The sequence below is a fragment of the Spirosoma flavus genome, assembly GCF_054778555.1.
The window spans coordinates 288,357-346,027 of the sequence record NZ_BAAGZL010000005.1 but is presented as its reverse complement, the minus strand read 5'-3'; the positions used below and the strand labels follow the sequence as shown (position 1 = coordinate 346,027).

The following is a 57,671-nucleotide window of genomic DNA, read 5'->3' as shown; positions in this document are numbered from 1 at the left end:
GACCATATTTCGCGTCCAATTCGACGAACTTCGGAAACTTATAGTTCAGGTTCAGGTTCTGAATAATGTCAACTTTATTGTCGTTGTTCCGCGTATAAGCCTGCCGATACGTAGTGTTCGACGCGTTGATACCGATTGTCTGGTTCATATTCAGCGGAATGGAACCGTCAGTAGTCGTCAACGAGAAATCGGCTAACGGATACGCATTCAGCATGTTGTACAGAATCGTCCGGTCTACAGATTTCAGCGTATTTTTGGTATAGGCTAACTGCGTGATTGAACGTAGCGTAAGTCCTTTTGCCAATTGCATACCGATGTTTGCCGACAGGTTGCTCCGATCCAGATACCCGTTGTTGAGAATGTTACTTTCCTGATGGCTGTTCGATACCGAAATACCAAAATCCGCTTTCTGACTTCCGCCCGAAATGGCAATACTGTTATTAAACGTATTGGCTGGTTTGAAGAAATAAGCGAAGTGGTCGTGGTATTGCAGGTTTGCATTATACGGTTTGCTATTGGTAGCCGTTGGATCGGTCGAATTGTACTGAACGTTTTCCGTATAAATACCATTGGTTGCATCATACGTAATGGGTTTGCCCGATGAGCCAATGATGTTATTGCTGGCATCCGTAGCAAACGCGTGATACATCGCCTTGCTGACTCCACCATTATTCAAATACGTATTCTGCGCAATGCTGGACGAAATGTCGATGCTCAATTGACCGTTTTTACCTTTTTTGGTGAAAAGCTGAATAACGCCGTTGGCCCCCTGAGCACCATAAATCGTAGCAGCGGCTGCCCCCTGAACAACTTCGACGCGTTCGATAGAATTCAGATCAATGGTTTGCAGGCTTGTAGCACCCATTTGTATCCCGTCGAGCAGGATCATGGGCGTGGTACTCCGGTTAATCGTGTTGATACCACGTAGCAGAATGTTCACATCGGCACCCGGTGTTCCGCTTCGGCTGGTGATTTGCGCGCCTGGAATTTTACCGATAAGCGCCTGATCGACAGAGGCAGAAGGCGTTTGCGGTAATTCTTTCGACGAAACGGCATCAACTGAAATACCCAGCTTTCGTTTGTCGGTTGCCACCCCTACCCCAGTCACGACGATTTCCGAAAGTTGTTTGATATCGGATTTCAGTATAACGTTTACGGTTGTACTCGCCCCTAATTCAACCTCTTTCGTTTCCATCCCGATGAAGGAATAAATCAACGTGCCTTTACCCGGAACTGACAGCGAATAATTTCCGTCGCTATCCGTTACCGACCCCACCGTAGTACCTTTTAATACAACTGACACGCCCGGCAGCGAACTGCCATCATCAGCAAGGGTGACCTTACCTGAAATTTTTCGCTCCTGTGCCAAACCAAAGGAGCAGATTGAGCAAACCAGTAGAAAGCTCAATAGTAACTTTTGCCTCATAGGTATTTTAGATTAATTAAGTTAAGAAAGAAGTGTTTTGGCAAAAGTAAATTTGGCAAAATGCAGATCAAAGCAAATTATTAAAAAAATTATATTATAATTAGTATTGTACAAGACTTATAGGCAAAAAATATAATTTTAATATTTTTGTTTTTCATAGTCAATTATAACTATCTATAAGGTTTCTAGGAAAATTTTATAGCAGTAATAAGGCAATATTATTATATTTTTTAATTAATATTTATAATTCAACAAATCTATCAATATTAATAAAGTTCTATTTTCAGAAATATTGAATGGAAAGATTTTGGAGGATTTTTTAAGTATTTATACTCAAAAATTTAATATATAATTAGCTGAACCAAAGAATAAATTAAATTTTTCCCATTTACAGATATATATTATTCTAAACCAAACAATATACATGTATCTTATTTCTCATTTTTATATTTATCATTATAATCTACTATGTATTTTGTTTACGTCTATAGTTATATGCTGTAAAACAGAAAATAATAAATCTAGAATAGATTATACGAATAAAAGCTTGAGCGCTGCTGAAATCAGGTTTCCAGCAGCGCTCAAGCTTTTACGTTCAACTGTAAGTGATAACTATAAACCTTCAACCTTCACGTCAATACGTCCGCGAGCATTTACGACGGCCAGCATGGCAGTCGGCGTCAGGTAAACCTGATCTGGTTTTATTTCGTCTATTTTCCCATTGATGACCACTCCCTTTGCTAACTGATTGTTTTTAAGTTGCTGCTGGAGCAGTTTCTGCATCTCAGCAATCTGCGAGCCTACCGGAATGGTTAGTTGTTTTTCCAGCGTTCGGGAAAACGTACCTTTCAGCAGCCAGTTCGCTGATTGAGCCAGTACGTTCCGTGTGTCCAGATCATATTCCAGGTCTTTCAACGAAATGGTTTGGTTATGAGCATCGTAATACGGACGACCGCGTAGATAAATATCGCCGTTAAGTGTTCCTTTCAGACCAGCTTTAACAATCAGATTTTCATTTTGGCCGTACATATCCATACTTGTGATGGTGATCTGGTAACGGTTATCAGCAAACGAAAACGATTTTCCAACGAACTCTTCGGCGGCAATTTTGGCAACTTCCGGATAGGTAGCTTCGCTCAACAGGCCAATCTGAAAATCATCCCGAACTGTTGAGACAACCGTTAAATCAGGCAACGAAACCGCCGGCTTCACCTCGGGCTTGGCACCGGTGGTTGTCAGCGTATACCCTTCAATTCCAATGGTTGAACGTATCACACGACCCTCAAAACGTAATGGCGTGATGAGCACCCGTTTGGGCACAATCTGTAAATACGTTCGGTATTTTTCAGAAATTAAATAAGGTTCGCGCAATGTATTCCAGGCTTTCAGAACAGGAGTTTTCAGGTCAACATTCCGGCGAATCTGCGTATCGAGCGCCTTCGTGATCGTCCCCAAATTGTTGTCAATCGCGCGCGATACCAGGCTTGTGACTGGTACGTTCATGCCAATGATGTTCACTGTGGGTTTCCGCACCCAGCCGTAGCCATCCCCCTGCGTCTGTGTATGCACCGACCAATCGGGGTCCAGATCGAATTTAGTTTTAAAGCGTAAATCAATCTCGAACTCAGTTTCCTTATACTGCGTAAAACCCAGCACCGAAACACCTGCTTTAGCCCAGATTTTCAGCGGAACGACGAAGTGAAACAAGCTATCCTGCGCGCTCAGAAGAATGGTGCCTCGCTTCCAGACTTTCACCATGAATTTATCATTATGGTTGTCTTCCAGGCTGTTATCCTCGTAAATCAGGCCATTAACCTGCGCATTGATTTGACGTTCGATGTCGTTCAGCGCGATGGATACCGGCACGTGAACCGTTGACAAAAAGCGTTCGTTGCGAACTTCCATTTCGGTAGTTTTGTAGGACTCTTTCGGCGCTTTCGTGGTTAAGCGGGTGCCGGTTAAATGATCGCAACTTAAGAGAAAAAAATTGGAACACAGAGCCACACATAGTAAAAATGGAGTTGCCCGGGGAAACGTGGTAAAACTCTGTTTTTTTCTGAGTTTCTCTGCGATATACCCCTTACCGAATTGTAACCTTAGTGGCCCCATAGCCAAACTTCTGTTTCTGGGCGTCTTCAAAAAATTTAACGTTTGGATGTTGACCTAATCGCTTGTGCAATTCCGTCCGAAGAGCACCGCTACCAACGCCGTGAATGAATGTAATATCGCTCATGCCACTGGCAATAGCGTTTTCAAGGGCCCGTTCGAACGTAGTAAGTTGCAGTTTCAGCAAATCCGCTGATGTACGATTGCCCGCTCCGTTCGGCAACAGCGCTTCTACGTGTAAATCGACTACCGCACTCGGGCGATCCACAGAAACCGGCTCCTGATCTGATTTGGGACGTAGCATTTCAGCTTTCAACTCGTCAGGACGTAACGTAACAGGTTTCGGCGCAACAGGCCGGTTGCTGTTCGGCAACGTAGCATCCGATTCAGAACTTTCAGCATCCAGCTGCGTCAGAAAACCTGGCTGATTAAGAACCGGAACAGTTGTTTTGTTTTTGAAGAATGTAGTAGCGCGCGCTTTGAACCGTTTTACGAGCGGTTGACGTAACGACGATTTGCCAGCCCGAAACCACAACCCCTGCACTACAAATGTCGGCCAGCTTTCGAAGGATGCATGAACGTAGTGATCGTTAAACTTCTGCTGCGATTTAGCTTTCAGTACGCCACTTTGAAGCCCCCTAAACTGTGTTCCGCCCCCCGGGGCAGCCGATTCCTCACCCACTACGTAGGGGAATTCCCAATCGGTATTATTGATAAGATGCAGGGTATACTCACGATCATTGACAGCCACGAATGCCAGATAAATACCCTGATTCGCCAAAATAGCTGAAGCCGTAGGAGCAACCGTTTTCTGAGCGGCAAAGGGATTATTTTTCAGCAGCCGCTCAGCTTCAAGTGGTGATACCGGCACCAGTTCAGACCGCATTACCGGTACCCGAAAGCCGTCTTCAATCTCAATTTCAATCATGCCATTCGGTAAAAACCGTGACACAACGCCCTGCTCTTTTGCCCGGAGCAGCCGGACTTTATCGCCTATATTCATAGTAAAAATCAGTCGTCAATCATTTGCCCTGAAAGCCGGAGTCTGTCAGGAATAAACTCGAATTTATAACGTATCGTTTTGGAGATTGTGTTCCGTTACGTTCAATAGATTTGCTACGTTAGCAGTTTTCAATCCCGCGATACGTATCGGCTCCATCCAATCCATCGTCTTCTTTAAGTGCAATCCCTGTTATTTGTAATCGGAAAGCGGAATGTATCAGGTGCATAATTTTGTCGGCAGCCTCTTTTGGTTTGAGACCTTCTTCCCGGATATTCGATACGCAGTTTCGGCGCTCGTCGGTAAGTCCTGATTTTGGGTCAAAAGTGAGGTAAGCTCCCAAACTATCGAACGAACTAAGCCCTGGACGCTCACCAATGAGCATCACTGCCAGTTTAGGACGTAGCAAATCACCAATGGAGTCCGTAATGGCCACCCGCCCCTGTTCGACCAGTAGGATTGGAGCGAGGGAGTAGCCTGTCTGTCGCACTTTTTCAATTATATAACGTACTACGTTACCGGCATGGCGCATAACAGCGGTTGCTGATAGGCCATCGGCTATAATGATGCATATATCAGCAGGTGGACTTTGTACGTGTTGAAGCAACTCGATAGACGTATCGTTCAAACGTCTGCCAAGGTCTGGGCGTTGCAAATAAATATCCCTTGTAGTAGCCTGGCTATGAATTACATATATCGGCAAACCGGTTGGCGCTAGCTCGACCTGTAAATCATCAACTTGCAGTTGCGAATAAACAGCATCTTTGGCGTGAGCATGGGCCAGTTTAAATTGCAGGGATTCCCGAAGTGGAATCGATACACCGGTTTTTCCCAAAGCGATTCGTGCTTTCGTATACGCTCGAAGCGACGCCCATTCGTCGGGCTCTATGCCTGATTTTTGAGGCTCGTTCATGCCGGGAGCAAGGCTGCGTACAATTTTTGGGGTACTCCGTCAGACAACCGGTTGCCCTGATTGTCGATAATACGTTGGCGTAAAAGCCATTCTTCAAATTCAGGAGCAGGCCGCAGTCCGAGCGTTCTTCGCAGATATAGCGCATCGTGAAACGAGGTCGACTGGTAGTTAAGCATGATATCATCGGCACCCGGAACTCCCATAATGAAGTTGACTCCTGCCACACCTAACAGTGTTAGCAAGGTATCCATGTCATCCTGATCGGCCTGTGCGTGGTTGGTATAACAGATATCCATGCCCATCGGCAAACCCATCAATTTTCCGCAGAAATGGTCTTCCAGTCCAGCCCGAATGATTTGTTTGCCATCGAACAGGTACTCTGGTCCAATAAACCCAACGACCGAGTTCACCAAAAACGGGTTATACTGACGGGCAACGGCATAGGCCCGAACTTCACAGGTCTGCTGGTCGACGCCGTGGTGCGCGTTAGCGGATAAGGCACTCCCCTGCCCCGTTTCAAAATACATCAGATTCTGACCGAGCGTACCCCGTTTTAGCGAAAGTCCGGCCTCGTATGCTTCCTGCAATAGTGAACAGTTGATTCCAAAACTGGCATTGGCTTTCTCAGTCCCTGCAATTGACTGAAACACAAGGTCGACCGGCATTTGCCGTTCCATCAGTTGCAACGTAGTGGTAATATGACTCAGCACGCAACTTTGCGTAGGAATGGCAAATCGTTCGCGCAACTCATCGAGCATTAAAAGCAATCGCGACGTAGCAGCCGGGCTATCCATAGCGGGGTTAATACCGATCATAGCATCGCCACCGCCGTACAAAAGCCCGTCGATAACGCTGGCCGCAATGCCTTTGGCGTCGTCGGTGGGATGGTTGGGCTGGAGACGTACCGACAGATGTCCCCGCAACCCCTGAGTATTTCGAAATCGGGTCACTACTTCGCACTTTTTCGCAACCTGAATCAAATCCTGATTCCGCATCAATTTCGAAACAGCCGCCACCATTTCGGGCGTAAGTCCGGGCGAAAGTTGCTGCAGTCGTGCGGACGTAGCATCGTCGCTCAGTAGCCAGTCGCGGAGTTCACCCACTGTAAATGAGTTGATTGGCGAAAAGGCTGTTACGTTGTGTGTATCAATAATCAGCCGGGTCACTTCGTCGGTTTCGTACGGAATGACGGTTTCGTTCAGGAACGTAGTCAGCGGTACGTCGGCGAGAGCCATCTGGGCAGCCACCCGTTCTTCGTAACAATGCGCCGTAATTCCCGCCAACGTATCGCCCGAACGTAGCGGACTTGCCTTGGCCAGCAACTGCTTAAGGTCACCAAAACGATACGTAAAACCACCAACTGTACACGAATAGGCCATAATTTTTATATGTATGAGGCAGGAAGTAGGATACATGATAGACTACTCACAGAAATTGATAAATACTTCATACCCCATACTTCATAAATCTCTTCCTGTACCACTTAGCCCCCAGAAACACGCCCATTACCCCTAACAATCCGCCAAAGAAAAAAAGGCTCAGATCGCTATAAAAATACAGCATTGCGGTCAAGGCTACAATGGCAAGTAACAAGGCAATGGCGGGCAAAACCGGGTAAAAAGGTGCTTTAAATGGCCGTGGCAGTTCAGGATGGTTTTTCCGAAGCTGGAACAACGAAAGCATACTGACAATATAGACCACAACGGCTCCGATAGTGGAGACAATCACTAATTTACTGGTATCCAGTACTAGTAGCGCCCCTATTCCAAAAATCGCACCGACCAGTAACGCCCATAGGGGTACTTGCCGCCCGCTACTGACCGCTGACAACCCACGCGGAAGATAGCCCTCTCTCGCCAAGGCGAAAATCTGCCGGGAGTAACTAATGATGATACCATGAAACGACGCGATCAGGCCGAACAGACCAACGCTGGTGAAAAATTTTGTCAGCGGATTTTGCCGACCCAGCACAATGGCAACGGCTTCGGGCATGGGGTAATCGAGATGATCAAGGTTTTCCCAGTACGTAATACCGCCCACACTGATCATCACGGTTATAGCCAGGAAAGCCAACGTAATAACGGCCGAGATGTAGCCCTTAGCGATGGCGTTTTTTGTGTCTTCAACTTCCTCCGCCACCATCGCTATGCCTTCGAGACAAACGAACAGCCAAATAGCGAACGGCAAAGCCGCAAAAACGCCCGACCAGCCAAACGGCATGGGGTTATGCAGGAACGTATCGAGGCTGGTATGCGGATAAACCACACCAATGAAAAGCAGCAACTCGCCAATGGCAATAACTGTCATGATCAGCGAAAACCAGGCCGCTTCCTTGATACCCAGCAGATTAATGCCGGTGAATACGATAAAAGCCCCCACCGAACACCAAATTACCGGCACGGCCGGATACAAGAAATGAATATAACTACCCAACGCCAGCGCGATGGCGGGCGTAGCAAACAAAAACTCAATCAACGTAGCGTAGCCCGCTACCAGCGCCCCCACCGGCCCAAATGCCCGGAAAGCATACGCAAATGGCCCGCCAGCGTTCGGGATGGCCGTTGTCAGTTCAGTAAAGCTGAATATGAACGTAATATAAAGCAGCGTGATGAGCAAGGCCGCCAGCAGGAGTCCAACACTTCCCGCCACTCCCCAGCCATAATTCCAGCCGAAATACTCACCGGAAATAACCAGACCAACACCTATGGCCCAGAGATGTACGGGGCCCAATGCTTTTTTGAGTTCGGAAGAGTTATCTGCCATGAAATCAGGAAATTATCGACTGGTTGTACGTTTTGGTCAAAATTACAAGCAATACGTTGTTAAAATGGCTGGTTGTAGACGTAAAATCAGTAGAAATTTGTTACGTTATTATATCGGACAAAAAAACGAGTTCAGTCCGTGTAAAGCCGCTCTATTAGAGGTCAGCGTTGTAAATTATTCCTGCGAAATTGATTACATTTGATTCTTTGTACACCCTATCATGATTGCCCCCGTCAACGAAAAACTTGAACTTGCTCATCAATTTGTACTGCACACCAACCGGAATATTTTCCTGACCGGAAAAGCGGGTACAGGCAAAACTACTTTTCTGCATCAGGTTAAACAGTTAAGCGCCAAACGAATGGCAGTTGTAGCCCCTACGGGCGTAGCAGCCATTAACGCCGGGGGCGTCACCATCCACTCCTTATTTCAACTCCCCTTCGGACCGTTGGTGCCAGGGTCGACACTACGGGAAAGCCGTAAGTTTAATAAGGAGAAAATCCGGCTTCTGCGCACGCTTGACCTACTGATCATCGACGAAATCAGTATGGTTCGGGCTGACGTACTCGATGGCATTGACGAAGTGCTACGTCGGTATCGAAACAGCGGGCAACCCTTTGGGGGTGTGCAACTGCTGCTCATCGGCGATATGCAGCAATTACCACCCGTGATTCGCGATGAGGAATGGACGTTACTGAAACCGCATTACGAAACGGGTTACTTTTTTGGGAGCAAGGCGCTACGTCAAATTCCCTACATTTCCATCGAGTTGACGCACATTTACCGGCAGGCCGATGCACGGTTTATCAGTCTGCTCAACAGCATCCGCGAAAAAACGGTCACTCGCGAACAGTTAGCCGACCTCAACCAGCGCCATATTCCCAATTTTGCGCCCCATGATAAGGAAGGCTACATTACCCTTTCAACGCACAATACTACCGCTCAGCAAATCAACAGCAACAAGCTGAACGATCTTTCAACCAAGCTATACACGTTCGATGCGACAGTAGAGGGTGATTTTCCGGCCAGCAACTATCCCACAGAAGCTAGTCTGGAACTGAAAGTCGGTGCGCAGGTCATGTTCATCAAAAATGATATCACCCGCGAAAAACGGTATTACAATGGTAAAATCGGACAAATAGTCGACATCGATGATGATATCATCTACGTCAAATGTGGCGATGATGAAGATGTAATTGACGTATTACCAGTTGATTGGACAAACCTGAAGTACACAATCGACCCGACCACCAAAGAAATCAAAGCGGATGCAATTGGTACGTTCCGGCAGTTTCCGCTCAAGCTGGCCTGGGCCATTACAATTCACAAAAGTCAGGGGCTGACATTCGAAAAAGCCATTATCGATGCGTCGGCGGCTTTTGCGCACGGGCAGGTATACGTAGCGTTAAGCCGTTGTAAAACCCTCGATGGGCTGGTGCTACGTTCCCCAATTCCGTCGCACAGTATTAAAACGGAGCAGACGCTGGAGGATTTTCACGATGAAGTGCAGCAGCAAACCCCCACCGAGCAGCACCTGCGCGACTCCCGACGTACCAACCAGCAAGTATTGCTTCAGGAGTTATTTTCATTCGAACGGGCCATTTCACTAACGTATCGCTGTCGCCGGGTCGTCAATGAGCATTCCGGCAGTTTAGAGGCTGAATGTGTCTCTATTCTAACCGAGTTTAGAGATTTATTGCAGAATAAGGCTCGCAACGTAACGAATCGATTCCAGGAACAACTACCTGTTTACTTCGCTGAAGTGCCCTTACCCGAAGAAAACGATACGTTACAGGAGCGGATTCGCAAGGCGGCTGCTTATTTCCAGGCCTTACTTGGCGATGAACTTCTACCCCTCCTCTACCGCTGCCCCACCGACTCCGACAACAAGCAGGTACGCGAATCACTGCTCGAAGTGCTCGATGAACTGGAAAAAGAATTATTCGTAAAACTTCGCTCGTTCGAGAGTTGTCGGGATGGTTTTGAGGCATTGGCTTATTTAAAAGCCCGCAACCACGCCGAACTGGATTTTCAGCCCGAACGTAAAAAACTGGAGAAAGAGTCCAATACGTTCTCTGACACCCCTGGTCGCGGAGGGTTATATGGTGCATTGATGAAATGGCGCAACGATCTGGCGGGCGAGCATGATACTTCGGGCTATATGGTGCTGCCCCAGAAAACCATCGCCGAACTGGCTAAACTTCGACCTACCACTCTCGATGAACTTTTGTCGATCAAAGGTTTTGGTAAAACCAAAGTGAAACAGATTGGTCTGGACGTATTGGCCGTCATTAAAGACTTTCTCGAACGCCCAAAACCCACAAAAGAAGTCAAAGAGAAAAAGGTCAAAGAGCCGAAAGAGGCTAAAATCCCTTCTATTACGCAGACGTTGGCCTTGTTTCAGGCAGGAAAAACCATTACCGAAATTGCTGTAGAGCGCGGTTTTGCCGTTTCAACTATCGAAGGTCATCTGGCCCAATGCATCGGTAAGGGAGAGTTGCCAGTCGAAGCGGTTTTACCTTCTGAACGTATCCAACTCATCCGCTCCCACCTCGAAGCAGCTCCATCTATTACGTTCACTGAACTCGTTCAGAATATCGGCAACGGCGTTACGTACAGCGAGATTCGGTTTGTCAATAGCGCGATTCGGGCGGAGGTTGGTGAAGGTGAATGAGTTATAAAGTTGTAAGGCTCTAGGATGTATAGTCGGCTGACGCGCTGTTGTACTATACACCCTAGAGCCTTACAACTTTATAACTCATTAATACTAATACCCTCCATAAAACTTCCGTAAACCCCATTCAACGGCCGCCAGCGTCAGTACAAGGAAGAAGAGCCAACGCCAGTTTATGAGTTCATTCATCTCTTCGGTGCTAGTCAGACGGGCCGGGTGCGGACGAGATCCTAGATTACGTACAAGCTCATCGATACGGTTAACCGTGTAAAACTGCCCGCCCGATTGTTGCGCCAATTGACGTAGCATCCCGTGATCGGCAGTAGTATTGATGGCTTCAAGCTGAAGATCACGTACTACAAATTGTCCCGCCGATTGTTCAGAGCGATTGTTTACGTTGGCCGTCGCGCGGAATCGATACGCGCCTTCGGGTAGGCGGCTGATTTCGAAACGGCGGTTCGCCGATGTGGGCGTATAATTGTAGGAACGCGTTACACCTTTTTCATCGGAAATTTCCAGTCGAACAGGTTTATCGAAGACCTCTTCGTAAATGTCATTGTACATTTCGGTTTCGAAAATCACTTTCTCACCAGCAACGAACTCATTTCGAATCGGATACACGCGCAGTTTCCGGCGGTCTTCTTTCACTGAAATCAGTTGAATCACTTTCTGAAGTAACTCGTCTACCACCTCCTGCTTATCTGTCAGCGCGAATTCTTCGAGCCGCCAACTCCAAAGGCCTTCTCCAGCCAAGACGGCTGTTTTACGGGGGCTTGTTACGTTCAAAGCCAGCAGTGGCTTGGTGGTACGCACACTACCGACCTGCTGCCAAAGTACTACTTCACTGCCCGGCTGCAACCTGAATTCACCGTAAGGAGCAAGTAAGGGCGGCAATTTGGACAGGATATCGAGTTTTGCCGCGTCCAGATTCAGTTGTTTGAATTCCGGGTTAAAAACACCCGTTACTTTATCCCCCTGATTTGACTGAGCCGCAATCTGCACTACCGAATTCGACGTATTAAACGGGCCCACCGCCGACTGATTACCCAGTATAAAAAGCGTGGGTGTGTTTCTGGCGAGATATTTCTGAACTAACTGATTACCAACTCCCCCATTATCCGGAATCTGGTGCAGAATAAGTAAATCATACACTTTATCGGGCAGCGGAGGAGCCTCGGCAGGTGTGCCAGTCAGAATGCGGATATCTAGTTCGTAGTTTTGACTTCGCTCCAGAATGCTGCGGATTGCTTTTATGTCTGGATGTGGTGCCAATGCCAGCAAAAGGACTTTTTCTTTCCCGTCAATGACGTCCAGATAAACATCCTGGCGATTGTTTCGAGTACTGAATTCACCTGGCTGGGCCAGAACTTCCACAACGTAGTGCTGAACTCCTTTTTGCGTGGCTGTCGTATTGAAAGTTACCTGATTGAACGTATCGTTCTTAGTAAAATTGACCGTCTGACGACCCAATTCTCGGCCACCCTGCCGAAGCACCACCGTCGCGCTACGTCCCTGAAAGCCACTGCTGACAATTTCGGCCTGTACTGGGAACTGGTTGCCGAGGTACGCAATTCGGTTGGCAATCACGCCACGCAGTTGCACGTCACGCTTGGCCACCGTATCGCCCAGGCCCACGGTCTGTACCGTAAATGGATACTGCCCAAACGTCGGCGAGAGTCCCTGATTGAAAATCCCATCCGACACCAGCACTACGTCGGTCAGATTACGTCCCTCATAATCAGAGCGAATTCTCGACAACATGCCCGACAAATCGGTGGTACGTTGGGTAAACGGAATCTGTGTGAGGTCGCTTTCGGTAACGGTATCGCCAAACGTACGTACCGATACGTCCAATCCTTTATCGGCCAGTTGCTGACGTAGCGTTTGCAAACCTGTAAGCGCCTGATTCAGCGCTGGTCGACCGGCAGCGGCAACCGATTCCGAATTATCGACGGCCAGCACTACTTTCGGCTTTTCGGTCAGTGTGCGCAAGCTGCGAATCAGAGGATTTAGCAGCAAAAAACACAGAAAGCTAACGATAGTGAATCGTAGTGCCGCCAGTCCATACGTAGTACGCTTGTCGAACCCGCCCACGGTAGTGGAACCGCCCGCCACCAGACGCGGCAAGGGTTGATACATAGCAAATGCATACGCGGCACCCACCAGCAGGCACACCAGAATCCACCAGGGAGAAGTCTGAAAGATGAAATTCATGAAAAGTCGTTAGTAGTCACGGTCCGCCGTTGCGCCGGGCCGCCGGAGCGGTCAGTCAATAGTGATTTGTCGTCAGCCGCAATGATACGCTACTACTGACTAACGACTGATACCTAACGACTAGTATTAAGTTAACATTCCCCCATCCACTTGCAGCACCTGACCGGTGATGTAGCGCGACAGATCAGACGCCAGGAAGACGGCACAATCGGCCACCTCGTCGGGTTGCCCACCGCGCTTCATAGGAATCTGTTGCTTCCATTCTTCAAGGGCTTTTTCGTTGATTTCGCCCGTCATTTCCGTTTCAATAAATCCCGGCGCAATAGCGTTGGAGCGAATATTTCTCGACCCCAATTCAAGTGCCACCGATTTGGTAAACCCAATAATACCCGCCTTCGACGCAGCGTAATTGGCTTGCCCGGCGTTACCCCGAATGCCAACTACTGACGTCAGGTTTATGATTGACCCGGCCTTCGCTTTCATCATGGGTTTGATGGCCGCTTTGGTAAGATTGAAAACTGACTTTAAATTAACGGTAATAACGCTGTCCCATTGTTCTTCCGACATTCGCATCAGTAAACCATCTTTGGTAATACCTGCGTTATTAATCAATACGTCGAGTTTTCCAAAATCAGCAATAACCTGATTAATAAGCTCTTCGGCAGCCTGAAAGTCTGATGCATCGGAGCGGTAGCCTTTTACCTGACCACCGAATGCCCGAAGTTCTTCTTCCAGCGCCTGTCCTTTTTCAACACTCGACAGATAGGTAAAGGCAACAGCGGCACCCTCCTGCGCGAATTTCTGAGCCATAGCCCGACCAATTCCACGCGAGGCACCTGTAATCAAAGCAACTTTTCCCTGTAGTAAACTCATTTTAATGAATAATATATAATGGATGATGAATAATGAGTAGTTAATGGAGTTAGAAAGTCAGGTAGTTTCGATTATTCATCATCCATTATACATTATTCATTCGTAGCAGGTCAAAATTAGTGCTTTGGTCGGAAACGGCAAGGTGTTACACGGGTTTTGGTTTCGTGAATAAGCTACGTTACTTTGTCAAAAATTAGTTGCCTACCGACATGCGTTACTGCCTACTCTCTACCGTACTGTGGTTCACTCTGACAACCGGATCGGCGCAGAAAATCCACGCTCATAACGACTACGAAAAACCGCGGCCTTTACTAAATGCCTACGAACAACGAGCCGATTATATTGAAGCCGACGTTTGGCTCCGAAACGGTAAGCTGGTGGTATCGCACGAGCAGCCCAAAGCCAACGCCCCTACGCTCGATTCGCTTTATCTGAAACCTATTGCGGGCTTCTTTCAGCAGTATAAAGACAGACCGAGTCAGGAACGTGATTATACGTTTTCGCTGGTCGTCGACATTAAAGACAATCCGGCCGAGGTGCTGCCGAAACTCCTTGCGCTGTTACAGGAAAATTTGCCTTCCTTCAACAGAGCGGCCAATCCAAGAGCGGTGCAGGTTGTTATAAGTGGCAACCGGCCCAAAATTCCGGTTTATTTTGATTACCCGCTATTACAATTTGATGGACGGCCAAGCGAAGTTTATGATGAAGAAACCCTTCAACATGTCGCACTCATTAGCGACAATTTTAAGTTATATTCACAGTGGAATGGCGAAGGAGAGCTTCCCGAAGCTGATAAAGAAAAGTTAAAGCGTGTGATCAAACGGGCGCATAGCGACAAAAAACCAATCCGTTTCTGGGCGATTCCCGATAATCCAAATGCCTGGAAACAACTTAAAAAATTGGGTATCGACGTAATAAATACGGATAAAGTAGCCGAGTGCGTACAGACTATGCGCTAACGTAATATTTGAATTCATGTCAGCGAAGAATTTTTACCAGACACTTTATCATCCTGACCAGCTTTTTCGGATAGCCGACGAATCCTGGGGGATTGAAACCGACGTCGACGTAGCACCATCTATTACGTCCGTTCCTTCCGATTTAGTAGATGACCTGGAAGCTATTGCCCGTAACGTAGCACCTGTTACGTCAGAACCTGTTCACGTTACGTTGGTTTCTAACGTAGTAGTTGTCACAGAACCCGTAGCATCAATAGCAGCCAACGTACCAGAACCGTTGCCAGAACCGCCCCCCCGTCCAGTTGTTCCTTCGATTTTGCCACCAATTCAACCCAAGCCCCGAATGCCGCAACTGAATCATAAAGTTCTGCTGCTGGCCGACGAAGAACTGGATCCCAGTAACCTGCTCTTTCTGGAAAAAATTCTGAAAGCTGTTAACCTCAATATCGACGGCGTTGATTTGTTGAATCTACACGGGGTGAAGGATGTCAATTTTGCCGAATTGCTACAGGGTAAATACATCAACCATTTCATTACGTTCGGTGTACCTTTCGAACGACTTCATCTCGATATTATGATGGACCGTTATTCGCCAGTACGTTTCGAAGGTATTACGTTTCTGATGGCCGACTCCCTGCCTACTATTGAAGCGGACCAAAACCTAAAAAAACGGCTTTGGGGGGCATTACAACGTATTTTCCTGCGCTGATCCGAGTATCGAATTAATTCATTTACAGTACATTTCTACTGCCGGGAGCAAAGCTTCCTTCAGTCTTCACGTTATGTCTTTCAAAAAAAGTACGCCTATCTACTTCGCTATTCTGAGTCTTTTCTCACTATTCGCCCATGCGCAACAGGCTGTTTCCAGGAAATCACAAATCGAAACTTATCTGTTAAACGCTAACCAAAATGGTTCGTTTAACGGAAATGTGCTGATCGTTGAAAATGGGAAGATAATCCTTCGAAAATCAATTGGTTACGCAGATGCGGGCAAACAGGTTCCTCTAACACCATCTTATCGTTTTCACATCGGTTCAATCGCAAAAGAGTTTGATGCAGTGGGAGTAATGATGCTGGTGGAGCAAGGGAAACTATCCTTAGACGACAAACTATCTCAGTTTTTCCCCGAATTGCCGGAATGGTCGAACCAGATCAGCATTCGTAACCTCATGCAATACACCAGCGGGTTACCGGAAATCAAGTATCAAACGGTACGCAGCGATGCCGATAACTGGAAAGACCTGATGGCGCTTAAGCAGTTAGATTTTGCTCCGGGCAGCCAGTATGCTTACAATAATAACAATACGTTCTTACGCCGTCAATTGATTGCGAAGGTCAGCGGACTGAGTTTCAAAGATTTCGTAGACCAAAAAATGCTGAAAAAGATTGGTATTAAAAATGGCATTATTGATCCGACAGACGCTGACTCGCTCATGGCTAAGTCGTTCAACAACGAGTTCAAACAGGACAAACTACAAGCGCCCATATCTGGCTGGGTCTGTCTCAATCTTGATGATTTTTACAAATGGTCGGAAAGCATCAATGCCTTTGCGTTGATCAATCCGGCGTCAACAAAATTTATCCTGACACCTTTTGCCACAGACAAACAGGCTGGACTTGGCAAAGGAACGATGCAGAATAATCGCGTTTTAACGCACATTCACGATGGAGCTGCCCTACGGTATCAGGCACTTTTGATGGTGGATACTGCCAAACGAAGAACGATTATCTTACAGACCAATCAGAAACACGACAACGTGTACGATCTTGGAAACGACATCAGCGCAATGCTGGATAAACCTTAGTTATAAGCTTTTTATAGGGTATAAGACGTAATGACAACGTAACACCCTCCAATTTGACCGTTACGTTACGTGTTCACGTTACGATCATCCATTTCCAGATCCCTGCGATAGAACTACCAACGCCCCAAACCGAAATGAGCATGAAGACAAATCCCATTCCTCCAAATACGTACACCAGGAGGTAGTTACCCTCCAGCACTACGTCGTCGGGGTCTGAAGGGTTGTAATAAAGCGTCACTTCCTCGCCAATCTGATACGTTGGCGGATTCCGGCCCTCTGAACTGTGAAAGACGCGTTCTATTCCGTCCTGTGTGCGGTAACGTATCGACGGCGCCACGGGGTATTCGCGCGGCTTCAGGCGGTGCATGCTAATAACAATGCCTTTTGTAGCAATGCCATTTTTTACTAAATCCTGATGGTTCTTGTAGATGTACCAGGCGACGCCAGCCAGCGAAAGCCCGATCAGGAAGAAGAAAAGAACAAATAAATCGCCAGCAGGGAATTTCATGAAAAGATAGTGACGGTAGGATTGTGGGCTAATATTCAATTAATAAAGCGCTGAAATCCAGTATAAATCAACAACGAGCCTGATTGAGCCAATAACTGGCTGATTTATTACGTCAATTCGCAATTAAATCACTGTTAAGTGGAGATATAGATGTGTTGCAGGATATAATTCTGAGTTGCCCCCCACAGAATAAAATGACTGCAAGTCAGTACGTTACTACTAGTTCTTGCAGTCATTTTATTTTATGCAAAGTAATTCGACTAGGTCCAATATAAGATTGGCGCATTCGGGAAACGCCGTTGCCACTCGGTATAAAAAAAATCCTTCATTTCTTTCATTTCCTCGGGCCGATAGACATACTTGGTACCACCAAATTTATTACGTTTCTGAGCGCGCGTAGCTTCGTCCATCTCTAGCGACGTATTCGGATACCACTGCAACAGTACGTCCTTAGAACCGGGCGTAAAGCGATGGCTGATGAATTCAACGTTCATGTCGCAAGGAAAATCAATGACCTCGGCGATACGGTCGAGCAAGGCGGTGTAGTGCGCACGCCAATCAGGAATGGGCATAATCGGTGCAATAACTACACCAATGGGGTATCCGCCACCACCTGATTCTTTCGGAAGTGCCAGCTTACGGAGTGACTGCAAACGGGCCTCCACTGAAGCCGTGCCGCCCTCCAAACGACGGGCAACCATATCTGCATTGATGCTGAAGCGGGCGCGAGTTTGGCCGTTATGAGGTAGATTGAGCAGATTGTCTACCTGGTCATACTTAGAAACAAACCGCAATTGTCCCCTTTCTCGCCCTCCAAAATATCGGATGCACTCCGCCAGGCTACCCGTCAGGTGTTCGATGCCTAGTACGTCGGTGTAGCAGCTCACCTCGAAGGTAGTTGGCCGATTGGCGTCGTTGCCCTGCCAGCTCCGGTTGGGCGGGTAAGTACCTTCGTAGGTGGCCGTATGGGCAAGCATTTTGGGCAGATTAGCATACGCCCGCACTACTGGCGGACCCGCTAAACTACCTGCTAAATAGCAATAATGGCAATGCGCCGGACACCCTTCAGCCAGATTCATCTGCCAGTCGGCGGAGGGAGGAATAGGTTGAAGTTTGAAGGCACTCGGTGGAGCGTTTACAATTGCTAACGTATTCTTGGCCAGACGATACGTCTCCCGTTCATCGGCCCCACGCAGACCAGTGATGCGGTTATTTTTGGCAATTTCAATGGGTAAGTCAAGGGCTGATATACGTTCGTAAATAGACTGGCCAAACGGTTCATTAAGTGCGTCGGCCGTAAAAACAACCCGCTTGGGCATCCAGAGTCGAGGGGATTTTACAAGAGGGAGAGCCGTTGATTTTGCCGTTGTAACTGGCATTGATTCAATTGTCATAACGTAGTTGAAGAACAGATAGATACCGAGCCGAACAACTCGTAACCTGTACGTATTTATAACACATTTATACCGTAGATAGCTCCTTAAACAAGCACTTATTTAGTAGATTAAACAACTGACTATAAGCAAATTATAGAAATTTTTAATTAAATAATTTTTATTTTAAAACGACAGAATGTAGAGTCTTTTCATATGGCTCATTCATCTTTTTTACCACCCTCAACTCAGCGTGACCGATTATTCCTGACAGAAAATTTATTGAAAAATAGTTACCCTTCATCACATTGTATTTGCTTTAATGAAGCACTATTTACGTATTTACAGCCGTTTTCCTGTTAACAACCTGTGCCGACAATCGGACGTAGTGTCCGGAGCTGATAATGACGCTAACCCAACGCTTTCGAGCTTTTTTTTCACGGCCTGCGCCGATAAATCTTTCATTGCCTAATCCTACGCTACGTAGCACTATTGTAGCGAACGTAACGCCTGCAAACCAGCCCGTTGCTACGTTCCTGACCGCTCACCCTATTACGTTGACACCATCTGAACCTTTACCCGATTGGCTGGCTGATGAAGAATCGCTACGTGACGAAGGTGTTCTGTTCGGCTTGTCAGACGCCCGCCCCGATGGTAAGATTGCTCAAATTCGGGCTTATTTCGGGCAACAGTCGGCTCCTCTGGAGGAAGCTATCAATCAATACACCGATCAGATTGGCGAAATAAATCAATTCATAAACGAGCGGAAAACACGTACCGAAACGCTTCGCAATCAGTTAGATGAGTTACGAAACGCGCATCCCGCATCCACTAACCTTATCCGAACAGCAGCTAGCCTGCTTTTGTCGGTAATCATGTGCGTTGGTACGTTCTATCTGATCGACGAAACGCTACGCCCTGCTTTTCCCAATCGATGGGTGGCGGTTGGTGTATTTCTGGCGGGTATGTTCACGCTAGCGGGCCGAACGTCGTTCTTCTATGAAACGGGTTCTCGGTTGACCGTAAGACGTTTGGTAGAGGAAGTGAGTTTGCCGCTTGCTACATCGATTTTTATTCTGGTGCAATCGCTGGAGACAAAATCGACAGTACAGGCCATCGGTTTGTTTTTGTTTGTCTTTTTCCTGTTTCTGCTCGGTGGAAAACTCCTGCTCAGTACGTTGACCGCCCTACAGAACGACATTAACATAGTAGTCGCCAACCGGCAACTAATGGTTCGTAAACAGGAAGATCTCCCTCGCCTGGAAGCCGAAATAAATCAGCTTGTTCGCGAGGTAGATAGCCTGCGAACTCAGAAATGGCCGTTTGTTACGTTTCAAAATCAGGCCGAAGCGAAACGGGTTCAATTGAACACTCAGCGCGACAGACTTGTTAATCTATTTATAAGCGAGTTTGAACTAGCGCGAAGTCTTCGTGAACGACTCACGGAGTCTCAACGCGATGCTATTTTTAAATAGAGTTGTATGCTGTAGAGTTATAGAGTTGTAAGGTTATAGAATTATAAGGTTGTAGAGTTATAAAACTCTGCGCCCCTATAATCCTACAACTTTACAACTCTATAATTTTTTATGCCTATAACTTCATAACAATGCAACCCTACTTATGGAGCCAACAAATAGCCCCGACTTCCAGCACGGCTACAACAGCGGAATGGAAGGTGTGAATCGGGAAACTTACGAAGGATACCTCTCCAGTCAGATTAGTACAGACTGGCTCACCGAGCGCATTCAGGAGAAGCGGACGGAGCTGACAAATCTCGACCGTCAGTTAGCCGACGCTACCGAAGATAACCGCTCCGCTTTTGCTGATTTGCAGAACCATGTTCTTCAGGTAGAGCGATTATCGAAACAGGTTAAACAGAAAGAAGACGACCGGCAGGCCGTTGAGGTTGAACGCGATGCGTTGAAGGAACGTCGGGCTAAACATGCACCTGACTATTCGCTGCTGGCTGGTTTGCTGTTTCTGGTTGCGGGGATTTCCTTTCTGGCAGGCGATTTGATTATTTCGCACGAAATCGTAGCCTACGCGCTCAACATACGTAACACCAACGAAGCCTGGGCGTTTGCTTTCGGTCTGGCAATGGTTTCTATTCTGCTGAAACCTGCCTACGACCGACTGATTGAAAAACCGTATCAGGAAAATCCGGAGCAGAATCGCTCGAAATATGAGAAGTTCAAGATAATTCTAGCAGTGTTCTCGGTTCTGACACTGGCTGTGCTGGGCTGGTTCCGGTATGAAGCTTACCGAACAGACCAGTTAAAAGCTGCCATTAACAAATCAGTAAAGCAACTTCAGCTCAACACCGATCCATCGGCCGCTACGCAGGTACTTACCCCGTCGACGATGAACAAGATTGAGAAACAATTGAGCGAATCGAGCGAATTGAATCTGGCTCTGGTAAATAGTCCGTGGGCGCTGTTGTCGTTTGTGTTAAGTGGTATTTTGTTCGCACTGGCGGGTGCTGTCTGTTTGGGGATTGCGCTGCCGGTACTCTCGGCCTTCTGGTTTAGGTGGTTGCAGGCCGATATTAAGTTAGGAAAACTACGTCGTCGGTTAAAACGTATCAATAAAGAAATTGAACCTCTCGAAGCGCAGTTGGCTGAACAACGGTCACGCCAGGAGGTGTTGCAGCACAATCTTGACTTGTTACCGTCGCTGAACGGTCTTCGCGAACAGCGGCAGGCGCTTCAAAACGAAATCAGCGATCTATTGGCTGAACTGAAATTAGCACAGACCGACAGCCGCATCAGCAATTTCAACGATGGCTACGGACAAGGTGAAGCAACACGTCACAACGGCATGAGCGACGATGAAAAACGGCAGGTTCAGAAAGAAATGGGGAATCTACAAACTAATGGGCGCAAACGTACCGACGAGCCACGGTCAGTGAATACTCCTTCAACCACAAATGGAGCTAATGGCAAAACCAACGGATTACGTCCTTACCAGAACGTTCGGAAGTTTTTGTCTGATGGCTTGTAAACGTGCGAGGATCAAGAAAAACGAATGCCATTACTTCCTCCCAGTAATGGCATTCGTTTTTTACTGCTAATTGAGAAGTGGTAACAGCACCGTGAAATGGCCATCTTCGTCCCGGATTTCTATGTCGGTTTGCGCCAGCATCTGATATTTGGCCGCGATGTTGGCCAGACCGATGCCGTTGCTGGAACCCCGTCCATTTTTACGTTGCAGGTTGTTACGCACCCGTAAGTGACCGTCCTTTGTTGTCGCAATTTCTATCAACAATGGATGATCCGACAGAACCACGTTATGTTTTACTGCATTTTCAACCAGCAGTTGCAGCGTCAGCGGTGGTATGGTATAATCCATATATTCTTCCGCTACGTGCATCTGAACGTCAAGACCAGCCCCATGGCGCGTTTGCAGCAAATGCGCGTAAGATTCGATGAATTTCAGTTCAGTTCCGAGTTGAATCAATTCCCGGTCGTTGGAACGTAGCAGATAACGGTACATATTCGACAACTCGTCAACAAATACACTAGCCTGCTCCGGCGCTTCATCGATAAGCGCCGATAGGGAGTTTAGCGAGTTAAAGAGAAAGTGGGGGTTCACCTGGCTCTTTAACGAGTCGAAACGAGTTTGCCAGTGAGCTTTAGCCAGTTCTTCTTTTTCACGATACGTTTGCCGCCATTGACGCATGACGTACCAACCTTCATAGATGCTGAAATAAACGGCGTAGTAAAATAACTGTATTCCCAACGATGTTACGTAATCAACCGAATCTATCCAGAGCCTATCCCGCGAACCCAGCAGTATGTGTAAAACGTAGCGAGAAAAAACGGCAGCATTCACCAGTATTACACTGAGCAGGAGCATTTGCCAAAGCCTTTTCTGTGTACGTTCCAGGCCAGGAAATCGCTCCTGTAACTCCAGAATAACGTAACGGTTCAGTTCCCAGAACCCGTAGCCAGCAATCATACCAACCAGTATAGAATCGAAAAGTGTTTTAGGGCTGGCTTCAAGCCAAAAGGAAAGTCGGAAGAAAATATTCCCGAATAGAAACAGACCAATCGGTCCGAGCCAGCGCAGGCGGGTATCATTGATACGTATCATGGCCGACTAACTTCGGGAATAAATTGAGTAAGCGTTACAAAATATCCCAAAACAGCCTGAAAACCGTATTTGCTCATAGAGGATATTGCGATGTGGGGATGGTTCAAACGCTACTGTTTTCGATAAAAACAATGCTTTTCTTATACTTATATAAATCAACAGGCACATTAACGTATCCTGTTGCTCATAACAACGCAATATATTAAATTTATTTGATAAGTAAACCTAGCACTAAGCCTCCCAGAATCAGCGCGTAAGGGGGAATTTTGGTATATAAAAGCAGGCAGATGGTCATGATAACCATTCCTACCGATGGCCAGTATGGAGTCATTGGCTCAAACAAAGCAAGTGCAGCTGCGGCCGTCAGTCCGGTGCTGGCGGCATTGATGCCCCCCAGCGAAGCTCTTACAACCCGATAGCGCTTTAGCTGCTCCCAAAATCGGTAAACAAAGAAGATCAGGAACGTACCAGGTAGGAATATTCCAGCCGTGGCTACGCAGCTCCCCCACAACTGTCCGGAAACGCCAGCATCGCGCATCGACAATGCCCCAATGTAGGGCGCAATGGCAAAAACTGGCCCCGGAATAGCCTGCGCCAGCCCCAATCCTGACAAAAACTCCTCCCGCGTTAGGTAGTGCTTGAACGCAACAAACTCGTTATAGAGCATGGGCGTAAGAACCTGCCCTCCCCCAAACACGAAGCTTCCATTGCGGTAAAAGTTCTCGAACAAACGTACCGGCAAGGAGCGCGTAGCCGCCCCAAGCGACGCAGCCGCGACAAAAACGCCCAGCCATAGAAAAAAATTAGCCCACTGTATTCGCAGGGGCTCTTTCGGCATTCGTTGCTGTTTCTCGTAGGTTAGGGCTGTTGTGAGTCCGCCAAGGGCTATGACGATGGGAGTCATCACCGGCGACCGGAATACGTAACCAGCCAAAGCGGCCGTCAGTGCCAGTGCCAGGCTGATTTTGTCTTTTATTACAATTCGCCCGATCCGATAACCAGCCACTACCAGAAATCCGACGGCCATTGGTTGAATGAAGCGAGTAAATTGCAGGGAGAGATTGTGGCGTTCAAGATAATAGATCCCGATTGCTGCAGCCGTCATAATACTGACGGCGGGCATCACCCACACCAAAAGCGTTAGATATGCCAGATTCGGGCCGCCAATTTTAAACCCAATGGCCGTGATGGTCTGCGTAGATGTTGGCCCCGGCAATACCTGCCCAAGGGCGTTCAATTCCATCAATTCACTTTCCGAAACGTAGCGTCGTTTTCGAACAAAAAGGTCGTGAAGCATAGCCAGATGCACCTGCGGACCGCCAAACGTAGTAAGCGCCAGAATCAGCACATCTTTCAGGAAGATGATGTATCGGATTCGACGTACAGGTTTAACTGTGGTCAGATAGGGCAACATGCGTTACGAGTCAATTAGGGTTAGGGAGTCACAAACGCAACTATTCGCAATAGGACACCGATTTTTATAATTCCTATGGTTGATTACGATCTGCACAAATCACAGGGATCATAAAAATCGGTGTCTTATTGCGAATGACTATTTTTTCTTTAATCCCAATTCCATGAGTCGTTCGTCCAGAAACTCGCCAGCGGTCATGTCAACGTAGAGTTTTGGATGCTGGGCATCAATACAACTTTCCAGGCTTGTTAAATCCATATCGCCACGTGGGTGCATGAAGAACGGAATCGAATAGCGCGACTGGTTCATCTTCTCTCGGGGGGGATTCACAACCTGGTGAATGGTCGATTTCAATTTGTGATTCGTGAGCCGGTCGAGCATGTCGCCAACGTTCACAACTACCTGATCGGGCAGGGCGGTAATGCCAATCCATTTCCCATCCCGACGTAGCACTTCCAGCCCATCGGCCGAAGCGCCCATCAACAACGTAATGAGATTGATATCACCGTGCGCTGCGGCTCGTACGGCTCCGTCTGGCGTGGTTTCTGGGTCGAGCGGGAAGTAATGCAGTGCCCGTAGAATGCTGTCCCCGTTACGTACTTTATCGTCGAAATAATTTTCGGGCAGATTCAGATAAAGAGCGATGGCACGTAGCAACTGCTTACCGGCGTTTTCGAGGGTACGATACGCTTCCACAGTCGACTCGCTGAACTCAGGAAATTCTTCAGGATAAACGTTACCAGGCATATCGCCTTCTGGCTCCGGCTGACCGATGTGGTAAAACTCCTTCAGGTCGGCAACTTTAAAGCCTTTAGCGGTTTCTTTTCCCTTACCAATATAACCCCGTTGACCATTCAGTTCGGGATGTTCATATTTCTGCTTGGTGCTATCAGGCGACTGGAAAAATTGCGTTGCCGAATCATATAGTCGTTTGGTTAGCTCGTCGGTCAGGCCATGATTACGAATGGCCACAAAGCCAATCTGATTAAAGGCGCGACCTAAATCCTGCACAAAACGGGCCTTCCGGTCGGGGTCGCCGGAGGTAAAATCAGCCAGATCAAGTGACGGGATTTCGTTGTATAATTCTTCGGATAACATAGACGAAAGCTATTTTGACAAAAATAATGAATGTAAAGTTATAAACGGTCCGCCGATGCGGTTGTAGGGTTATAAGGGTGCAAAGTTCATGCGTTCGTATGATTTACGTCAGCTAACTTTACAACCCTATAACCCTACAACTGCTCCAGCAAACCGGTTTATAACTCAATACGTATTACCCAAAATTCTTCCCGACTTTATTCCAGTCTACTACGTTCCAGAAAGCCGTTACGTATTCAGGACGTCGGTTTTGGTATTTCAGGTAATAAGCATGTTCCCAAACGTCGAGACCAAGGACAGGCGTCCCTTTTTTCTCGGCGAGTGCCATGAGCGGATTATCCTGATTGGGTGTTGACGTGATTTCGATGTCGTTGCCGTTTTTGATAAGCCACACCCAGCCCGAGCCGAAACGGCCCGTAGCAGCTTTGCCCCACTCGGTTTTGAAATTATCGAACGAGCCGAATTTCTTGTTGATAGCATCTGCGAGAGCTCCTTTGGGTGCGCCACCGCCGGGGCCGAGAATGTTCCAGAAGAACGTATGGTTCCAGTGACCACCAGCATTGTTACGTACGGCGGCTGGCGTGCTGGCATTCACGCTTTTCACCAGAGCCTCGATATCCATCTTTGCCATGTCGGTTCCGGCAACGGCTTTGTTGAGGTTATCGACGTAGGCTTTATGGTGCTTGTCGTGGTGAATTTCCATCGTCATTTTATCGATGTGCGGTTCGAGCGCACCCGCGTCGAAGGGCAGCGGAGCCAGCTTAAACGGACCTTCGGCCTGTGCAGGCGAAAATCCAAACGAACGGAAGGCAACTAAACCAGCCGAAGCACCGAAGGCCAATTTTAAAAACTCGGAGCGATTCATGCGAATGTTGATTTTGGGAAGAAAAACAAAGCGTCTATGACGTACCGTCTGCCCGATAAGGGGTTGAACAAAAAACCCATCTCTTTGGTAAATGTTCAGCACACAATACGACGCAGACGCAAATAAACGAGTTTTTTGTACCCAACCACACGCAGCACTAGTGCTTGACCAAAAATGTACGGGCCAAGCTGGAGCTTGGCCCGTGTAGAAAATCTGACTTTACTAATCCGTGACCAAGCCGGGCTTGGCTTCTACATTAATAATTATTCGTAAGCAATTCGGCTCAGGATACTACGTCCAAGCGTCACTTCATCAGCGTATTCAAGATCGCCACCGATAGGTACACCGCGCGCAATGGTCGAAATTTTCAGACTGAACGGCTTCAGCTTTTTTTGCAGATAAAATGCCGTCGTGTCGCCTTCCATAGTCGGACTGATGGCCAGGATAATTTCACGTACCTGTTCACCTTCCTGCCCCTGTAAACGAGCAATAAGCGAATCAATCTGGAGGTCGCTGGGACCAATACCTTCTACCGGCGAAATAATGCCGCCCAAAACGTGGTAAAGTCCTTTGTACTGCGCTGTATTTTCGATGGCCAGTACGTCACGCGTATCCTCAACCACGCAAATCAGCGATTGGTCGCGCCTGTTACTCGCGCAGATACTGCACAGATCGTGGTCGGATAAATTATGGCATTTGCGGCAATATTTGACTTTCGTCCGCATGGCCGTCAAACTCTGCGCCAATAGTTCGGTTTGGTCTTCGTCGCGTTTCAACAGGTGGAGCACCAAGCGGAGAGCCGTTTTTTTGCCAATCCCCGGCAGCTTCGACACCTCATTGACCGCGTCTTCTATAAGTTTGGAGGGGTATTCCAAGGGAGTTTTGATTAGAGAGTGAAAGAGCGAAAGAGCGAAAGAGTGCTGCCAAGCTAATATCGCTTATTCACTCATTCACTCCACGTCGGCGGTCCGATTTCGCTCTTTAATTCAAGACTTCCGCCGAGATGCCCCGACGGCAGATTTCGTTACGCATCGGCACGAGTTCATCCCATGAGCCGTTTTTAACTGTGCACTTGCCTTTGTAATGGATCAGCAGGGTGCACTGCTCAGCCTGTTCGGGCGTATGTTTGCACACGTCGATAAGCGTTTCAATCACATGGTCGAACGTATTGACATCGTCGTTGAAAACCACGAGATTATGTACGTCGGTTTCTACTACTTCGTCGAGTACATCCACCTCAGTCGACCAGTCGTTTTTTTCAAAAGGTTGCATGGGAGCGAAAAGCGTGTTTACTTAGCAAATTTACGAAAATTTGACCACATAAGCGAATTACGTATGACGATTTACGTGGTAAGAATCAGAATTTTGGTCACTCGAAAATCGTTGATTTTGCCACATAATTCATAGCCGTAACTCGTCAATTCCTACATGAATACAACACTTGCGTTAGTCATTTTAGTTGCCTATTTCGGCATGTTGATTGCCGTTTCGTTTTACACCGCCCGCGGTGCCGATACTACTACGTTCTTTACGGCTAATCGACAGTCTCCCTGGTGGTTAGTGGCTTTTGGCATGATTGGTACGTCGTTGTCGGGTGTTACGTTTATTTCGGTGCCGGGCGCGGTCGGAAAAATCGGTTTTTCTTATTTTCAGGTCGTTCTGGGGTACATCATCGGTTATTTCGTGATTGGCTCGGTATTGATGCCGCTCTATTACCGCCTGAATCTCATTTCGATATACGGCTATCTCGAAAAACGCTTTGGTTTCTGGTCGTATAAGACTGGCGCGGGTTTCTTTCTGCTATCGCGAACGGTTGGTTCGGCGGTACGTCTCTACGTAGCGGCTGGTGTATTGCAACTGGCCCTGTTTACGCCACTGGGCATCCCGTTCGAAGTATCCGTGCTGATTACGATTGGCCTTATCTGGATTTATACATTCAAAGGGGGCGTTAAAACCATTATCGTAACGGATACGTTACAGACGGTTTTTCTGATCACGGCGGTAGTTTTAACCATTTTCCTGATCGCCAAAGAATTAAATCTGTCTTTTTCGGGATTAGTGAATACGGTTACAGACAGTCCCATGTCGCAGATTTTTTATTGGGATGGTAATGACTCCAAGAACTTCTTCAAACAGTTTATCTCGGGCGCTTTTATCGCCATTGTCATGACGGGGCTGGATCAGGACCTAATGCAGAAAAATCTGACCTGCAAAAACATCGGCGAGGCTCAGAAAAACATGTTCTGGTTCACCGTTACGCTGGTCTTCGTCAACTTCATGTTCCTGTCGCTGGGCGTTTTACTTTACGCTTTTGCTCAGCGCGAAGGAATCGCCATTCCCGAACGTACCGACGATTTGTACCCCATGCTGGCGCTGAATCACCTTGGTTTAGTAGTAGGTATTACGTTCCTGCTGGGCATCACAGCCGCTACGTATGCCAGCGCCGACTCCGCCCTAACCGCCCTGACAACTTCGTTTTGCGTCGATTTTATGGACGTAGAAAAACGTCCGGAAGCCGCCCGGGCACGTATCAAACACATTGTTCACATTGGTTTCTCGTTATTGTTTTACGTAGTGATCATCGTTTTTCGACAGCTTAACAGTAAGGAAGTCATCACTGCCGTTTTCGACATTGCCGGTTATACGTATGGCCCTCTGCTGGGTTTATACGCGTTCGGAATCTTCAGCAAACGGCCGGTTATTGACGGCGCTGTGCCGTTTATCTGTCTGGCGTCGCCGGTGTTTACCTACATTGTGAATCAGAATTCGGCGGTCTGGTTCGGCGGTTACCAGTTTGGTTTTGAACGGCTTTTGCTTAACGGCCTCTTTACATTTATCGGACTTTTAATCGTGTCCAAATCGGTGAAACAGGAAGAACCCGTTTCGGTTTAATTAAGCTTTTTCAAGCCATAGCTTTAACTGTAGGCTATAATTGTAAAGACATTACTAATTCATTTAGCTCTGTTATGAAATTTACTCCTTCCTTTCTCCTCTTTTCACTAATCATTTTACGTACCGCCAACGCGCAGTTCTGCTTCACCCCCGAACGTCCGCAGATTGGCCAGATGGTGTCGTTTACGTACACGCCACAAAGTACGTCCTTAGCCTCCGACACAACGCTCGAAGGGCGCTACGTTCGCTACGGCACGCCAGCCAATATGCATATCAGTCGCCCAACGACCGTTACGTTAGTACGTCAGGGAAACGATTACATTGGGCAGTTATACATGCCCAAAAAAGACGTAATGGGCACGATGTTATTCTTTCGAAATAGCGCCCAGCCGAGACGTACTGACCTAAACAAAGGGCAATTGTATGTTATTCCCGTATATGATGCCGCTGGTAAAATTATGCCGCACGCGGTTGGCGGACAGGCATCGGTGTTTACGCGGAGTCATTTCCTGAACGAGACCGGCACTCGCTTCGACCCCAATTGGGTGGTAACGCTTTACCAGCACGAGTTACTGATGAACCCTGATTTACAGCCGCATTACTGGTCTGATCTGCTGGCGGCTCAAATCAAACAACGCAAACCCGGCTACGGTCCAGTTGTAAAAGCTGGCATTGAATCATACCTCGCGTCGCGACCATCTCCTACTGCCAGCGAGCTTACAACAGCCGCTCTTTTGTATGAGAGCATGGGCGATTTTCCCAAAGCTACCGCACTACGTGAACGGATGAAATCACTCGACCCGGCGGGCTCGCTTGTGCAGAAAGATCGGGCCAACGCAGTACGTAACGAACCGGACTGGACCAAGAGAAAAGCGGCCTATCAGGCATTTATTCAGGAATTCCCGACCTCAACTCACCTGCCGGGGCTGGCTGTAGTGATGACCGACGGGTATTTCAAAAACAACGACATTGCTGGTCTAGTGAAGTTTATTGAGCCGCTCCCAGCCGCACAAACCGACATACTAGTTTTGAATACCATCGCATTTCAATTAGCCGATGAAAAACGATCGCTAACAGAATCCGAATTTCTCATCAAACGAGCAATTTCTGTTTTTAAAGGACAGCCCAGGCCCCAAAAACCCAGCAATTCGTGGGAAACTGATCAGCGCACTCGTTCGCGGCAACTTATGAATACGTATGCCCGCGCGCTGGAACAGCAGGGCAAATTCGCCGATGCGTTTCCTATTTATAAAGATGTGATTCCGACCGACGACGTCGATAACAGCGACGCCCGAGTCAACGAGCGTTATTTACTTTGTGCGATACGTACCAATCAGGTGGAAGCAGTACGTCCTTATATCGAATCGGCGGTGCAGATTGGCAAAGCGAACCTCGGCCTGAAGACGGCCCTGCGCGACTGGTATGCTAAACAACCGGGAAACAACCTCGCGAAGGCTGATGCTTACGTAGCGGAACTGGAAGCAGACATCCGCGCCGATAAACGTGACGAACTAGCGCAGCAGTTTATCAACGAACCAGCACCCGCCTTTTCCCTCACTGACCTGAAAGGACGCACCATATCATCGTCGGCGTTTAAAGGAAAAGTGATTGTGCTCGATTTCTGGGCTACCTGGTGTGGGCCTTGTGTTGCTTCATTTCCAGCCATGCAGCAGGCGCAAAACAAGTTTCAGAGTGATCCGAACGTCAAGTTTTTATTCGTGAATACGCGCGAAGGTGGCCCGATGCAACGCATCTATAACTTTATGGACAAGCACCCCTCCTATAATTTTGTGGTACCCGTTGATACACAGCAGAAAGTAGCCAATGCCTACAAAGTGAGGGGTATCCCGACCAAAGTAGTGATCGGTCCTGATGGCCGGGTACGCTACAGAACCATCGGATTCTCCGGCGACCCCGAAGCCACTGTTGAAGAACTGGCTCTCGTGGTGGAAATGCTGAAAGAAGGGAAGTAATTTTTTGTCCGGCTTGCATCGTCAGCCGGACAAAAAATGCAGGAAACGTATTAACCTAACAAATGGAAGACAAATTGATTTGCCCCATCAGTAAACATACCGCCGAGCATTACAATTGGGGTAATCAGTGCGATGGCTGGCATCTGGTGAAGTCGGATTCGCTTAGCATCATTCAGGAACGGATGCCGCCGGGCACTGCCGAAGTGAAACATTACCACCAGCAGTCGCGGCAGTTTTTCTTCATTCTCGCAGGAGAAGCAACGATGGAAATTGGCAAGGAATTACACGTATTACGTGTTCATGAAGGCGTAGAAATTCCTCCGATGGTTGCTCATCAGATGCGAAACGAATCCGCAAATGATCTTTGGTTTACCGTTACGTCAATGCCCAAAAGCCACGGTGACCGTGTCAGTGTGCCTTGATAATATATTCCTAATAAGCAGTTTAGCTCCAATTTGCTACGTAGCATGACCATTCGCCCTGCCACAACCGACGATATTCCCGCCCTGTTACTACTTATTCGGAACGTAGTACCTCTGATGCGCGCATCCGGAAATTTTCAGTGGGATGATACGTATCCGAACGAAGCCGTTTTCCGACAGGACATTTCGCACAGTCAGTTATGGGTAGCCGACATCGACGGCCAAATTGCGGGTGTAGCAGCGCTGACCGAAGATCAGGAACCCGAATATGCTCAGGTTGGATTCGATCTGAGCCAGCGTGCGGTCGTTACGCATCGGCTTGCTGTTGATCCTGCTTTTCAGGGAAAAGGCGTAGCAGCCGCTTTGTTAACAAAGGCCGAAACGTTGGCCTACGAACGTAACATTGCTTTTTTACGTATCGATACGAACTCTGAAAATCAGGCTACTCAGAAGCTTTTCCCTAAACTGGGGTATCGTTACGCTGGTGAAATTACGCTTGGCTTTCGGCCCGGTTTGCGGTTTCTGGCCTACGAAAAACGTCTTTAGGGACGTAGCATAGACCTCATTTCGAAAAACCGGCACTTCTTTTGCGGTAAGGCTTATCTGTAGAGATAACCTAAGACCATGATACGCGTTGTACCTCTCCTATTGCTCGGTTGGCTGATGACGGCTCCGCTATTTGCCCAACAGTTGATTAAAAAAGCGAAGCAAACCGTGTTCACCATTTCGGCGGTCGATGACAAGACGTCGAATGAGTTACCGGCTCAATTTACAATTGAAGCGAAAAAAGCGAAGAAAACCTTCAAGGGCAAAAGCGAGCCGGGTGGTAAAACCTTTTCGTTTATTCTCACGCAAGCCGATACGTTGAACGTAATAACCAGTTCGCCAGGCTATTACGAAGTTGAAGAACTGATGACCGTTACGTGCGATACGTGCCCGGATTATGGCTACACAGTACGTCTCGAAAAGCTGGACCCCAAAGCCGATACAGTCTTCCGAAATTTACAGGTCAATCAGGCGTTCCGACTCGATAATGTGTATTTCGATCAGAGCAGCTACGTGCTACGTCCCGAGTCATATCCGCAGTTGAACAAGCTGGCAAAAACACTAGCAACTACGCCTAAACTCGTTATCGAAATCGCTGGCCATACCGACAATGTTGGCGACCGGCGTTTGAATCAGCTATTGTCCGAAAATCGAGCGAAGATTATCCGAAACTACCTCGTCCGAAGTGGTATTGTTGAGGACCGATTAAAGGCTTCCGGTTATGGCGACAAGCATCCGGCGGCACCTAATGATTCAGAAGAGAACAAACGAAAGAACCGACGCGTTGAATTCGTTGTATTAGCGTTGTAACTTGATTGTCAAACGTAGCGCGTCCAACTACCAGCGTTACGTTCGACTGACAACTGCTGACTGACAACCTTCAACAATGTCTTTTTTTGTTAAACCCGGCTCGATTGTCCGCCAGATTTGGGGCGATGCCGATGTTATTTTGCTGGTCTTCGCGGGTTCGGCGGCTGAATTTGCGCTGAACAAAGCGGTTGACTGGCTTTTTTTTACGGGAAAACTCCCCGCCGATCCGATCGGCCGGCTATTTTCGACGGTTCGCTACGCGCAGGAAATCGTTTTTCAGCCCGACGATAAAGCCCGACAAGCCATTGCGCGGATGGGTTCAATTCATACGGGTATAGAACAAAAACGGGGCTATGCCATTCCAGACTGGGCTTATCGGGACGTTCTGTACATGCTGATTGACTATTCGGAACGGGCGTTTGAAACCCTGCACCGCCCCTTGACAAATCCGGAAAGAGAAGAACTGTTTCATACGTTCCATCAGGTTGGCGCAGGGATGAAAGTTCCGGATTTACCCACTACGTATGAAGCCTGGCGAATTGATCGTGAAGCTCATTTGAACCGCGATTTAGTTCATAGTGCGTTCACTGATAAATTATTTCAGCGATACCGGGAGGAACTAGGAAATTGGCGTTATGATTTACTACGTCAGGTTCAGTCGATTCTGGTACCCAGACAAGTCAGTCAATTGCTGACCCTTCCTAAGAAACCACTGCTGACGTATTCGCTCGGTTTATACTCCCTGCTAAACGCCCTCGGACTACGTTCCTTTGTGCAGCGCGTCTTACTACCTACGGAATATTTACAACAGATTCGTAGTTTAGACCGGTAATTATGTCAAGTTTCAGGTTTGAGTCGTTGCTCAAACCTGAAACAATACTTTACTTCATCAACATGACTTCTTCGCCTATTACTACGTCAGTCTTCGACCTGTTTAAGGTGGGGCCGGGACCATCGAGTTCGCATACGATTGGCCCCATGAAAGCTGCTTTCGATTTCCGGCAACGGCTTGCCCAACTTCCTTTCGAGGTTCAGCAACAGGCTGATAGCCTTCATGTTCACTTGTATGGTTCGTTAAGTGCTACGGGAAAAGGGCACGGCACCGACCGGGCTGTTGTAGCTGGTTTACTCGGCTGGCAACCCGAAACAACCGATCCCGACGAACTGCTAAAGCTCCTGCGCGATGCCACCGTTACGTATCCGGTTCCGGTTGGTGAACGTACCATACTGGTTGGTGTGCCAGAGATACATTTTGAGCGGAAACGCTACGATTCGCCCTACGCCAATACGATGGTGCTGAAATTAAAAGCGGGTGAGCAAACGCTGGCTGGAGAAGAATACTATTCCATTGGCGGGGGGTTTATCATTCGAAAAGGCGAACCGGAAGAATCTCCAAACCAACGTAGCGTTCCGTATCCGTACAGTACAATGGCTGAACTGAAGGCCCAGCTTACTACGTGTAATTTAACGCTGGACGACGTACTAATGGCGAACGAAATGGCGCTCACCGGACGTAGCAGAGCTGAAGTGAACCAACGTATCGACCAGATTCTGGACTTTATGCATAAAGCTGTTCGGCGTGGATTGCGACATAAAGGCACGCTTCCTGGTTCGATTAAGCTGAGCCGGAAAGCGCCGATTCTGTTTCAGCAGGCCAAAGGCATGAGTCAGTCGTCCGACAGTTTTCTGATTTTCCTGAATGCGTATTGCTTAGCGGCATCGGAGGAGAATGCCGCCGGAGGTATTGTTGTCACGGCTCCTACGTCGGGCGCGTCGGGAGTGATTCCGGGACTGACGTATCTGGCAAAACATCATTTTCATTACGACCGCGCGACATTACGTGCCGGTATGCTGGCCGCAGCCGCCATTGGCTTTCTGGTGAAACATAACGCCAGCATTTCAGGCGCCGAAATGGGCTGCATGGGCGAAGTGGGTACGGCTTCGGCGATGGGAGCTGCTTTCCTGACCCGGTGTTCGCAGGACGTAGCAGACATCAGTTCCATTGAAGCGTCGGCAGAAATTGCCATTGAACACCATCTCGGCATGACGTGTGATCCTATTGGTGGCTACGTTCAGATCCCTTGCATCGAACGTAACGCGATGGGCGCGGTGAAAGCCTACAATGCGTATCTGCTGGCTACTTCAGGAGCAGCTTCGTTCCAGAAAATCTCACTCGATGCAGTGATCAAAGTGATGAAAGCCACCGGCCGTGACATGTCGACTAAATACAAAGAAACTTCCGAAGCCGGCCTGGCCCTGAGTGCTACGGAATGTTAAAAACTGAGCGAACGGGAATAAAATAGGTAGCCGGTATAAGTATACCGTTCGGACACGACAATTACTTAATCGTAAAGACTACCCCGCAAAATTCACACCAAACGGCATTTTTCAGAACATAATTCTGCTTTTCAAGAAACGTATACCGAGGAAAGTATACAGGATCAGTAAGGCCGTTTCCAGCACTGATTCTGAATTGTTTTGCGGGTAAAAGCCTGATTTAAATCCCTGTACCCAATGAATTAGCGCCAACCAGTACCAGATAAATGAAACAAGCCCCCCCACTGTAAAGAATAAAACAAGTAGAAATTGACGCATAGGCAGCGACCATTTAATGATTTGTTGAGAATAACTTAAATAAAGACGACAATCATGCCGAACGATACGTACCATTGACAATCGGGTTAGGGACCATTTTAAACAATTCGGGGGTTTAACCAGGTTTTAATACGAATTATTTACCTCAAGCAAGTATGTCTAATATTTATACTCCCCAGCAACAGCGCGTTCTGCTCATTACCAGTCTGCTCGTTATTGCCGGTTTTATTCTTTTCGGCCTCAGCGGATACATTTCGGCGTTTCTCGGTGCAGGTATTCTCTACGTTGTCTTCCGGCCGTGGTTTACGGCTTTGGCAATTAAACGCAAATGGAATCGCTCGCTCGTAACCAGCCTGCTGATTGTTTTTGCGCTGGTGGTTATCATCATGCCTTTTCTGACGCTCAGTCTGCTGCTCATCGGTCGGATTCAGTATTACAGTCAGCATACCGACGATATTATGAAGCTGGTGAAACACGCCGAAGATATTATTGGCTATCAGATAACCAGTCCGCAAAATATCCGAACCATTGCGCAACAGGCAGGCTCTTACGCCAGTCGGCTTTTACCGTCTATTGCCGGTGGAGCGCTCGATTTTATTGTCATTATCGGTCTCATGTTTTTTGCCCTGTATTTCATGTTTGTGGATCAGGAATCGTTTACGAAAGGGCTACAGAAATACTTGCCTTTCAAACGCGATACGCAAAAGGAACTGGCTGAGTCGCTCAAAAATAACGTCAATGCCAATGTATTGGGGCAGGCCCTGGTAAGTCTGGTTCAGGGTGTGTTAACCGGGCTCACACTCTGGATTTTTGGCGTACCTGATGCCCCTTTCTGGGGAGTTGTTGCCTTTTTCCTGGCATTTATCCCGCTTCTTGGCACGCCCCTCGTCTGGGGGCCAGCCGGGCTGATTCAGCTGTCGCAGGGTAATACGGCGCAGGGCGTTGGAATTCTGCTGGTGGGCGTTATCGTGATTATTAACATCGATAACCTGCTACGTATCATGCTCGCCAAGCGCATGGGCGACATCCATCCGCTCATTACGTTGGCCGGAATTGTGCTGGGCGTACCCATTTTTGGTATCCTCGGTCTTGTTGTGGGGCCGCTCCTCCTCTCCTACTTCATCGTGCTGATCCAAGTGTTCGAGCAGGAAAACAAAAAGCTCGAAAAGGAAGCCGCCGTAGCCGATGAGAAACTTGAAACGGAAGTGGAGAAAACAAAAAGAGCGAAAGAGTGAATGACCGGGCCGCCGGAGCGGTGAAAGAGCGAATACCATTCGGATGAACTATTCGCTCTTTCACCGCTCCGGCGGCCCGGTCATTCACTCTTTCGCTCTTTAAAATTACTGCCGCGTCACTTTACTCGCACCCGATGTTTCGGAGTCCAGCGTACCAACGTGGCCCAGATCGGCGTGGCTCGCTCCAGTGGCATCGACCGACGCTTTATCAATGTTCATCGACGTTGCTTCGAGTTTTGAAGCTCCATTCAGTTCAGCTTCTAACCGATTGGCGTGACCACGTAGCACGATGTTCGAAGCACCTGATAAATCAAGTTTCAGGTCATCTGCGTCTCCGTCGAAGACCGTCCGGCAGGCACCGCTCATGCTGATCTTCAGTCCGTTATATCGTTCGAAACCGGTTAGACTAGCTTTCGATGCTCCTGACAGCTGAAGTTCATCAATAGTTTTCGGCACAGTGATGGTGAGCCCAACGCGTTTCCGGTCACGCCAGTTGAAAAGGCCATCCCGGCGATCGATTTTCACTTCCAGCGTACTTCCATTTACCCGAACGTCCATATCACTCATGTCTTTTTCGCGTCCGTCGGCCACCACTTTATACATATCACCTTTGCGGAAACGTACCACAAATGCGCCTGCTACGTCGACTTTCGAGAAGTTAGTGATGTTGAACTGACGGGTGTGGTCGCCAATACGATCGAAATCATCACCAAGTTCGTGCGCCAGAGCATCCTGTACGTCATCGGTCAGGTCCGTTACATCGTTATCTTCATCGTTACCATCACGATCCATTTCGCGCGGGAAGTTGATGCAGACCAGACCATCGACGCGGGTGAACTTCCAGATACTGGCCTCCATGCGGTCAAACTCTTTTCCACCGAACTCATTCCGGATAAAGTAGGCAAATTCTTTCGTCATGCGGAACGGCTTTTCGTACGGAATCATCAGATCCATATCCAATTCCTGCCCCCGAAATTTCGAGCCCGATTTCAGCTCAATCGTGTTGTCGAAACGTATCGTCGAATCTTTGACGGTGTAGACGTATTTGATGTTTCGGGCGTTTTCCTGCGCATTGGCGCGGTTACGGCCCTGGGCCTTAAATCGCTGTACCAGATTCAACGTAGTGCCATCGTAACCCACCAAGTCAAGATCGGGCTGCCAGGAATCGTCCTGATTGTTAAGGGCAAAGGTCGGAATCCGGGCTGGTACGTTCAGGGTTTTGGTTTCCTCGACTACACCCCGTCGCTGGAAGCTGGTAAACAAAGGCGTAGTGGTACCACCGAAAATCAACAGGCTGATGAGCCATACACCAGCCAGCGTTAGGGCTGTACGGCTGCTTAGTACGCTACGCATCGTGATGAGCATGACACCCAGAATGGCCAGACCGAATGCGGGTAAAAAACCAACCAGAAAAGCCGCCAGCACCATCGGGAACGTAATGTCGTCCATTACGTAACGTACCGGCAGATCGATGTCCATGAAGGCACCACCAACAAGGCCCGTACCGGCACCCAGCAAAGCAAGGCAGGCTACCATCAGCGCAAAGGCAACCACCAGCATAAGTACACCGGCAAATACCCGGATCACGGCAACGACACCGTTCATCAACGGACCAAGCGCGCGACCCAAACCGCCAATGATGGTGGCAATTGCCCGGAAGGGGAACAGCAGAACGCGGGTCAACGTGCTCTCATTACTGGGCGAATCATTGATGTTCAGATTTTGCTTGATGCTGTTTTCAATGTTGGAAAGCGTAATGGGCTGCCCCTGCATTTCCATCTTTTCGGTAAGCGTATTGGCCTGAGGAGCAATCATCCACAGAACGATATACAACAGAAAACCAACGCCGAAGAACACAATACCCAGCACGAACAATAGCCGGATAACGCCGGTATCGACGCCGAAATAAGCGGCAATACCCGATGCAACGCCACCCAGCACTTTGTCTTCAGGGTTACGGAAGAATTTTTTTACGGTTTTATCATCTTCAATGGTCATAACACCTGGCAGTGAAATCCACATGGCGATGTAAATGATGAACGTAAAGCCGGAGACACCTGCGCCAAAGCCTTCACCAATCGGTGGTAACGCCAGGAACAACACCAGGAAAATCAGCCGCACCCATACTACGTCCATGTTGAAGTAATGAGCCAGCCCGGCGCATACGCCACCGAGAGTTTTTCGGCGCAGGTCGCGCACCAGCCGACGAGGTTCCATCGTGGCACCTGTAGCCTGGGACTGGGCGTTACCTGAAACACTTTCAAAGCCCGTGCTCCGTGTTCCTTGCCCCCGGCCACCCGCAGAATTTCGTCCACCGCTGGTTACCAGAACTTCTTCTTCTTCAACAGCTTCGAAATCAGCGACGGTGCCCATAGCGGCCGTTAATTCGTTGACATCATCCAGCGAAACTGCCTGTTTATCAGCCGCTTTCAGTTTAGCCAGCAATTTTTCAGCAATCCGATTTTCGATGTCGGTTACGATTTCCTGACTGTCTTCGTACGTCGAGAAGTACTGCTGAACCGTACTCAGGTAGTTTTTCAGTTTGTCGTAGCCGTCCTCTTCAATGTGGAAGATGACGCCACTAATATTTATGCTTATGGTCTTTTTCATGGCTTTTGGGAAGCGTCTAGGTTAAGCGTTGGCTGATGGATTGGTTGGATCAGTTAAAGGCGTAACGGGCGTTGTGCCGTTGGCCGGTTTTTTATGTTGCTCGGCTTTGCCAACAATGGCATTCACCGACTCAGCCAGTTCCTGCCAGGTTTCGTTGAGGGCCTCAAGCGAATTGCGTCCTAGCTCGGTGAGGATGTAGTACTTGCGTGGTGGCCCGGAGGTCGATTCAACCCATTTATAATCGAGCAGACCGGCATTTTTCAATCGCGTCAATAGTGGGTACAGGGTACCTTCTACCACCATGATTCGGGCGGAGGTCAGCTCGTCGAGCATATCGGAGGCATACACTTCGCCCCGCGATATGATGTGCAGAATGCAGAACTCCAGAATGCCCTTCCGCATTTGCACTTGAGCGTTTTCAATATTCATTGGTGTATATGAGTTCGTTAATTTCCTAAGACAAAGGTAGCTTAAGGTACTATGCCATGCAAGGTACCCTGTTTGTTTTATATCGATTTCGGTATAGATGGTAAAAAAGTGAGGATGAGCGGTCGTTTCTGGATGATCAAAAATTCGGCCCTGGCGGCAAACAGTCAACTCTCGACCGCCAGGAGTCTGTGATTTAGTCGGTTATGCCGAAATAATTGCTACTTTACTACCTGGATGAGTGCGAAAAAATAGTAAGCTTTTCTACGATGAAAAAACTGGTTTTTCATTCAGGCTTTTTGCCAAAGTCAGTGCGCACCACTATGGTTGCCTTGGCTTCTGCTTTGATTTTATATGCCACAGCCGCTTTGATTCCGGCTGTCGACCGTCCAGAATCGGCAACTACAAAGCAGTCTCCACTTGAATGGAAATTGGAAAATGCGTTTCCAAATCTGACGTTTCACAGACCGGTTGAATTTACGTGTCCAACTGATGGCAGTAATCGAATTTTTGTGCTGGAGCAGGAGGGTAAAGTCCGAGTTTTTGACAATAAACCTTTCGTAAAGACTGCTTCTGTCTTTCTGGACGTAACAAATAAAGTTTCTGACGAAGGAGAGATGGGACTACTTGGACTGGCTTTCCACCCCGACTTTCGGAAGAACGGTTTCTTCTACATTTACTACACTAAGCGGCAACCCCTGGAGTCGGTACTCGCTCGTTACCAAGCAACTGGCCCCGCGTTAAACGTAGTAAATCCGGCTACCGAAACGATTATTCTCCGATTTGATCAGCCGTATGATAACCACAACGGCGGCAAAATTGCGTTTGGCCCCGATGGTTATCTCTACATCGCGACCGGTGACGGCGGTGCCTGGGGTGATCAGCATAATTACGCCCAGAACCTATCTTCCTGGCTGGGCAAAATACATCGCATTGATATCAACAAGTCGACGAAAGGCTCGTATGGAATTCCCGCCGACAATCCGTTTGCTGGTAACAGGGAAGGTTATCGCGAGGAAATTTTTGCGTATGGACTGCGCAATCCGTGGCGTTTCAGCTTTGATCGAAAAACCGGTCAGATGTGGGCGGGCGATGTAGGCCAGAATGAGTTTGAAGAGATTGACATTATTACTAAGGGTGGCAATTATGGCTGGCGGCTAAAAGAAGCGGCCCGCTGTTATAACCCACGTAACGATTGTGATACCGGCCATTTAATTGACCCAATTCATCACTATGGACGTAGTGAAGGCACTTCAATTACCGGCGGTGTGGTCTACCGCGGCACTCGTAATTTGTCTCTGGAAGGGAAATACCTGTACGCGGATTATGCCAGCGGTAAAGTTTGGGCATTGGCCATCGAGAACGGCAAAAAAACGGATAATCAATTACTGCTTAGCAACGCAGGCAGCATCTCTGCCTTTGGGGAAGACGCTACCGGCGAAGTCTATTTACTTGATCACCAAGGCACTATCAAGCGGCTCAGTAGGGCGAAATGATAGGATATTGATAAAAATTTTAAGGTTAGTTTCTCCATCAGCCCAGAGAATTCAGGTGATTTTGCGAGACTTATTAGTGTCTACTCCGTCATAGGAAACTGGCGATTATCCAACGGCTTTGTACTCCGTTTGCCCTGATCCCATTCGTATCCTATGACCCGTTTTGCCAACTTGGGGTGCACTAAGAAATCAGTGTTCTTTATTGTGCACCACAAGCGTTATTGTCTTTCTTTTGTACTGACTGCCTTAATTTTTTCAACGACATTTCTTGCGGCTGGTCAATCCGTTACCAACGATCCTGACCCAACCCGCTGGATTAACTATGCGCAGTCGTATTATAAAATTCCAACTGTTAAAACTGGCTTATATCGAATCACAGCTACCGAACTACAGAAAGCCGGTTTTCCAATCGGCCAGGTAAACCCAACTTCAGTGCAGCTATTTCACCGGGGCGTTGAACAGGCAATTTATGTAGCGGGTGAGGCTGATGAACGATTCGATCCAACTGATTTTTTGGAGTTTTATGCGCGGCAAAACGATGGCTCACAGGATTCACTACTCTACCGGCCAACTTCTGCTCAGCCACATACGTATTACAGCCTTTTCAGCGACACCACAGCCTATTTTCTAACTTGGCGACTCGACGGCAAACCTGGCAAACGTATGACGGCGTATGTCGATACTACGTTCGCCAATTTGTTACCAGAACCCTATCACTGGGCAGAAGAAATACGTGTTTTTACCGATACGTATCCAGCGGGAACAATTTATCCACTTGGCGCTGGCTATAATAACGGTGCCATTTTAACCAATTATGATGAAGGGGAAGGCTGGACCGGACCTGTTGTAACTGCTAATACGCGATTCAGTCAGTCGTTTTCGCTCCCCAATTTTGCGGCCGCTACGTATGCCGATGGCACACCTGTACAACCAAAAGCAACGTATCTGCTGGTCGGACGTAATGCAGGAACTCACCGGGTTAGCTGCCTGGCGGGGGGCACGGCCACTACGTTACAACTCCTTGATACAGCACTTTTTGACAATTATAAATCGATACGTTTCGACGCTGAATTGGATGTCAATGTAATCTCTCCTTCTGGGAACGTAGTGCTTTCTGTACAACCGAACGTAGAGGGAGAAGAGATATCAGTTTCGTATCTGAAACTACATTACCCTCAACATACCGACATGGGCGGATTATCGCAGAAAGAATTCCGCTTACGGGCTAATCCAGACGGACATTCGCGACTCGATCTAACTAACGTAGTGGGCACTATTCGCCTGTACGACATCAGCGAACCTACCACTCCCATTTTTATTCAAGGCCGGCAAGTCGACAAAAAATGGCAGGGTGTGGTCCGTAACAGTCAAATGGGCCGAACCATTTTGGCAACACAAACGCCAATGAACGTACCAGCTATTCAAGCAGTTACGTTCCGTTTCTTAGGTTCCCAAAACCCAAATTACATCATCATTACCCATCCTTCCTTACAACAAGCAACAAGTGGTGAGGCTGATCCCGTTCGGGCTTACGCGACGTACCGAGCGTCGGAAGAGGGCGGTCGATTTGATACGTTGACGGTGTCGATTCAGCAATTGTTCGATCAGTATAGTTATGGAGAGCGACATCCGCTGGCCATTCGGCGTTTCGCAGATTTTGTGCTACGTAACGGGGATGATAAACCAAAATTTCTCTTTCTGATTGGCCAGTCTCGCGACCCGCAGGGTATTCGTAAACTACCCAACGGCACCCTGCTTGATTTAATCCCGAATGCAGGCTGGCCTGGCTCCGACATCGGGCTGGTGGAAGGATTGGCCGGTGAGCAGGAGAACGTTCCCGCTTTAGCCATTGGCCGTCTTAACGCGAATCGCCCGCAGCAGGTTCTGGATTACCTGAACAAAGTGAAAGCGCACGAAAATACTTCCGAGCCCGCACTATGGCGTAAAAACGCACTCCATCTGAGTGGGGGCCGAAGTACTCAAGAGCTGGGCGTGTTCCGTAAATATATTGATGAGTTTACGAAGACCGTCGAGACTGGATACTCAGGCGGGCGCGTCATCACGCTTTCCAAACAAACCGATAATCCTGTCGAAACGCTGTCACTTGCCGAGCCTGTGAATCAGGGCGTTGGCATTATTAACCTGTTTGGTCATTCGAGTCTGGATGTGGCCGATATTGACTTGGGGTTTGCCAGCAACGACCTTCTGAATTACCGCAATAAAGGTCGCTACCCGTTTTTGCTGGTGAATGGCTGCGCATCAGGCAACGTATTTTTTGGGCGACCGACTTTTGGCAACGACTGGATTCTCACACCTGATCGGGGTGCCGTGCTTTTTCTGGCCCATACGTACACTGGATTCGTCGACCCATTAAAACGCTATTCTGAACAGCTTTACGCACTTCTGGCTGATAGTCAGTACGTAGCGCAACCTATTGGCTTGCTACAACAGGAGACCATTCGACGGTTTTTGCAACCCAACGCTTCGATTTTTGACATAACCACCGCCCAACAAATGACCTTACAGGGCGATCCGGCGATTCGTATATTTCCTTTTCAAAACCCAGACGTAGCATTTGCTCCCGAAAGCCTAAACCTACGTGTTTACAGAGATGATTCATCGGCTATCCGATCTGATTCAATACGTATATCGGGCGTAGTCGTCAATTATGGACGAGTTACGTATAAATCGCTTACGATACGTATCCGTCAATTCAAAAACGATGGACAATTACTTCAAGAACAATTCTTTACCCAAAAAACGCCCCACTATGCCGATACGTTGCAATGGGCGCTTCCCCTGGCAGGTGCTAAAAGTGATACCACGAATTTCGAATTATTTCTAGACCCAGATAATCGAATAACCGAAACGTTGGAAACGAACAACCAGGCTATAATCAGTACGTTGACATCAGTAGAAAAACCACTTTTCGCGCCTGACGTAACACCACCTCTTCTTGAAGTAGCTTTCGACGGAAAGCAAATTAGTAATGGCGACCTTGTATCGCCCCAACCCGTCATCGACGTTTTACTTCAGGACGACAATCTGCGTCTACTACGTACCGACACAACCGGTATGGATTTGTATCTGCAATCGCCCTGTGCTACGTTACCTTGCCCGTTCATCCGGCAGCCATTCCGGGAAAACAACGTTCGCTGGGTGGATGCCGGAGCTGATAATGCCTTCCGACTGAGCTATCAACCCAATATTCCTCTCGCCGACGGCCAGTATACGCTCGTTGTAACAGGCCGTGACTTGAGCGGGAACCGGGCCGCGCCGTATCAGATTCATTTCACGGTAAAAAATACGGCTGAACTGCTGGAGGTCGGCATTTACCCCAACCCATTTAGCGATCAGACCCGCTTCTATGCTACGTTATCGGGCTTCACACCACCCATAAAATTGAGTATCCGCATCACCGACCTAAACGGGAGGCTGGTCCGTACTCTCCAAACTCCCAATCGAATCGGAATCAATGAATGGTTCTGGGACGGTACGTCTGAAATGGGTGCCCCTCTGCCGACCGGACTTTACCTCTATACACTTACTGGCGTCGATATCCCTTTTTCAACGCAGCTGCGCCTGAGTGGTCGTGTCTTTCTACAGCGATGAAGGCATTACGTCGGTTCTGGGCTGTGTTCTCAGGAATCGGTCTTTTGCTGCTATGCCTAGCATGGTTTCACCCAACGCATTGCACCAGCGTGGACTCCGGCTATTATTTGCAATCAGCCGCAAATCTGGTGGCTGGTCGCGGATACGTAGTGAATAACAATGGCCACTTAATTTGGAACAGTACGTTTCCTATGGGTTATCCAGTGTTGATAGCTATCTTATCGTGGCTGGCTGGTCTACCGGTTCTGGCATCATCAAAGTTGGTGAATTTGGTTGCGGTAGGTTTATCGGCTTGGGCTTGGTTGGCCCGTTTGGGCGTGAATCGGGCAATCTGGCTACTCTCGTTCTGGGCATTGGGCGGATTTCTGAAAATTGCTGCTTACACCTGGTCTGAAACGGCTTTTCTGGTTTTACTAGCCGAATGTGCCTGGGCACTTCATCACGTTTTGAACGTAGTAACGTTACGTTGGGCTGTGCAGCTTTTATTCGTAAGCTTCGCCTTATTTCTGGTACGTTACGTTGGTGGCTATGTATTTGGGCTACTGCTGTTTATGGCCTTATTACGGCAGCTTATACCTAACTGGTTCCAGAGACAAATCGGCGTAAATCATCAACAATCCTCTGCAAAATGGCTGACAGGGATCTCTCTTACTGGTTTTCTATTCCTAGGTCTCTACTTCTGGCTTAACAAAAGTTTATCAGGTACTTTTTCGGGTGGCGAACGCATTCTACCAACCGAACCACCGAGTGAACTAGCCCTGCTATTTGGTCGCTCGCTACTGAATGAATTCCTGTTTATTCGGGATTTTTCACCGGCATTCCACAACAAACTGGCGTGGGTTGGACTTGTTTTGCAACTAATGTCAATGGGCGTTTTCTATTGGGCTCATCGGCCCTCGCTGTTACGTTATACCCTATCGCTACGTAGCAAATCACTCAGCAACCTATTCATTTTAATGGGTTTTATCTACGTAGTGGTTTTGTTCACGATACGTTCCATCAGCCCGTTTAGTGGGCCGAATGCCCGGCTGATGGCTCCCTTCTCATTTTGTCTGCTTTTCGCCTTTTTTCTGGAAGTCGGGCTCCGGCCGATTCATTGGCAAAAACGTCTTTGGCCTTACTGGCTGATCATCGTACTGCTTTCCTGGATTCAGTTACTGCCACAAAATGAGCTTATAGTTGAAATTTACAATCGTCAAGTTGTTCGCTTTATCCAGGAAATTCCTCAATTCAAGCGTTGACTTTTCAGGTTAATGAAGGTTGTGTTCTTCCAGCCCATTCCTTTTGCCAATTTTGCTTCACGATTAGCCTGCGCAACTAACCCGCAAGACCTTCTTCAAGCATGAACTACAAACTGATTATTTTCGATTTTGACGGGACACTCGCTGACTCATTTCCGTATTTTCTGCGGACTATTAACACGCTGGCTGATACGTATAAATTCCCCAAAATCGATGAACAAGACGTTGATCGACTGCGTGGATTAGACGCCCGGCAAATGATGCAACGAGCTAAACTACCTGCCTGGAAAATTCCACTGATTGCCCGATCGTTTATTCAGCTAATGGCTCGTGATATTGATCAGATTCGACTGTTTGATGGTATGACTGAACTACTGAAGAAGTTAGCTAATCAAGGCGTGAAATTGGCGATTGTCAGTTCTAATAGCGAGGAAAATATACGGCGGGTGCTTGGCAACGAAAGTGCCTCGTTGATAACGTATTATGGGTGCGGTACATCGCTTTTTAGTAAGCAACATAAATTCAGGCGGGCAATGACTAAAAGTAAGGTTCAGCCGCAGGAAACACTTTGCGTAGGCGACGAAGTGCGGGATATTGAAGCCGCTCAAGCCGCAACAATCCCCTTTGGAGCAGTGTCCTGGGGTTATACTCGCCCTGATGTGCTGGAATCCTACCCCAGTATCACCATTTTCCACAAGCCAGACGATATTGCAAAGACTGTGCTTGGACATTCATGATATTTTATGTCCAGACAATAAATACGTAGCTTAAAGTGACCTATTTTTTGACAATATATTGCTGGCGCGAGGGCTCGGCTTATCCATTCACTTTACGTACCTGATGTTATTCTTCAGTATTTCGTTGGCTGCAATCTCTAATCCCAGCACTCCATAATCAGCAAATCGCCGGTCTCGACCTCGACCCGCACGAAGCCGTCCTGCGCAGCTTCATTACTGCTGCTGGTTCGGTAGCCGATCGTCAGACTTTCGTTGTGTAGGTTGTATTTCAACCCTTCAGTTTTCATGCCCGTTACGGTGCCGACTGGAATGAGCGAGAGAATCGTACCGGCTTCATACCATTTCTCAAAACGACCAACCAGCGGGAAGATTTTTGAGTAATCATCGAACATAACGATACGTATCTGGTCTTTATACCGAACAATATTGGTCATGTTCGTTAGGCTGTGATCGGCCCGGCGACCGGTTGCCCAAACAATGTTGACGGCTGGATAACCGCGTTCGATCAGGTATTCGATGCCTTTTTCGAGGTCGGTTTTGTCCTGGTCGGGCGTATGCAGAATCTCCAGCGGATATTGTTGCGCCTGAATAGCTTCCAAATCCAGATCCCGGTCGAAATCACCCAGCAGTACGTCTACTTTGATACCTAATTCGAAAACGCGCCAGATCGCTCGATCAAGTACGACAACAGTTGGACTCCATTCGAGCAGTTGCCCAATAAGTTCAGGCTGGCAGGCTTGGCCGTTGGCAATGAGCAGCGCAGGCTCCTGCTTTTCACGGACTATGTGATGAGACGACATGCTAGATTCAGGTGTACTCAAGGGTGATCAATAGTGCTTCTTGTTTTCCATCGCAATCCACTCCTGAAAAACAGCATCGGCTTCATCGCGCAGGAGTTGGTGCATGGGAATGTGTCGTTGATCGCGGGCTTTATCTAATTCTTCATAAATAAACTGGTCGTCGAAGCCAGCGCCAGCAGCATCGGAGTGAAAAGCTCCATACACAATCCGACTCGGCCGGGCCCAGTAAATAGCCCCCAAACACATCGGACACGGTTCACAGGAAGCGTATAACACACATCCTTCTAACTGAAATGTTTCCAGATTTCGGCAGGCATCGCGGATGGCCACAACTTCAGCATGAGCCGTTGGGTCGTTGGTCGACGTTACCTGATTGCAGCCCTTGCCAACAATTTCGCCATCCCGAACAATCACAGCCCCAAATGGCCCGCCCTGCCCGGTAATCATGCCCTCACGCGCCAGTCGAATGGCTTCCCGCAAAAAATATTCGTCCTGATTTATCATTGATTCTACTAATGTCTTTTCTATGACAACGTAACAGAATTTACTTTACTACGTTGCTAACTACTAAAACTAGAGTGCCTGCACGTAAGCAATAACGGCCTGTTGCGCTTCCGTATTTTTCTGCAACGTAGCAGGGGCCAACGTATCGCGCAGGTTTTCGTACAGACGCATTACTTCCCACAAACTGATTAGCAGCGCTTCCCGGTCGGGTGTGGCAACGGTTTGGCGAAGCTGAGTTAGTTCGGATGCCCCAAAGGTAGTTTCTGCCCGCCGAACTCCTCTCGGTAGGCCGCCATTTTTAAGATGAAGCATAGGCCCCAGCACAACGTTACGTACGAAACCGAAAAAATCGAAGGCTTCAAAATATTCTCCCCGACCAATTTTCACCGCGGCATAGTGCACCCAAATCCAGAAGCGATCCTCGGTCCATTGAAAATCGAAAGGCGGAAATTGCGCTTCTGACGCCTGTATGATTTGCGTAAGGGCCTCATCTCGCTCCCAGAGAATGACTGGATTTTCAACCCGCTCCTTAAACTCCTCAGGGGTCACAAACTTGATATCGACGTGCAGAAGAGGGTTGTCGTAAAGCGCAATCAGCAGGCGAGGTTCACCCACGTGATCGCCCCGGAACGACGCAATCATGGGCCCCAACGTAGCAGCATACGCCCGCATCTGCTCTACATCGGGCGCGATACGTTGGGTACGTACCACTACCAAATCCAGGTCGGAGTAGCTATCCATTCCACCCGTGGCCCACGAACCGCCAGCGGCAACACCTACGGCATCGAAATCGTGTTTGATACGTTCGACGACGTTGTCGATAAACGCTTGAAAAGGTTGTAAATGAGTTTGCATCTGTCAATCAACGTAGCACGTTGCGATTAGTAAATTATCGCAGAACGACGCGCTACGTTGATTAGTTCGGCAGTACGTTCAAAGTCTGAAGAGAAAACCGTTGATGGCGATTCCCGTCCGTTCGTAGATGTGTCATTCCGGCAATTCGTTACGTTGCTTATCTTGCCAATTGTAATCTCTTTCTGTTTGCCTGTGCTGACTGTTTCCAACCTGACCAAAGCGTATTCGGGACGCCCCGTTTTAACCGTTTCCCACCTGCATCTTGAACCCGGCGTACATTATTTCCGGGGTAGTAATGGATCGGGAAAAACCACTTTTTTTCGTACGGTGGCGGGGTTGCTCCCTTTTTCGGGCGAGATTTTACTGGAAGGACGCTACGAAATAAACCGCGACCCGGTTGCGTATCGGATGCGGGTCAACTATGCCGAAGCCGAACCCTTATATCCGTCATTTTTGACTCCGCGTGATTTGGTTGGGTTTGTCGGCAAAGCAAAGCGATCCCCAATTGGGCAAACGGACGTACTGGCCGAACTGCTGGGTGTCAATGCATTTTGGACCCAGGCAACTGGTACGTTTTCAAGCGGTATGCTGAAGAAACTATCGCTTCTGCTGGCACTGCTCGGTACGCCCCGGCTTGTATTGCTGGATGAGCCTTTGACGACGCTGGACGTAGCGACAGCAACTAAACTGTTTACCTATATCCGCCAACTTCTTAAAGAACAGAATGTTACGTTCCTGCTTACCTCACACCAGGACGTAACTCTGACAGGGCTTGAGCTGAAAGCGTCCTGGCAGGTAAGCGAAGGCAGCATTACCCCTTTATCCCTCCCCCACTGATGCTGACCTTTCTGAACCGAATTTTCGTGGGGCCATTTTACGCCCGAAACGCTGGTACGTTTCTGGTTCTGATTTTGCTGGCATTTGGTTTTCTGAGTGGTCGCGAGCACAAAGCCCTTATTACGGCCGCCCTCGGTTCGCCGTTTTTACTGGGTCTGGTATTCGTGTTGTGGGGGCTTTATCTCCTAAAAACCATTTCGTTCATCTGGCAGGAATTAACCGCGCCCGAACATTTATTTCTGCAAACATTCTGGCTGGTTCCTACGCCAACACGAGGGTTGTTGTGGCTGGCTATACAGGCGGCTTTGCTGGCTCCCGTCCTTGGATACGCAGGCTGGATGCTACAAATAGCTACTTTCTATCAGAAATGGGATTCGTTGGCAGCAATTTGCATTTACGTAATGGGTTTGAACGTAGTGGGGGCCTGGCTCAACGATTACCGATTACGTCATCCGAATCCGGATACACTTCGGCTTCCCACACTACGTATCAAATTACCCTACGAACTATTTTTTCCGACGTACTGGCTTCGACATGAACCGCTTTCGCTGGTGCTGACCAAAGCGTTTTCGGGGTTATTGCTGGCCGGTGTTTGTCGGCTTTACCCCACTGATGATTATGATCAGCGTCTGCTGCTCATCGGCTTACTGATGGCAGTTCTCGGCCATGCGCAGGTGAGTGGCCAAGTAAAAGAATTTGAGCAGAAGTATTTATTGATACTTCCCAATTTACCCCTTAGCTGGCGACAACGATTTGCCCGCTACGTTCTCACCTACGGTTTAATCTGGCTTCCCGAATTGCTGATTTTGCTACGTAATTGTCCGACTGAAGTTTCTGTTTACTACGTTGTGGCGCTCTGGCTAACGGGTTGGGGTTGGTTGATGACCATGCACAGTCTCAGTTATGGGCAGACTATTTTGCCCGACCGATGGCTTACGGGCATTATGGCCGCCTTTATTATTGGACTTCTCGCGATTATGTTTGGACTACCTATTTGGGGCTGGCTGGCGTTGGGCTGGCTGGCGGCCTGGGGTTACTGGTACCGATCGTTTAGTTAATGTAGAGACCGGTCCGCCGTTGCGGAGGCATGCCTTGTCTCATATGCGTCAGCAATCGCGAAACTACATAGTCAGGATACAAGGCATGCCTCCGCAACGGCGGACCGGTCTCTACATTATTCGCTTTTTAATACGTTAGCGGGGTTTTGGCGGGCGGCTTTTATTGTCTGCCAGCCGATTAGCAAACAGGCGGGAACCATCACAATGACTATACAGGTAAACAATTCGCCCAGCCCGATTGGTTGGTGATATGCGAATTTAGTCAGGACAAATTGATCGAAGAAAAGATACGTAGCGGGCAAAGCAATAATGGCCGCCAGCAACAACAGACTCAGAAATCCTTTCCCTAATAAGTAAATCAGCCCTTCTTCGCTGGCACCCAGCACTTTCCGAATGCTGATTTCTTTCAGGCGGGTTTCTGTCGTAAAGACGACCATGCCCAGCAAACCCAGAAAGGCAATGCATATGGCAAGAAAGGCAACGAAGCCAACAATTTTAATCATAACCGAAAACTGGCTGTAGGCTTCCTCAATCTGGTCATCGTAAAATTTAGCCTCCAGCGGATGTACTTTATCTATTTTTTGCCAGGCTTCTTCAATTTTTGCCATAGTAGCTGGCAGATTCGCCGAAGAAATGCCAACATTGATATACCCGAAAGCAGGCTCTGCCGAATACCGAAACATGACAGGATCAATCGTATTTTCCAACGTACCGTAATGAAAATCCTTAAGTACGCCGACAATCGCCAGTTTTTTTCCGTCGACCGTTACAATTTCGCCCAAGGCTTTTTCGGGATTTTGCCAGGCAATGTTGAACCGTTTCAACACCTGCTGATTCACGATAATTTCGCTTTCCTCACCTTGTTTCGGACGTAACCGAAAATTCCCTCCGGCCAATAATTTGTGTTTATGTAGTGGCAGGTAATGCTCATCAACCATGTTCAGCCAGACCATTACCGAATCGTTTGGGTCTTTATACTTTACGGTAGTACCGTGTGCGCTACCCAAACTGGTAATCATCAGCGATTTGGAAATTTTCTTTACCTCCGGAATCTGGGCCAGCTCTTTCGCCAGCAGACTACCCTTATTGCCCAGTAATTTGATATTCAGAATATTTTCCGTGTTATAACCCAGATCGAAAGTGAGAAAGCCGCGATATTGCGAGTAGCCGATCAACGTAGTGGCAATGAAGATGAGCGAGATGGTATACTGAATCACAATCAGCACCTTACGCATGGTGATACGTCGGAAAATCTTCATCGCTGTTACGTCTTTGATTACCTGAATCGCGTTGATCCGCGAGAAAAACAAAGCCGGAAAAAATCCTGCTAGTAACCCAACAGCTACGGCTAACGCAACAAAATATAAGATCAGTTTCGGGGCTAGTTCCAGTAAAAACAGGTCGCTGATATGCGGATCAAGCGCCGTAAACTGGTTCCGAAGAAGGAGAAAAAGCGCAAACGAAAACACCAGCGCCAGGAGCGCAACCATTACCGACTCGGCCATAAACTGACCGAAAACGTGGCCTTTCAGCGCACCGATAATTTTCCGGATTCCCACTTCGCGCGAGCGACGTAGTGAACGGGCAATCGACAGATTGGTGTAATTAAAACAAGCTGATAAAATAATAATGAACGCCAAACCGATTAAAACCCAGGCCACGAGAGGTTCTATAGTCTGACCGATTTGGTTTGACAGTTTTGGTCCGAGGGCAATCTTTTTTAAAGGTTGTAGTGATACGTTGATGGTTACATTCTCCAGTTTAGCATTTTCATCACGATTGAGTTTATCCAGATTAGCTTGTATCGTTTCCGAATTACTACTTTCTGGTAACACCAGGTATACATAGTTCTGCCAGATGTTGTTCCAGCCATAAAAGTTGGGGTCGCCTTTGCCAAATTTTATATCTGCCGTGGCAAACGAGATCAGTGCGCTAAACTTAATATGCGAGAGCTTCGGCACATCTTTAAGCAGCCCCGTTACTTTATATTGCAACGTATCAAACCGGACCGTTTTGCCGACAGGATTGACGTCACCAAAGAGTTTTTTTGCCGTTTTCTCCGTCAGAACCAGCGAGTAAGGGTCTTTTAACGCTGTGGCTGGATCGCCGTCAATCAGTGGAAATGTAAAAACATTGAAGAAATTGGCATCGGCCCACGTAGCATCGAGTGGAACCGTCGTTTCGCCCACGGTAGCATCGCCCGAAAATCCGGTACGTAGTACCGTTACGTCCTCCACTCCCGCTACTTTCTTCCGAATCGTAGTGCCAATTTTTACCGATGTCGAAGCCATTTTCATCGGCGATTGCCCCGAAGGTTGATACGTAGTAATTACCCGATAAATACGATCTTTCTTCGCGTGGAAATCATCGTAGGAACGTAAATCCGTAACAATAGCAATGACCAGCAGGCCCACCGACATGCTGACAGCCAGACCAATAATGTTGATGAACGAAAATAGTTTGTTACGTACCAGGCTTCGTCGGGATGTTTTGAAGTAGCTGCCAATCATGATCCAGTGAATGAAAAGGTTTACGAAATCAGGTTTACGAACGGTATATAATCGAAAGAATTTCAGCACATCGAGCCAGTAAATGAGCCGCGCCCGCCGAACACTTTTCGTTTTCAGATTCCGCTCAAAATATTCGTTCAGATCGCCCTGTAAATCCTCTGCTATCTCCGGCCGGCAATACCAATTCAGCAGTTGCTGAGCCAGTTTGGGCGGCTGCGGCTCAGGGCTTTTCACGGTACGTCCAGCCTCGGGCGGGTCAATGTGGGGAGCGAGTGGTTTCATATCGAACCCTCCAGATTAAAACCAGGAATCATGTTCCAGAGTGTTTCGCGGGCTTCGCGGGCTTTTACAAGAGCTACCTTACCGGCCTGCGTAACTTCATAGTATCGTTTACGTTTGCCGCCACGAGCACTGGTAGCATCTCCCAACCGGCTTTTTACCAAGCTTTTCTCTTCCAGCCGATTCAGCACGGCATGAACTACACCCAGCTTGGCTCCACGACCCGTATGTTTTTCCAATTCATCGCAAATGGCAACGCTGTAGGCGTCATTCACCAGAGCGGCAATTGTCAATAGCACTAATTCTTCAAATTCACCCAGATTAGCTCCTTTCATAGTACGTGAAGAGTGCTGAACGATAAGTAATGAGTCGCAAAATGTACCGTGAAAACCAGTCTGCTGTATAAAGCATCCCGTTTACGTATCGCTTACAATTATTTATTCAGCAAATGTATGTAAAATAGATTTGATTAATTCAGCATTTGTATGTAAAATTTTAGTTTATCCGAATAAAAGTTTGTTCACATTAACCGACCAGACAAAATCGAGCTGTTTACAAAAATGAAAAGCCTGACTTTACAGCCAGGCTTGTAAGACAGTGCTCGTCTTGATTAACTCTTCTTTTGCTTACTGGCAGTAGCCTGTTTCGCAGCCATCGTGGTAATGGCCACGACCAGCCGGTCGAGGTCTTTGGGCGTATGGTACACGTGTGGCGTTACGCGTACACCGTGAATATTTTCCCACTCGATGCCCACCGTGTGAATTTTGTATTTATTGAGCAGTTGTTCATCGATCTCACCTGGCTTCATGCCATCGATGGAGAACAGACCGACGGCGCCGGCATATTGCGGTTTTAGAGACGTATGAATTTTCACACCCGGTACGTCTTTCACGCGCTCCATCCAGTAATTTTTGAGATAATGGGCGCGGGCAAACTTCCGAGCGGATCCAATGCTGTTGTGAAAATCGACCGCAGTACCGATCGCCATTTCCGACGCAAACGAACGGGTTCCCAGACTCTCGAATTTACGAATGTCTGGTCCATCGGGTTCATTGTTGGAGAGCAGTGCCCATACGTTTTTGATTTTGGGCTGGCGGATGTACAACATGCCGCTGCCAAAGGGTGCGCAAAGCCATTTATGCAGGCTGGTTGCGTAGTAATCAGCGCCGAGGTCTGGAATTTTGAAATCGAATAGTGCGAACGAGTGGGCACCATCGGCAATTACTTCGATACCCCGTTTGTGTGCCTCATCGGCAATTTTACGTACTGGCAGCACCTGCCCTATCCAGTTGATCATGTGCGTTACGTGCACCACCTTGGTTTTAGGCGTAAATGCCTTCACAAACTGCTCTACAATGGCGTCTTCATTTTCGCTGGGCAGTTCCAGGTTCAGAAAAACCAGCTTGATCCCATCGCGTTTTTCGCGCTGCTTCCAGGCGTTCAGCATGTTCGGATAGTCCTGTTTCGTCAGCACAACTTCGTCGCCCGCTTTCAGATTCAGGCCAAAAATAACCGTATTCAGCCCCTCTGTGGCATTGCGATTGATCGCCAGCTCTTCGGGCGAGCAGCCCGCCATGTCCGCTAATTTTTCACGTAGCGATTCGCGTCCCTGATCCAGAATCCGCCACATATAATACGACGGTGCTTCATTGCAGTATTGATAAAACCGGATATGCGCATCCTGCACTACTTTCGGCTGCGGGCAAACTCCGCCGTTATTGAGATTCAGCAGGTTAGGCGACACCGTATATTCCGATTTCACCCACGACCAGAAATCTTCATCCTGTGCCCACTGCGCAGCCGATTTTAACGTAGCATCAGCGTTTGGAATCGACCTGGCGAACGTATCGGGTAAAAACGACGGAAGTGTGAGGGCACCGGCGGCCGCAGCGGTTTGGCGGAAGAAGTTTCTGCGCGTAGACATAGTTCAGATTCAAGGTGAGAGGATGAAACGAGATACGTAAAACTAGTGGTTTTCAGGTGTAAAGCAAAGGTGTAAGGGTATGGAAACTATGTGTGATTCCGGCCTCTTTTTTACTTCAGATCCGCTACCCTACGCGAAATGCGCCCACGCGGCTTTGGCAATTCGGGCAATAACAGCTTCCCTCGTTACGTCGTCAGTTCTGGAATCGGAAACGAATACGGCGATGGCCAGATGTTGTTCGGTTGGCAACGTAATAAGCCCAATATCGTTAGTCGCAGCAGCTACACTATTGATTATTCCTGAAGAGCCCGTTTTATGCGCCACGGTGATTCCCTTCGGCAAAAGTCCCTTCAGCCGTTTCAAACCCGTTGGTGTATCGATCATGAGCCGTAACAGATGTGCCCGGCTCTTTGTCGACAAACCACGTCCTTTTTGCAAGGCTGTTAACAACGAAACTGCTTCCGTTGGTTTTGCCCAGTTGCGGTATTGAACGGCGTTATCGCTACCGATTTCTTTCTCCGTATTGGCCACTTGGATACCCGTTACGCCCAACGTTTTCAGGTACGTCCTAATTACGTTCGCGCCACCGGCAATCCGCATCAGTACGTCGCTGGCCGAGCCATCGCTTTCAGAAACGGCTAAACGTAGTAATTCAGCAACCGTTACGTTAGTACCGTTCGGAAATTCATCACGTAGTGGACTCCGTTGCCCTTTCGATACGTATTCGGCGGGCTCAACACGCACCGATTGCGTGAGCGTGAGTTTACCTTCATCGACCAGGTGTAGAACAGCCATACCGATCGGCATTTTATACACGCTTTGCATGGGATATTGCTCCTTGCCGTGCCATTCGACCGACTCGCCCGTTTCAACTACCATTACTGCCACCCCTACCCGCCCTTGTGCATCCTGAGCGATTTCGCCAATCTGTTTAAGAAGACCGGCTGTTGTTCTTTGTTTAGTATCTTGATTTAAAGGGCGTTGAGAAAACAGCGTGATCGGCAGCAAAAAAAGCGAGGTAAAAAAAGTGAACCGGTTCATGATACAGCGTTGATTTTCCACGAAATTACCGCCGAATCGTATTGAACAAAATCTTTTGCAGCTTTGACTAACACCCAGATCGCCACTACGTTCCGCCCAACGCTACTATCGATTGCCTACCGAATGACCGGAGAAATAATGGTAAGCGAAGATATTGTTCAGGACGTATTGCTGAACTGGATCAATCACACGCCCGAAGGCGTCCAGCATGTGAAAGCATGGCTAGCCAGAAGCGTCATTAATGCGACGCTGAATCACCTGGACCGGATAAAACGGCAACGAGAAATATACAAAGGCCATTGGCTACCCGAGCCGGTGCTGACGGGCCACCATGCCGTTGACGCCCGACTTGATATTTCCTATGGGTTCATGCTGCTGCTGGAAAAACTCACGCCCATGGAACGGGCTGTTTTTGTTCTCAAAGAAAGCTTCGATGTTACGTATGCTGAAATCGCCCAAATGTTCGAAACGGCTGAAGCCAACTGTCGCCAGCTTTATAAACGAGCCAAAGAAAAACTTGGCAGTTCTAAACGTCGGTTTTCTCCAGATCCTCAACAGCAGCAGGCCCTGTTAAGGGCGTTTACGTCGGCAACCGAAACCGGCAATATCCATGATTTTATCCAGTTGCTGAAACACGACGTAGTGCTTTACTCCGACGGTGGCGGAAAAGTAGCCGCTGCGCTGAATACTTTGGTAGGACTAGATGTTGTTGGCCACTTTTTCCGCTCCCTGGACCAAAAGTTCGGTCATAATCAGGATACTAGAGCCGTACTGGTTAATGGGCAGGTTGCCTTGTTGATTACATTAAAAGATACTCAACAAGTGGACACACTGTTGATTCTGGATGGGGATTCAAGCGGAATTCAGCAACTTTTTGCGGTACGTAATCCCGATAAATTAGCGCATTTACAAAAATAATTTCAGCTCGCCTGTCACAAAAAATCAGCGGTGTTTGTCTCATCGGAAATCATCAAATTGTTTCCTATGCAGACTAAACAGCCGCGCTGGGTGCAACTGCTCCTGCTGTATTTTCTCTTGACAAACAGCGTTCCGGGTAGTTGGGCTTTGTTCATGCCCACTGAGTTTTACCAGTATTTTCCGGGTTTTGGCCACTCCTGGGTTTCTGTTGATGGACCCTACAACGAACATCTAATTCGGGATGTGGGCGCATTTTTTATGTCCCTG

48 protein-coding genes (2 of these 48 cut by a window edge) are annotated in these 57,671 nt (G+C 48.1%); 23 read left to right on the top strand and 25 right to left on the bottom strand.

The genetic code is table 11. The features are described from left to right. From ACYVF1_RS25230 to eat, 6 genes are all read right to left on the bottom strand, one after another. A protein-coding gene (locus ACYVF1_RS25230; RefSeq protein WP_461084152.1) for a SusC/RagA family TonB-linked outer membrane protein crosses the window boundary here: on the bottom strand, positions 1-1,426 show its start. The gene continues 1,766 nt to the left of window position 1, outside the view; the window shows 1,426 of its 3,192 coding nt (coding positions 1-1,426); the start codon lies at positions 1,424-1,426; its stop codon lies off the left edge, out of view. A 612-nt stretch (positions 1,427-2,038) separates the two neighbouring features. Continuing rightward, a complete protein-coding gene (locus ACYVF1_RS25225) occupies positions 2,039-3,331 on the bottom strand; it encodes a DUF4403 family protein (protein ID WP_461084150.1) in 1,293 nt (430 codons plus the stop codon). 175 nt (positions 3,332-3,506) lie between these two features. Further along, the gene (locus ACYVF1_RS25220; RefSeq protein WP_461084148.1) at positions 3,507-4,535 is read right to left on the bottom strand and encodes a Smr/MutS family protein; all 1,029 of its coding nucleotides are present in this window, start codon (positions 4,533-4,535) and stop codon (positions 3,507-3,509) included. A 118-nt stretch (positions 4,536-4,653) separates the two neighbouring features. Then, positions 4,654-5,445 (bottom strand): ethanolamine ammonia-lyase subunit EutC, encoded by a 792-nt coding sequence (eutC, locus tag ACYVF1_RS25215; RefSeq protein WP_461084146.1) that lies wholly within the window; start codon positions 5,443-5,445, stop codon positions 4,654-4,656. Beyond that, the gene (locus ACYVF1_RS25210; protein WP_461084144.1) at positions 5,442-6,824 is read right to left on the bottom strand and encodes an ethanolamine ammonia-lyase subunit EutB; all 1,383 of its coding nucleotides are present in this window, start codon (positions 6,822-6,824) and stop codon (positions 5,442-5,444) included. The genes eutC and ACYVF1_RS25210 overlap by 4 nt, the downstream gene beginning before the upstream one ends. A 67-nt stretch (positions 6,825-6,891) precedes the next feature. Then, positions 6,892-8,208 carry an ethanolamine permease gene (eat, locus tag ACYVF1_RS25205; RefSeq protein ID WP_461084142.1) on the bottom strand — a complete coding sequence of 439 codons (1,317 nt, stop codon included), beginning with the start codon at positions 8,206-8,208 and terminating at the stop codon, positions 6,892-6,894. A gap of 220 nt (positions 8,209-8,428) precedes the next feature. On the opposite strand from eat, the gene ACYVF1_RS25200 reads away from it, so the two are divergent. Then, positions 8,429-10,882, top strand: a complete 2,454-nt coding sequence (locus ACYVF1_RS25200; protein ID WP_461084140.1) for a helix-turn-helix domain-containing protein — start codon at positions 8,429-8,431, stop codon at positions 10,880-10,882. 93 nt (positions 10,883-10,975) lie between these two features. Here the strand turns inward: ACYVF1_RS25200 and ACYVF1_RS25195 are convergent, their stop codons facing one another. Together ACYVF1_RS25195 and fabG are read right to left on the bottom strand one after the other, a co-directional pair. Further along, the gene (locus ACYVF1_RS25195) at positions 10,976-13,096 is read right to left on the bottom strand and encodes a VWA domain-containing protein (protein ID WP_461084138.1); all 2,121 of its coding nucleotides are present in this window, start codon (positions 13,094-13,096) and stop codon (positions 10,976-10,978) included. A gap of 126 nt (positions 13,097-13,222) precedes the next feature. Further along, the gene (gene fabG / locus ACYVF1_RS25190) at positions 13,223-13,969 is read right to left on the bottom strand and encodes a 3-oxoacyl-[acyl-carrier-protein] reductase (protein WP_461084136.1); all 747 of its coding nucleotides are present in this window, start codon (positions 13,967-13,969) and stop codon (positions 13,223-13,225) included. A 209-nt stretch (positions 13,970-14,178) separates the two neighbouring features. Between fabG and ACYVF1_RS25185 the strand changes: the two genes are divergently transcribed. From ACYVF1_RS25185 to ACYVF1_RS25175, 3 genes are all read left to right on the top strand, one after another. Beyond that, positions 14,179-14,928 carry a phosphatidylinositol-specific phospholipase C/glycerophosphodiester phosphodiesterase family protein gene (locus tag ACYVF1_RS25185; protein ID WP_461084134.1) on the top strand — a complete coding sequence of 250 codons (750 nt, stop codon included), beginning with the start codon at positions 14,179-14,181 and terminating at the stop codon, positions 14,926-14,928. A gap of 16 nt (positions 14,929-14,944) precedes the next feature. After that, entirely contained in the window at positions 14,945-15,637 is a 693-nt protein-coding gene (locus ACYVF1_RS25180; protein ID WP_461084132.1) for a hypothetical protein, read from the top strand. 73 nt (positions 15,638-15,710) lie between these two features. Then, on the top strand, positions 15,711-16,733 hold the full coding sequence (locus tag ACYVF1_RS25175; protein WP_461084131.1) for a serine hydrolase domain-containing protein: 1,023 nt from the start codon (positions 15,711-15,713) through the stop codon (positions 16,731-16,733). Positions 16,734-16,806: 73 nt separating this feature from the next. Here the strand turns inward: ACYVF1_RS25175 and ACYVF1_RS25170 are convergent, their stop codons facing one another. Next, positions 16,807-17,241, bottom strand: a complete 435-nt coding sequence (locus ACYVF1_RS25170; RefSeq protein WP_461084129.1) for a DUF3592 domain-containing protein — start codon at positions 17,239-17,241, stop codon at positions 16,807-16,809. 260 nt (positions 17,242-17,501) lie between these two features. After that, positions 17,502-18,560: a spore photoproduct lyase family protein gene (locus ACYVF1_RS25165; RefSeq protein ID WP_461084280.1), complete on the bottom strand. Its 1,059-nt coding sequence runs from the start codon at positions 18,558-18,560 to the stop codon at positions 17,502-17,504. A gap of 376 nt (positions 18,561-18,936) precedes the next feature. Here ACYVF1_RS25165 and ACYVF1_RS25160 point away from each other — a divergent pair, with 376 nt between their 5' ends. The 3 genes from ACYVF1_RS25160 to ACYVF1_RS25150 all read left to right on the top strand — a co-directional run bounded on the left by ACYVF1_RS25160 (position 18,937) and on the right by ACYVF1_RS25150 (position 21,614). Then, positions 18,937-19,086 (top strand): hypothetical protein, encoded by a 150-nt coding sequence (locus ACYVF1_RS25160; RefSeq protein ID WP_461084127.1) that lies wholly within the window; start codon positions 18,937-18,939, stop codon positions 19,084-19,086. Further along, complete coding sequence (locus ACYVF1_RS25155) at positions 19,079-20,089, top strand: hypothetical protein (RefSeq protein WP_461084125.1); 1,011 nt, start codon at positions 19,079-19,081, stop codon at positions 20,087-20,089. The genes ACYVF1_RS25160 and ACYVF1_RS25155 overlap by 8 nt, the downstream gene beginning before the upstream one ends. A gap of 145 nt (positions 20,090-20,234) precedes the next feature. Beyond that, entirely contained in the window at positions 20,235-21,614 is a 1,380-nt protein-coding gene (locus tag ACYVF1_RS25150) for an AAA family ATPase (protein WP_461084123.1), read from the top strand. 66 nt (positions 21,615-21,680) lie between these two features. Here ACYVF1_RS25150 and ACYVF1_RS25145 read toward each other — a convergent pair whose 3' ends face one another. From ACYVF1_RS25145 to ACYVF1_RS25120, 6 genes are all read right to left on the bottom strand, one after another. Continuing rightward, positions 21,681-22,706 (bottom strand): sensor histidine kinase, encoded by a 1,026-nt coding sequence (locus ACYVF1_RS25145; protein ID WP_461084121.1) that lies wholly within the window; start codon positions 22,704-22,706, stop codon positions 21,681-21,683. 208 nt (positions 22,707-22,914) lie between these two features. After that, positions 22,915-24,120 carry a chromate efflux transporter gene (gene chrA / locus ACYVF1_RS25140; RefSeq protein WP_461084119.1) on the bottom strand — a complete coding sequence of 402 codons (1,206 nt, stop codon included), beginning with the start codon at positions 24,118-24,120 and terminating at the stop codon, positions 22,915-22,917. Positions 24,121-24,258: 138 nt separating this feature from the next. Further along, a complete protein-coding gene (locus tag ACYVF1_RS25135) occupies positions 24,259-25,218 on the bottom strand; it encodes an isopenicillin N synthase family dioxygenase (protein ID WP_461084117.1) in 960 nt (319 codons plus the stop codon). A 175-nt stretch (positions 25,219-25,393) separates the two neighbouring features. Beyond that, positions 25,394-26,083: a superoxide dismutase gene (locus ACYVF1_RS25130; RefSeq protein WP_461084115.1), complete on the bottom strand. Its 690-nt coding sequence runs from the start codon at positions 26,081-26,083 to the stop codon at positions 25,394-25,396. A 263-nt stretch (positions 26,084-26,346) separates the two neighbouring features. After that, the gene (recR, locus tag ACYVF1_RS25125) at positions 26,347-26,958 is read right to left on the bottom strand and encodes a recombination mediator RecR (RefSeq protein ID WP_461084113.1); all 612 of its coding nucleotides are present in this window, start codon (positions 26,956-26,958) and stop codon (positions 26,347-26,349) included. Between the two features lie 106 nt (positions 26,959-27,064). Continuing rightward, positions 27,065-27,355, bottom strand: coding sequence for an ATP-dependent Clp protease adaptor ClpS (locus tag ACYVF1_RS25120; RefSeq protein WP_461084111.1), 291 nt, complete (start codon positions 27,353-27,355; stop codon positions 27,065-27,067). A gap of 156 nt (positions 27,356-27,511) precedes the next feature. Here ACYVF1_RS25120 and ACYVF1_RS25115 point away from each other — a divergent pair, with 156 nt between their 5' ends. The 8 genes from ACYVF1_RS25115 (at position 27,512) to ACYVF1_RS25080 (ending at position 36,556) form a co-directional block, all read left to right on the top strand. Continuing rightward, the gene (locus ACYVF1_RS25115) at positions 27,512-28,975 is read left to right on the top strand and encodes a sodium:solute symporter (RefSeq protein ID WP_461084109.1); all 1,464 of its coding nucleotides are present in this window, start codon (positions 27,512-27,514) and stop codon (positions 28,973-28,975) included. A 74-nt stretch (positions 28,976-29,049) separates the two neighbouring features. Continuing rightward, positions 29,050-30,948, top strand: a complete 1,899-nt coding sequence (locus ACYVF1_RS25110; RefSeq protein ID WP_461084108.1) for a redoxin domain-containing protein — start codon at positions 29,050-29,052, stop codon at positions 30,946-30,948. 62 nt (positions 30,949-31,010) lie between these two features. Beyond that, positions 31,011-31,370 (top strand): cupin domain-containing protein, encoded by a 360-nt coding sequence (locus ACYVF1_RS25105; RefSeq protein ID WP_461084106.1) that lies wholly within the window; start codon positions 31,011-31,013, stop codon positions 31,368-31,370. Positions 31,371-31,415: 45 nt separating this feature from the next. Next, on the top strand, positions 31,416-31,916 hold the full coding sequence (locus ACYVF1_RS25100; protein ID WP_461084104.1) for a GNAT family N-acetyltransferase: 501 nt from the start codon (positions 31,416-31,418) through the stop codon (positions 31,914-31,916). Between the two features lie 78 nt (positions 31,917-31,994). Continuing rightward, complete coding sequence (locus ACYVF1_RS25095) at positions 31,995-32,726, top strand: OmpA family protein (RefSeq protein WP_461084101.1); 732 nt, start codon at positions 31,995-31,997, stop codon at positions 32,724-32,726. 76 nt (positions 32,727-32,802) lie between these two features. Continuing rightward, positions 32,803-33,558, top strand: a complete 756-nt coding sequence (locus ACYVF1_RS25090; protein ID WP_461084099.1) for an oxygenase MpaB family protein — start codon at positions 32,803-32,805, stop codon at positions 33,556-33,558. Between the two features lie 62 nt (positions 33,559-33,620). Then, positions 33,621-35,003, top strand: coding sequence for an L-serine ammonia-lyase (locus ACYVF1_RS25085; RefSeq protein WP_461084097.1), 1,383 nt, complete (start codon positions 33,621-33,623; stop codon positions 35,001-35,003). A 473-nt stretch (positions 35,004-35,476) separates the two neighbouring features. After that, positions 35,477-36,556 carry an AI-2E family transporter gene (locus ACYVF1_RS25080; protein WP_461084095.1) on the top strand — a complete coding sequence of 360 codons (1,080 nt, stop codon included), beginning with the start codon at positions 35,477-35,479 and terminating at the stop codon, positions 36,554-36,556. 105 nt (positions 36,557-36,661) lie between these two features. Here the strand turns inward: ACYVF1_RS25080 and ACYVF1_RS25075 are convergent, their stop codons facing one another. Then, the gene (locus tag ACYVF1_RS25075) at positions 36,662-39,166 is read right to left on the bottom strand and encodes a PspC domain-containing protein (RefSeq protein ID WP_461084093.1); all 2,505 of its coding nucleotides are present in this window, start codon (positions 39,164-39,166) and stop codon (positions 36,662-36,664) included. Between the two features lie 21 nt (positions 39,167-39,187). Further along, on the bottom strand, positions 39,188-39,595 hold the full coding sequence (locus tag ACYVF1_RS25070) for a PadR family transcriptional regulator (RefSeq protein WP_461084091.1): 408 nt from the start codon (positions 39,593-39,595) through the stop codon (positions 39,188-39,190). Positions 39,596-39,861: 266 nt separating this feature from the next. On the opposite strand from ACYVF1_RS25070, the gene ACYVF1_RS25065 reads away from it, so the two are divergent. From ACYVF1_RS25065 to ACYVF1_RS25050, 4 genes are all read left to right on the top strand, one after another. Then, a complete protein-coding gene (locus tag ACYVF1_RS25065; RefSeq protein WP_461084089.1) occupies positions 39,862-41,088 on the top strand; it encodes a PQQ-dependent sugar dehydrogenase in 1,227 nt (408 codons plus the stop codon). 153 nt (positions 41,089-41,241) lie between these two features. Further along, a complete protein-coding gene (porU2, locus tag ACYVF1_RS25060; RefSeq protein WP_461084087.1) occupies positions 41,242-44,700 on the top strand; it encodes a putative type IX secretion system sortase PorU2 in 3,459 nt (1,152 codons plus the stop codon). Then, positions 44,697-45,941: a hypothetical protein gene (locus ACYVF1_RS25055; RefSeq protein WP_461084085.1), complete on the top strand. Its 1,245-nt coding sequence runs from the start codon at positions 44,697-44,699 to the stop codon at positions 45,939-45,941. The genes porU2 and ACYVF1_RS25055 overlap by 4 nt, the downstream gene beginning before the upstream one ends. Before the next feature lie 101 nt (positions 45,942-46,042). Then, complete coding sequence (locus ACYVF1_RS25050; protein WP_461084083.1) at positions 46,043-46,678, top strand: HAD-IA family hydrolase; 636 nt, start codon at positions 46,043-46,045, stop codon at positions 46,676-46,678. Between the two features lie 137 nt (positions 46,679-46,815). Here ACYVF1_RS25050 and ACYVF1_RS25045 read toward each other — a convergent pair whose 3' ends face one another. The 3 genes from ACYVF1_RS25045 to ACYVF1_RS25035 form a co-directional block, all read right to left on the bottom strand. Then, positions 46,816-47,478: a thiamine diphosphokinase gene (locus ACYVF1_RS25045; RefSeq protein ID WP_461084081.1), complete on the bottom strand. Its 663-nt coding sequence runs from the start codon at positions 47,476-47,478 to the stop codon at positions 46,816-46,818. A 27-nt stretch (positions 47,479-47,505) separates the two neighbouring features. Then, entirely contained in the window at positions 47,506-47,982 is a 477-nt protein-coding gene (locus tag ACYVF1_RS25040) for a nucleoside deaminase (RefSeq protein ID WP_461084079.1), read from the bottom strand. A 69-nt stretch (positions 47,983-48,051) separates the two neighbouring features. Continuing rightward, entirely contained in the window at positions 48,052-48,837 is a 786-nt protein-coding gene (locus ACYVF1_RS25035) for a nucleotidyltransferase domain-containing protein (protein WP_461084077.1), read from the bottom strand. Between the two features lie 192 nt (positions 48,838-49,029). On the opposite strand from ACYVF1_RS25035, the gene ACYVF1_RS25030 reads away from it, so the two are divergent. Both ACYVF1_RS25030 and ACYVF1_RS25025 read left to right on the top strand, forming a co-directional pair. Continuing rightward, complete coding sequence (locus ACYVF1_RS25030) at positions 49,030-49,674, top strand: ABC transporter ATP-binding protein (protein WP_461084277.1); 645 nt, start codon at positions 49,030-49,032, stop codon at positions 49,672-49,674. Beyond that, entirely contained in the window at positions 49,674-50,732 is a 1,059-nt protein-coding gene (locus tag ACYVF1_RS25025) for a hypothetical protein (RefSeq protein ID WP_461084075.1), read from the top strand. The genes ACYVF1_RS25030 and ACYVF1_RS25025 overlap by 1 nt, the downstream gene beginning before the upstream one ends. A 116-nt stretch (positions 50,733-50,848) precedes the next feature. On the opposite strand, the gene ACYVF1_RS25020 is transcribed toward ACYVF1_RS25025, so the two are convergent. The 4 genes from ACYVF1_RS25020 to bla form a co-directional block, all read right to left on the bottom strand. After that, positions 50,849-53,524 carry an ABC transporter permease gene (locus tag ACYVF1_RS25020; RefSeq protein WP_461084073.1) on the bottom strand — a complete coding sequence of 892 codons (2,676 nt, stop codon included), beginning with the start codon at positions 53,522-53,524 and terminating at the stop codon, positions 50,849-50,851. Continuing rightward, positions 53,521-53,856, bottom strand: coding sequence for a PadR family transcriptional regulator (locus ACYVF1_RS25015; protein ID WP_461084071.1), 336 nt, complete (start codon positions 53,854-53,856; stop codon positions 53,521-53,523). Before ACYVF1_RS25015 ends, ACYVF1_RS25020 begins: the two co-directional genes overlap by 4 nt. A 275-nt stretch (positions 53,857-54,131) precedes the next feature. After that, a complete protein-coding gene (locus tag ACYVF1_RS25010; RefSeq protein WP_461084069.1) occupies positions 54,132-55,445 on the bottom strand; it encodes an aminotransferase class V-fold PLP-dependent enzyme in 1,314 nt (437 codons plus the stop codon). A 129-nt stretch (positions 55,446-55,574) separates the two neighbouring features. Beyond that, entirely contained in the window at positions 55,575-56,486 is a 912-nt protein-coding gene (gene bla, locus ACYVF1_RS25005; protein ID WP_461084067.1) for a class A beta-lactamase, read from the bottom strand. A gap of 63 nt (positions 56,487-56,549) precedes the next feature. On the opposite strand from bla, the gene ACYVF1_RS25000 reads away from it, so the two are divergent. Continuing rightward, a complete protein-coding gene (locus ACYVF1_RS25000) occupies positions 56,550-57,404 on the top strand; it encodes a sigma-70 family RNA polymerase sigma factor (RefSeq protein ID WP_461084065.1) in 855 nt (284 codons plus the stop codon). A 66-nt stretch (positions 57,405-57,470) separates the two neighbouring features. Further along, on the top strand, positions 57,471-57,671 hold the beginning of the coding sequence (locus ACYVF1_RS24995; protein ID WP_461084063.1) for a hypothetical protein. 222 nt of this gene lie beyond the right edge of the window; the window shows 201 of its 423 coding nt (coding positions 1-201); it begins with the start codon at positions 57,471-57,473; the stop codon falls past the right edge of the window.

Excerpts from the sequence above, each read along its gene's own strand:
- ACYVF1_RS25145 (WP_461084121.1), bottom strand. The coding sequence starts at position 22,706 with ATGATACGTATCAATGATACCCGCCTGCGCTGGCTCGGACCGATTGGT.
- ACYVF1_RS25105 (WP_461084106.1), top strand. The coding sequence starts at position 31,011 with ATGGAAGACAAATTGATTTGCCCCATCAGTAAACATACCGCCGAGCAT.
- ACYVF1_RS25040 (WP_461084079.1), bottom strand. The coding sequence starts at position 47,982 with ATGATAAATCAGGACGAATATTTTTTGCGGGAAGCCATTCGACTGGCG.
- ACYVF1_RS25135 (WP_461084117.1), bottom strand. The coding sequence starts at position 25,218 with ATGTTATCCGAAGAATTATACAACGAAATCCCGTCACTTGATCTGGCT.
- ACYVF1_RS25090 (WP_461084099.1), top strand. The coding sequence starts at position 32,803 with ATGTCTTTTTTTGTTAAACCCGGCTCGATTGTCCGCCAGATTTGGGGC.
- ACYVF1_RS25165 (WP_461084280.1), bottom strand. The coding sequence starts at position 18,560 with ATGCCCAAGCGGGTTGTTTTTACGGCCGACGCACTTAATGAACCGTTT.
- ACYVF1_RS25185 (WP_461084134.1), top strand. The coding sequence starts at position 14,179 with ATGCGTTACTGCCTACTCTCTACCGTACTGTGGTTCACTCTGACAACC.
- ACYVF1_RS25075 (WP_461084093.1), bottom strand. The coding sequence starts at position 39,166 with ATGAAAAAGACCATAAGCATAAATATTAGTGGCGTCATCTTCCACATT.
- ACYVF1_RS25055 (WP_461084085.1), top strand. The coding sequence starts at position 44,697 with ATGAAGGCATTACGTCGGTTCTGGGCTGTGTTCTCAGGAATCGGTCTT.
- fabG (WP_461084136.1), bottom strand. The coding sequence starts at position 13,969 with ATGAGTTTACTACAGGGAAAAGTTGCTTTGATTACAGGTGCCTCGCGT.
- ACYVF1_RS25080 (WP_461084095.1), top strand. The coding sequence starts at position 35,477 with ATGTCTAATATTTATACTCCCCAGCAACAGCGCGTTCTGCTCATTACC.
- porU2 (WP_461084087.1), top strand. The coding sequence starts at position 41,242 with ATGACCCGTTTTGCCAACTTGGGGTGCACTAAGAAATCAGTGTTCTTT.
- ACYVF1_RS25100 (WP_461084104.1), top strand. The coding sequence starts at position 31,416 with ATGACCATTCGCCCTGCCACAACCGACGATATTCCCGCCCTGTTACTA.
- ACYVF1_RS25180 (WP_461084132.1), top strand. The coding sequence starts at position 14,945 with ATGTCAGCGAAGAATTTTTACCAGACACTTTATCATCCTGACCAGCTT.
- ACYVF1_RS25220 (WP_461084148.1), bottom strand. The coding sequence starts at position 4,535 with ATGAATATAGGCGATAAAGTCCGGCTGCTCCGGGCAAAAGAGCAGGGC.
- ACYVF1_RS25200 (WP_461084140.1), top strand. The coding sequence starts at position 8,429 with ATGATTGCCCCCGTCAACGAAAAACTTGAACTTGCTCATCAATTTGTA.
- ACYVF1_RS25120 (WP_461084111.1), bottom strand. The coding sequence starts at position 27,355 with ATGCAACCTTTTGAAAAAAACGACTGGTCGACTGAGGTGGATGTACTC.
- ACYVF1_RS25110 (WP_461084108.1), top strand. The coding sequence starts at position 29,050 with ATGAAATTTACTCCTTCCTTTCTCCTCTTTTCACTAATCATTTTACGT.
- ACYVF1_RS25025 (WP_461084075.1), top strand. The coding sequence starts at position 49,674 with ATGCTGACCTTTCTGAACCGAATTTTCGTGGGGCCATTTTACGCCCGA.
- ACYVF1_RS25070 (WP_461084091.1), bottom strand. The coding sequence starts at position 39,595 with ATGAATATTGAAAACGCTCAAGTGCAAATGCGGAAGGGCATTCTGGAG.
- ACYVF1_RS25015 (WP_461084071.1), bottom strand. The coding sequence starts at position 53,856 with ATGAAAGGAGCTAATCTGGGTGAATTTGAAGAATTAGTGCTATTGACA.
- ACYVF1_RS25175 (WP_461084131.1), top strand. The coding sequence starts at position 15,711 with ATGTCTTTCAAAAAAAGTACGCCTATCTACTTCGCTATTCTGAGTCTT.
- ACYVF1_RS25195 (WP_461084138.1), bottom strand. The coding sequence starts at position 13,096 with ATGAATTTCATCTTTCAGACTTCTCCCTGGTGGATTCTGGTGTGCCTG.
- ACYVF1_RS25035 (WP_461084077.1), bottom strand. The coding sequence starts at position 48,837 with ATGCAAACTCATTTACAACCTTTTCAAGCGTTTATCGACAACGTCGTC.
- ACYVF1_RS25065 (WP_461084089.1), top strand. The coding sequence starts at position 39,862 with ATGAAAAAACTGGTTTTTCATTCAGGCTTTTTGCCAAAGTCAGTGCGC.
- ACYVF1_RS25085 (WP_461084097.1), top strand. The coding sequence starts at position 33,621 with ATGACTTCTTCGCCTATTACTACGTCAGTCTTCGACCTGTTTAAGGTG.
- eutC (WP_461084146.1), bottom strand. The coding sequence starts at position 5,445 with ATGAACGAGCCTCAAAAATCAGGCATAGAGCCCGACGAATGGGCGTCG.
- ACYVF1_RS25045 (WP_461084081.1), bottom strand. The coding sequence starts at position 47,478 with ATGTCGTCTCATCACATAGTCCGTGAAAAGCAGGAGCCTGCGCTGCTC.
- ACYVF1_RS25130 (WP_461084115.1), bottom strand. The coding sequence starts at position 26,083 with ATGAATCGCTCCGAGTTTTTAAAATTGGCCTTCGGTGCTTCGGCTGGT.
- ACYVF1_RS25170 (WP_461084129.1), bottom strand. The coding sequence starts at position 17,241 with ATGAAATTCCCTGCTGGCGATTTATTTGTTCTTTTCTTCTTCCTGATC.
- eat (WP_461084142.1), bottom strand. The coding sequence starts at position 8,208 with ATGGCAGATAACTCTTCCGAACTCAAAAAAGCATTGGGCCCCGTACAT.
- ACYVF1_RS25050 (WP_461084083.1), top strand. The coding sequence starts at position 46,043 with ATGAACTACAAACTGATTATTTTCGATTTTGACGGGACACTCGCTGAC.
- ACYVF1_RS25225 (WP_461084150.1), bottom strand. The coding sequence starts at position 3,331 with ATGGAAGTTCGCAACGAACGCTTTTTGTCAACGGTTCACGTGCCGGTA.
- ACYVF1_RS25115 (WP_461084109.1), top strand. The coding sequence starts at position 27,512 with ATGAATACAACACTTGCGTTAGTCATTTTAGTTGCCTATTTCGGCATG.
- bla (WP_461084067.1), bottom strand. The coding sequence starts at position 56,486 with ATGAACCGGTTCACTTTTTTTACCTCGCTTTTTTTGCTGCCGATCACG.
- ACYVF1_RS25150 (WP_461084123.1), top strand. The coding sequence starts at position 20,235 with ATGGAGCCAACAAATAGCCCCGACTTCCAGCACGGCTACAACAGCGGA.
- ACYVF1_RS25095 (WP_461084101.1), top strand. The coding sequence starts at position 31,995 with ATGATACGCGTTGTACCTCTCCTATTGCTCGGTTGGCTGATGACGGCT.
- ACYVF1_RS25160 (WP_461084127.1), top strand. The coding sequence starts at position 18,937 with ATGAAGCACTATTTACGTATTTACAGCCGTTTTCCTGTTAACAACCTG.
- ACYVF1_RS25210 (WP_461084144.1), bottom strand. The coding sequence starts at position 6,824 with ATGGCCTATTCGTGTACAGTTGGTGGTTTTACGTATCGTTTTGGTGAC.
- ACYVF1_RS25020 (WP_461084073.1), bottom strand. The coding sequence starts at position 53,524 with ATGAAACCACTCGCTCCCCACATTGACCCGCCCGAGGCTGGACGTACC.
- chrA (WP_461084119.1), bottom strand. The coding sequence starts at position 24,120 with ATGTTGCCCTATCTGACCACAGTTAAACCTGTACGTCGAATCCGATAC.
- ACYVF1_RS25010 (WP_461084069.1), bottom strand. The coding sequence starts at position 55,445 with ATGTCTACGCGCAGAAACTTCTTCCGCCAAACCGCTGCGGCCGCCGGT.